Source organism: Pelagerythrobacter marensis (genome assembly GCF_036700095.1).
Lineage (GTDB): Bacteria > Pseudomonadota > Alphaproteobacteria > Sphingomonadales > Sphingomonadaceae > Pelagerythrobacter > Pelagerythrobacter marensis_A.
Window position 1 is genome coordinate 1 of sequence record NZ_CP144918.1, and the last position, 56,749, is coordinate 56,749.

Genomic DNA, 56,749 nt, shown 5'->3' on the forward strand with positions numbered 1-56,749 from the left:
CGGTGCCGTCTCAAGGAAAACGCCTCAGACCGCGGCCAGCGCCTTGCGCCAACGCACCAGCCGCTCCGCGCGCCTTTCCGGCGCGAGCGAGGGCTCGAAACGGCGAACCTTGCCCCGCATGGCGCCAACGGCATCCTCCAGGCTCGGGTGCAGCCTGGCCCCGACTGCGGCCAGCATCGCCGCGCCGAACGCCGTCGTCTCGACGAAGTCGGGCCGTTCGACCTCGATGTCCAGCATATCGGCCAGGTCCTGCGCCATCCAGTCGTTCGCGCTCATGCCCCCGTCGATGCGCAAGCTCTGCCAGGGCGCTCCGTCGGCAGCGAAGGCATCGGCAAGATCGTGGGTCTGGTGCGCCATCGCCTCCAGCGCGGCCCGGGCGATCTGCGCCCTGCCGCTGGAGAAGCTCAGCCCCGCGATCACCCCGCGCGCCTCGGCCCGCCAGTGCGGCGCGCCGAGACCGGAAAGCGCGGGGACGATCGTCACCTCGCCGCTGTCGGGGATCGAGCGGGCAAGCGCCTCCGTTTCCGCGGCCGATCCGATCAGCCCCAGCGAATCGCGCAGCCACTGCACCAGACTGCCCGCGACGAAGACCGCTCCTTCCAGCGCGAACCGCCGCTTCCCGTCCCGTTGGGTCAATACCGTGCCGAGCAGACGGTGGGTCGAGCGGGGCACGGCATCGCCCTGGTTGGTCAGCACGAAGGCCCCCGTGCCGTATGTCGCCTTCGTCTCCCCCGGCGCGAGGCAGCCCTGCCCCACTGTCGCCGCCTGCTGGTCGCCGGCAAGGCCGCAGATCGGGATCGAAGCCCCCAGGATATCGCCGGACGTGCGGGCGAGCATTCCGTGCGTATCGACCACTTCGGCCAGCGCCGCCGGCGGAACGCCGAAAAGCGCGCACAGGCCGGGATCGAACTGCGCCCCCTCCAGCGGGAGGAGCAGCGTGCGGCTGGCATTGCTGGCATCGCTGACGAACGCGCCGCCCGACAGCTTGAACACGAGCCAGCTTTCCACCGTCCCCAGCGCCAGCGCCCGCCGCTCCGCCGCCGCGCGCACCGCCGCCTCGTTGTCGAGCAGCCAGCGCATCTTGGTGGCGGAGAAATAGGGGTCGAGCACCAGGCCGGTGCGGCGGTGAAGCGCGTCTTCGTGCCCGGCGGCCTTCAGTTCGGCGCAGAGCGGCGCGGTGCGCCGGTCCTGCCACACGATCGCACGCGCCAGCGGCTCGCCGCTGTTGCGATCCCAGGCGACGACGGTTTCGCGCTGGTTGGCAATGCCGATCGCCGCCACGGCGCCGGGCCCACCGGCCTTCGCCACCACGTCTTGCGCGCAGGCAAGCGTGCGCCGCCAGATCTCGTCGGCATCGTGTTCGACCCAGCCCGGCTTCGGATAGTGCTGGGTGAGTTCGCGCTGGGCCATATGGTGCAACGCGCCGTCGGCGCCGAACAGCATGGCCCGCGTCGAGGTGGTGCCCGCATCGAGGACGAGGATCCGCTCTCCCATGCCCTGTATCCTAGCGCCTTTCGCCGGCCGCGCCATAGCCGGCGCCCGCGAAAACTCGACACGACCGCCGCCCGCCCCCATATGGTCCTCATGGCAGGACCGCCCCCCAAACCCTGGCCCACCGGGAAAGCCGAACGGCCCGAACCGCTCGTGCGCCGGGTGCTCGCGCCCAACCCATCGCCCTATACCTATACCGGCACCCAGACTTACATCGTCGGCGATGCCGGGCGAGTCGCGGTGATCGACCCGGGCCCCGACGACGAGGCGCATATCGCAGCCATCCTGGAGGCGCTGGACGGCGCCGAGGTGGCGGCGATCATGTGCACCCATACGCACCGCGACCATTCCCCCGGCGCGCGGCCCCTCGCTGCCGAGACCGGCGCGCCGGTGGTCGGGTGCGCCCCGCTCGCGCTGGACCGGGACGTGCTCGACGCCTGGGGCCCGCGGGCCGATGCCTCGTTCGACAGCGACTATGCGCCCGACCGCGTGCTGGAAGACGGCGAGGCGATGACCGGTCCGGGCTGGACGCTGCGCGCCGTCCACACCCCGGGCCATACATCCAACCACTTGTGCTTCGCGCTGGAGGAAACCGGTGCCTTGTTCACCGGCGATCACGTGATGGGCTGGTCCACCAGCGTCGTCGTGCCGCCCGACGGCGACATGGGCGAATACATGGGCAGCCTCGAACGCCTGCACGCACGCGACGATCGCGTGTACTATCCGGCACACGGCCCGGCGGTCGACAAGCCGCGCCAGCTCGTGCGCGGGATGATCGGCCACCGGCGTCAGCGGGAGAACCAGATCCTGCGCCTTCTGGGCGATGCACCGCTGGCGGCGGCCGATTTCGTATCGCGCATGTACAAGGGCCTCGACCCCCGCCTCCACGGGGCGGCGGAAATGAGCGTGACCGCGCACCTGCTGGATCTGGAACGCCGCGGGCTGGTCGGACGTTCGGGCGATATATGGCAGACCGCATGAAATCGGGCGAACGGCTCGACGAGATAGAACCCGCCGTTTCGCGCGAGCGGCCGCTGGCGCTGGTCCAGGCGGTTCCGTGGATGATCGTGATCGCCCTGCTCGCGCTGGCGGCATGGCTGGGCTGGCGGGCGTTCTTCTATCAGGAAGAAGGCGATCCGGTGGGCAGCGCAATGCTGGCTTTCGAAAAGCAGAATTCGCTGACCGTCTTTTCCTCGCGGTTCGAAATCGTCGCGGAAAGCGAGGACACGCGCGGGGTTCTGGGCGTGCCGGTGCTGCGATCGCGCCAGGCGATGATCGTTCCGGCGTCGGTCGAATACCGGCTCGACCTGTCGCAGATGGGGCGCGAACGGATGGAGTGGGACCCCGATACCCAGCGGCTGACCGTCAGGCTGCCGCCGCTTCGGATCGGCCGGCCCAATCTCGACGAAGCGCAGGCCCGCGTGTTCCAGGACGGGGTTTTCATCACCCGCGACGCCTCGCGCGATCTCAGCCGGAACAATTCGCAGCAGGCCGAACGCAAGGCGGCGGCGTTCGCCAAGAACCCCGAAGTGCTGGCGCTGGCCCGCACCGCCGCGAAAGAGGCGGTGCGCCAGAATCTCGCCATTCCCCTGCAAGTCGCCGGCTATGCGCGCGCGAACGTGTCGGTGACCTTCGACGGCGAGGAAACACCCGCCGCCCCGGCGCGCTAGCCAAAATGCACAGTGTCCCAGCGCAGGCTGGGACCTCATGCCACCGGCGAAGCGGCGGGAGCGGCTAGGCCGTGACTTTGTCCTCCTGAAGCGCGGGATAATCGATGTACCCTTCCGGCCCGCGTCCGTACCAGCTGTGCGGCACGTCCTTGTTGGGGGCCAGTTCGGCGCCGCGCGCGATGCGCTGCGGAAGATCGGGGTTGGAAATGAAAGGCCGGCCGAAGCTGACCGCTTCGCACCGCCCGTCGGCGACATCGCGCGAAGCCTCTTCGGGCGTATAGTCGGAATTGAGGATCAGCGGCCCGGAATAGATTTCACGGATCACATCGTCCTGCTTGGGAACGTCGGTCTTGCCGAAAGTGCCGTCCGGCCCCGGCTGGCGCAGTTCGAGAAAGGCGATCCCCAGCGCTTCGGCCACTTCGGCGGCCGCGCCGAAGGTCGCGGCCGGGTCGCTGTCGTCGCAGCCCTGCGTTTCGCCATTGGGGCTGAGGCGCAGGCCCACCCGGTCGGCGCCCCAGACGTCGATCAGCACCGTCAGCACTTCGCGCAGGAAACGGGTGCGATTTTCCGGCGATCCGCCATATTCGTCGTCGCGATGGTTGGTGCCGTCGCGCAGGAACTGGTCGACCAGATAGCCGTTCGCGCCGTGCAGCTGCACCCCGTCGAAACCGGCCGCTTTCGCGTTCTGTGCCGCCTTCCGATAGTCTTCGACCACGCGCGCGATCTCTTCGACCGAAAGCGCGCGCGCCGGTTCGTAGTCCTTGCGTCCGTCGTAAGTATGGGCATGGCCCGGCGCGGTCGTGGCGCTGGCCGAAACCGGCGGCGCGCCATCCAGGAAATCGGGATGGACCAGGCGGCCCATGTGCCACAGTTGCAGGACGATCCGCCCGCCTTCGTCGTGGACCGCGCGGGTGATCGCTTTCCAGCCTTCGACCTGCTCCTCGCTCCAGATGCCCGGCGCCCCCGGCCAGCCCGACCCTTCCACGCTGATCCCGGTGGCTTCGCTGATGATCAGGCCTGCGCCGGCGCGCTGGCGGTAATATGTCGCCATCATGGCGTTCGGCACGACGCCCGGCAGGTCGGCGCGGCCGCGGGTCAGCGGGGCCATGACTATCCGGTTGGACGCTTCGATCGCGCCCATCGTCAGGGGTTGGAACAGGTTTTCGTGCATTGCGTCAGCCCTTTTTGCTGTGGACCTGAGCGATTGGAGCTAGGGGGCCGCCATGAGGCTGACAACCGAATCGGTGGCAGAGAAAAACTTTCAGGCCGGGGCGTGGCACTTTGCCGCGCTGATGGCCGGGAACGTCGCGCTCGCGCTGGGGCCGTGGCTGGTCAGGCTGGCCGACACCGGGCCGGTCGCGGCCGGATTCTGGCGCATGTTCCTGCCCCTTCCCTTGCTGGCCCTGCTGGCGTGGCGCGCGCGGACGCCGGGGCCGCTCGACCGGCGCACCGCGCTGATGGTCGTGGCGGCGGGCCTGTTCTTCGCCTTCGACCTGGCCAGCTGGCATATCGGGATCGAGCGCACGCGCCTGGCGAACGCCACGCTGTTCGGCAATTCGGGCAGCGTGATCCTGATGATCTGGGGCCTTGTCGCGCTGCGCCGCGCACCGGCGGGGCGCGAGTGGCTGGCGCTCGCCGCGGCGCTGGGGGGCGCGGCCATTCTGATGGGGCGCAGCCTGGAAATTTCCGCCGCCACGCTGGTGGGGGACCTGCTGTGCCTGCTGGCCGGGGTGTTCTACGCCTTCTACCTGATCCCGGCGCAGCGGGCCCGGGCGACGCTGGGCCAGTGGGCCGTGCTGCTTCTGGTGGCGCTGGTCGCGGCGCCGGCCCTGCTGGGCTTCGCGGTGTTCCTGGGCGAGCCCGTCTGGCCGGGGGAGGCGGGCTGGGGTCCCGTGGTCGCGCTCGCGATTTCGAGCCAGCTTGTCGGGCAGGGGCTGCTGGTCTTCTCGCTCCGCCATTTTCCGCCGCTGGTGATCGGCGTCGCCCTGCTGACGCAGCCGGCGATCGCGGCGGCGGTCGGCTGGTTCGCTTTCGGCGAAGTCCTGGGGCTGCCCGACATGGCGGGCATGGTCCTGGTCGCCTGTGCGCTCCTGCTCGCCAAGCTGGCCGAGCCGCGGGTGGCGCGGGTGGCGCCCGAGCGGGGCTGACTCTCGCTCTCAGGCGAAGGCCTGCTGGAACGCGGCGTATCGCTCTTCCACCCGTTCGAGGTCCGGCCCGTTCAGGCTGTGGCGCGCCTGTTCGCACAGCATGGCCCCCTGTTCGCGCAGCATTTCCTTGCGCGCGCGATCGGGCAGCGGCTCTGCCGCGGTGCGCAGGGCGTCGAGCATGATCAAGGCCGCCGTCGGACTGGTGGCAACGCCGCTGCGCATCGTGCCGAAGCTGCGATTGAGGAAGTGGCCGAAGGTTTCCGGCAGCGGTTCGACCCGGTTGCCGTCGGGGTGATCCTCGCGCCTCCGGTCGAGGTCGCGCAGGCCGAGGTCGGCAATGGCCGCGCCCAGCCAGTGGATCGCGGTGATCGCGGTGAAGGGATCGTTGATGCCGGGGGACAGCGCGCGCAGGCCGATTTCGACCAACTCGTCGATCAGGAAGCGCGGGTCCTGCGTCGGCGTGCGGGTCGACCCGAGCGTGAACGCGCCGCGCAGCTTCTCCGCCAGCTTGTCGTCCACGCTCCCTTCGCAGATGCGGATCAGGGGCATTCCGGAATGCACGAAATCGCCGGTGCGCACCTCCAGCGCGATCCGGCATCCCGCCTCTTCCGCGATCTCTTCCAGCTCGTCGAACTCGATCAGCTGGACGTAGCCGGTGGCCTGCACCGTCAGCGGGCGCCCGTCCGGCGCGGGCGGCGCTTCGCCCCCGTTATGGTCGTCCGGGTAGTTGTCGGCAATGTCGCGCAGCAGCCGCTTGCCGATCCCCTCCAGCACCGAATTGATGCGGATCGAGGACGGGATGTGGTTGAGGAAATAGACCAGAACCGCGATCGAAAGCGCCATCAGGAGATAGGCGACCAGCAGCGAAAGCTGCGGCACGAAACCGGGCAGCGCGGTCGCCAGCGCCTCGTCAGCGCCGGGCGGCGGCTCGTCCTCCTTGCGCACCGAGCGAAGCACGGTGAGCGCGTAGACGAACGTGCCGATGAAGGTCGCCAGGCTGAGCTGGTTGCCCTTGTCCTCCATGAAATTGGTCAGCAGCCGCGGGCCGTATGTGCCGCTGGCATAGGCGACGGCAGCGATCGTGATCGAGAAGACGGTGGAGGCCACGCCGATCATCGAACCGGCGATGACGGTCAGCATGTTCGCCGCCCCATCCGGCCGGGCGGGCACGATCGCTTCGACCTGGTTGAGCCATTCGGCCGCGCCCATCCGGTCGAGCTGGATCAGCCCGAAGGCGAGCAGGACCGCGGTGAGCGCGAACAGCGCCGGATAGAACCAGTAATTGGCGTTGAGCCGGGCCAGGAACCAGCGAATATCCACCCTCATGGCATATCAATGCCCGGGGCGGATGTCGGTTGCAAGCAAAGGACACGCCCCGCCGGTCAGACTTTGCCCAGGTCCCCCTTGCCCACGGTGCCGCTGGCCATTTCCAGCATCCGGTCGAGGCTCTGCTTGGCCTTCAGGCGCAGCCCTTCCTCGATCTCGATCCGCGGTTCGAGATCGCGCAGGCAGGCGTAGAGCTTCTCCATCGTGTTGAGCGCCATATAGGGGCAGATGTTGCACGAACAGTTGCCGTCCGCCCCCGGCGCGCCGATGAAGTTCTTCTCCGGCAGCGCCTTTTCCATCTGGTGGATGATGTGCGGCTCGGTCGCGACGATCAGCGTGTCGCCTTCGAACGTGCGCGCGAACTGCAGGATGCCGCTGGTCGAGCCGACATAGTCGGCGTAGTCGATGATCGTCGGCGGGCATTCCGGGTGGGCCGCGACCGGGGCGCCGGGATGCTGTTCCTTCAGCTTCAGCAGCTCGGTCTCGCTGAACGCCTCGTGCACGATGCACACCCCGGGCCAGAGGAGCATCTCGCGGTTGAACTTGCGGCTGAGATAGCCGCCCAGATGCCGGTCGGGGCCGAAGATGATCGGCTGGTCTTCGGGAATCTGGCTGATGATCGTTTCGGCCGAAGAGCTGGTCACGATCACGTCGGACAGCGCCTTAACCTCGGTCGAGCAGTTGATGTAGGTCAACGCGATATGATCCGGATGCGCCTCGCGGAAAGCCTTGAACTTGTCGGGCGGGCACGAATCCTCGAGCGAGCACCCGGCATCGAGGTCGGGCAGGACGACGATCTTTTCCGGGCTGAGGATCTTGGCCGTATCGGCCATGAACTTGACCCCGCAAAAAGCGATCACGTCGGCGTCGGTGTCGGCGGCCTTGCGGCTCAGCTCGAGCGAATCGCCGACGAAATCGGCAAGGTCCTGTATGTCGGGCTTCTGATAATAGTGCGCGAGGATGATCGCGTTGCGCTCCTTGCGCAGGCGGTCGATCTCTGCAAGCAGGTCAGTGCCGGAGGGGATATTGTTTTCAAACGACATGCCGGTCTCCTATGCCGGATCATATAGGAAGCGGTCGAGCGATTGTCGCGGAGATATTCTTCGACAGGCTATTTCCGCGCTTTTCACGCGGGGCCACGCCCGTCCGTTCCTCAACAGACGACTGCAACGGAGAGACGCGTGAACGACCCAGTTCTCACAGAAGCGGCAACGGTGAAGAAGAGCGCGCGGATCAAGGTCAATCCCCCGGTCTTCTACACCTCGGCCGCGCTGATTCTGGCCTTCGCGCTGTTCGGCGCGCTGTTTTCCGAGCGCGCCGGCGAAGCGTTCGACGAGATCCAGCGGATCATCGTGCTCGACTTCGGCTGGTTCTACATCGCCGTCGTGGCCGGCTTTCTGGCCTTCGTGGTGTTCCTGATGGTCAGCCGTTACGGCGACATCAAGCTGGGGCCGGACGAGTGCGAACCCGAATACAGCTATATCTCGTGGTTCGCGATGCTGTTCAGCGCGGGGATGGGCATAGGGCTGGTGTTCTTCGGCGTGGCCGAGCCGATCCAGCACTATGCCTCCCCCCCGGTGGGCGAAGGCGGAACGGTCGACGCCGCGCGCCAGGCCATGGTGCTGACCTTCTTCCACTGGGGCTTCCACGCCTGGGGCATCTATGTCGTCGTCGGGCTGGCGCTGGCCTATTTCTCGTTCCGCCGCGGCTTGCCGCTCACGGTCCGCTCGGCGCTTTTCCCCCTTATCGGCCAGCGCATTCACGGCCCGATCGGCCACGCGGTCGACGTCTTCGCGGTGCTGGGCACGATGTTCGGGGTGGCGACGTCGCTCGGCGTCGGCGTGCTCCAGGTCAATGCCGGCTTCGCCTATCTGTTCGGGGTGCCGGTCGGGACCCCGGTGCAGCTGATCCTGATCGCGTCGATCACCGGGCTGGCCACGATCTCGGTGTTCCTCGGCCTCGACAAGGGCGTCAAGCGCCTTTCGGAAATGAACATCGTTCTGGCCGTTCTGCTGCTGCTGTTCGTTCTGGTCGCGGGTTCGACGGTCTTTCTGCTGGAAGCGCTGATGCAGAACATCGGCGCCTACATGTCCTCTTTCGTCCAGCGCACGTTCCGCATGTACGCTTACGAGCCGAACCCCTGGCTGGGCGACTGGACGCTGTTCTACTGGGGCTGGTGGATCGCCTGGTCGCCGTTCGTCGGCATGTTCATCGCGCGCATTTCGCGCGGGCGGACGATTCGCCAGTTCGTCGGCGGGGTGCTGCTGGTGCCGGTCCTGTTCACCTGTCTGTGGATGACGGTGTTCGGCAACACCGCGATCAACCTCGACATGAGCGGGGTGGCGCCGATCGCGCAGACGGTGTCCGACAATCTGCCGATCGCCCTGTTCGAGATGCTTCAGGAACTGCCGTTTTCGACGATCACGTCGCTCATCGCGACGCTGCTGGTCATCACGTTCTTCGTGACCTCGGCGGATTCGGGCGCGCTGGTGATCGACATGATCACGTCGGGCGACGCCGACAATCCGCCTGTCTGGCAGCGCATCTTCTGGGCCGTCAGCGCGGGCGGGATCGCCGCCGTCCTGCTGGTTGCCGGGGGGCTGCAAGCCTTGCAGACGGCCGCCATCGCCAGCGCCCTGCCGTTCGCGGTAATCATGGTGTTCATCTGTTTCGGCCTCTTGCGCGCGTTGCAGATGGAAGACGTCGGCTCCGCCGTCGATCTGTTGCAGCCGATAGCCGCGCCGGCCGATCCCGAGCTGAGCTGGAAACAGCGGCTCGCCTCGATCACCCATTTCTTCCATCGGCACGAGATCGAGCATTTCCTCGACCAGACCGCACGCCCGGCGATCGAAGAAGTGGTCAACGAGTTGCGGCAGCGCGGGCTCGCGCCCGAACTGGTGCGGGAAGGCGACCGGCTGGAACTGACCGTGCCGCATGGCGAGCGGGGCGCCTTTCGCTACACGATCCGCAGCCGGGCGTTCCTGGCGCCGAGTTTCGTGTGGGCGGAAACCCGCAAGGCGCATGAGAAGGAGCGGCGCCACTACCGGGCGATGGCGCACAGCTCGGAAGGCGAGCATACCCACGACGTCACCGGATATACCAGCGCGCAGCTGATCCACGATCTGCTCAACCGCTACGCGCACTTCCGGCACGCCCGGCGGCTGGCGTGACTGATGGGCCGGTGCCGTTTTCGGCCGGGCCGAAGCGGCACCGGCCTTCGAAAGAGGGCGCACCTCTCACCCCATCTCTCATTCCCGCGCACGCGGGAATCCATCGGTCGGAACGACCGCACCCCGGATCCCCGCGTTCGCGGGGATGGCAAGGAGGGTGTGGTTCGAGGACGATGACCGCTTGTAATCACTGAATTTGTCATCCCCGCGAATGCGGGGATCCATGGCCCGGCCTGCCCACCGGCTCAACGGCAAAAATCGCGTCAAAACGCCGGACTGTCGGCCGATCCCGTCCTATTCCTGCCCGTCGCTCGTCCCACCCTCATCGGCGGCGGGCGGATCGGGTTCGTCCGGTTCGTCGTCAGTCCGGGCCGCGGCGGCGCCGTCCTGCGGGGCATCGTCGTCCGGCCCGTCCGCAGCCGTTTCGCCGTCGCTGGCGCCGCCATTGCCCTCCGCGCTCTCGGGATCGTCTTGCAGGGGCGGGGATTGCGAGCGGACCGTGTCCAGCGGCAGCATCGCGTCGCTGATCGTTCCGCCGAGCACTTCGCCTTCGGCCCCGTCGGAGGCGGCGCCATCGTCCGCTCCGCTATCGCACGCCGCAAGCGCAAGCGCGAATGCGAGCGCGGCGGCCGTCGCCATCTTGTGCATCATCGTTTCACTCCACAGGCGCGCGCCAGCCCGTCCAGGAACCCCGGCGCGCGCGCTTCCAATGCCCTGTCCCATTCGTCGGGCGCAACCGCGATCCCGAGCCGTTCGAGGCTGGTGACCCCGTATTCGGCGATCCCGCAAGGGACGATCCCGGCGAAATGCGACAGGTCGGGGGCCAGGTTCACCGCGAACCCGTGCATCGTGACCCAGCGCCTCACGCGCACGCCGATCGCCCCGATCTTCGCTTCCGATCCGTCGATATCGCGCGTCCAGATCCCGATCCGCCCTTCGGCCCGCCAGGATTCGACGCCGAAATCGGCCAGCGTGTCGATCACCCATCCTTCGATCGCATGGACGAAACAGCGCACGTCCTTGCCCCGCCGGTTGAGGTCGAGCAGGACATACCCGATTCGCTGCCCCGGCCCGTGGTAGGTGTAGCGCCCCCCGCGCCCGGCCTCGACCACTTCGAAGCGCGGGTCGAGCATTTCGGCCGGTGCGGCGCTGGTCCCCGCAGTATAGACCGGCGGGTGTTCGAGCGACCAGACCAGTTCGCGCGCTTCGCCCGCGGCGATGGCGCGGTTGCGCGCTTCCATCTGCGTCAGCGCCTCGCGATAGGGCACTTGCCCGCTTTCGCGCCGCCATTCGATATCGATCGGAATATTGCCGGACATTGCCGATTGCGTGGCGTGCCTTGCAGGGCTTATCAAGGGGGAAGGCAACAGCACGAGGGGGTTCACGATGAAATTCGATATGGGACGCGCCTGGAGCGAGACCACGGCAATGCTCGGCGCGAACAAGGAACTGCTTGCGGTGATTGCGGGCATCTTCATCTTTCTGCCCAATCTGGCGCTGGCCATGCTGGTGCCCGAAATGATGCAGGGGCCGGCCGAGGTCGACCCGGAAAACCCGATGGCCACGATGCAGGCCTTCTATGCCGAAAACGGGATCTGGTTCTTCCTTCTGGCGATCGTGCAGGCCATCGGCACGCTTTCGCTGCTCGCCCTGCTGCACGACCGGCGCCCGACCGTGGGCGAGGCGATTCGCACCGGGCTGGTGACGCTGCTGCCCTATATCGCGGCCCAGCTGATCATCATGCTCGGCGTGGCGATCGTGCTCGGCGTGCCGGTCGGCATTGCGACCGGGGCCGGCGGAGCGGCGGCGGGCGTGGTCGTGGGCCTGATCGCCGCGATCGTGCTGATCTACATCATGGTGAAGGTTTCGCTCGTTTCGCCGGAAATGGTTCTCGGCGGGACGCTCAATCCCCTTACCGCGATCGCCAATTCGTGGCGGCTGACGAAAGGCAACAGCCTCCGCCTGTTCGCATTCTATCTGCTGCTGCTGATCGGGGTGGGCGTGGTTGCCATCGTGATCGCCATGATTTCCGGCCTGTTCGTCGCCATGCTGGGCCAGAACGCGGCGGGCCTGCTGGTCGGCGGGGCGCTGAACGGCGTGCTGGCCGCGATCTGGAGCGTGCTGATCGTGTGCGTCGTCGCCGCGGTCTACAGGCAGCTTTCGGGGCCTTCGACCGAGGCGGTCAGCGAGACTTTCGAATAAGGGGCCTGGCCCCGGCGGGGGCGGCCGGGTCCGGGCACCCGGATCAGGCCGCCTCGTCCTTCCAGCCCCAGAAAAGCTGGCACGGCAGGACGTTCCACAGTTCGAAGCCCTGCTCGATACGGGCAAAGTGCTTCGCCATGTAATCGCGCGCCCTGGCGCTGAACTGGTAGACGAGGAACGCCCCGCCCGGCCGCAGGACGTCGTGCGTCGCCTGCGCTATGGCCGGCCCGACCCCCTCGGGCAGGGTCGAGAAGGGCAGGCCCGACAGGACGTAATCGGCTTCCTCGTATCCGATCGCGCGGACGATGTCCTGCACGTCGGCCGCCGATCCGTGGACGGCGACGAAGCGCCCGTCGGTGATCGTGCGCTTGAGATAGTCGATATAGAGCGGGTTGGTGTCGATCACGAGCAGCTTGCCGTCGCGCGGCAGCCGTTCGAGCACCGGGCGGCAGAATGTGCCGACGCCGGGGCCGTATTCGACGAACAGCTTGCACTCTTCCCATTTCACGGGCTCGAGCATCTTGCGGATCGTGAAGCGCGAAGACGGGATGATCGAGCCGACCATCCTGGGATGTTCCACGAAGCCCCGGAAAAACACGCCCCACTGGCCGAGCAGCCGGCTCATGCGATCGCGGAGCCGGGTGCGCGGCGAAACCGCCAGATCGTTATAATTGGACAAGAAAAATGCCTCGCTCGATTGCGTTGGTGCCAAAGCTGCCGCAATCGCGCGCCGTTTGCAAATCGGCGGGCATATTGCAAGCATCGCGCGCCCGGCCTAGCGCGATGTGCGATGAACGACCGCGAGTCCGCTCCCGAACCGCAGATCCTGCAGCCCTCCCCCCCGCTCGGCATTTCGCGCGGGCGCATGGCGCTGCTGTTCCTGGTCATGCTGGTCACCGCCGCCGGCAACACCGCGATGCAGTCGGTCATGCCCTCGGTCGGCACGGCGCTGGGGGTGGCGGACGTCTGGATCTCGATCGCCTATACGTGGTCTGCGCTACTTTGGGTAATTTTCGCCCCCATATGGGCTCGCCGCTCCGACCGACGCGGGCGCAAGGCGATGATGGCGATCGGTTTGACCGGTTTCATCGCCTCGTTCGCGCTCTGCGGCCTGGTGCTGATGTTCGGGCTGGCCGCCGCGATCCCGGCCGCGGCCACGCTGATCCTCTTCGCCGCGGCGCGCAGCCTCTACGGCGGGTTCGGCTCGGCCGCGCCGCCGGCGGTGCAGGCATATGTAGCCAGCCGCACGCCGCGTACCGAGCGGACCAAGGCGATGGCGCTGATCGCGTCCAGCTTCGGGCTCGGCACGGTGATCGGCCCGGCGCTGGCGCCGCTGCTGATCTTCCCCGCCACCGGCCTGGTCGGGCCGTTCTTCGCCTTTGCCGCGGTCGGCGTTGCCGTGCTGGTGGCGCTGCGACTGCGGCTGCCCAACGATGCGCCCAGCTTCGCCGCGCGCGGCAATGTCGTCGCCGTCCCTTTCAGCGCCAATTCGAACCCCGCGGTGGGACGGGGGGACGAAGACGAGGATGAGGACGAGCGCGACGGAATCGGCGGAGGAGAGGCCGGCGGCGAAAGCGGGGGCGAAGCGATCGAAGCGGCTGCGATCCCCGACCTTTCGTGGCGCGACCGCCGGCTGCGCCCGTGGGTGATCGCCGGCCTTCTGGGCGGTCATGCGCAGGCCGCGACGCTCGGCATCATCGGGTTTTTCATCCTCGACCGCCTGGGCCTGCGGGACGACCCCGCCGCCGGCACCGGGCCGATCGGCCTGATCCTGATGTGCGGCGCGATCGCGACCCTGCTGGCGCAGTGGGGCCTGATCCCGATGCTCAAGCTCGGCCCGCGTGCCTCGACCCTGTGGGGCATGGCCCTGGCCATCATCGGCGTCCTGGGCTTCTCGGTGGCGCAGGACCTGCACGCGATCGCGCTCGGTTTCGCGGTCGCTTCGCTCGGCTTCGGTCTCTACCGGCCCGGCTTCACCGCCGGGGCCTCGCTCGCCGTGACGCGGCAGGAACAAGGCCAGATCGGCGGCATCGTGGCCTCGATCAACGGGGCGGCCTATGTCGTCGCCCCTGCGGCCGGCGTATGGCTCTATGGCCATCACCAGTGGATCGGCTTCGCCGCCATCTGCCTGCTTTGCGCGGCCGTGTTCGTGCTCGGCTACCGCTCGCTCGATGCCGATGCGGTTCTCGAAGGCCGCGCGACGGACGACAGCTAGAGGATTTCCTCGACCTTCTCCTTCGGACGGCACAGGCGCACGCCCTTTTCGGTTTCGACCAGGGGCCGCTCGATCAATCGCGGATCGTCGGCCATGGCGTCGAGCACTTCATCGTCCGCTGCATCGGTGAGCCCGCGCTCCGCCGCGTCGGTGCCGCGCAGGCGCAATCCCTCACGCGGCGACAGGCCTGCATCGCGATAGAGCTGGGCCAGCTTGTCACGAGCGGGCGGGTTCTTGAGATATTCGACCACCGTGAGATCGACGTCGTCGCGCGCCTCCAGAATGGCCAGCGTATTGCGCGACGTGCCGCATTTCGGGTTGTGCCAGATGGTCGCCTTCATCGTCGTTCTCCTGAAATCCGCAGTATTCCGAGGCCCTAGCGCCATCGCTCGTGACGGAAAAGCCACAGGGACGCCTTTTTGTCATGAACGCATAACATCCTTGTTGCGATTGAGAGTGTGTTGCAATAGCAGCGCCGCGCATTCGCATTTCGCGCTACAGGGAAACGACATGAAACTTTACGCATTCCGCACCGCGCTGCTCGCGGGGACAGTCGGCATGGCCGCGCCCGTTTTGGCCTCGGACGGCGCATCGGAGGCCCCGCCGGAGGGCCGCGACTACCTGCCGCGAGAGATCGTGGTGACGGGCACGGCAGAGGGCTATCGCCTGGAAGACGGGTCGACCGCGACCAAGACCCCGACCCCGCTGATCGATGTGCCGCAGGGCGTCAGCTTCCTGACGGCCGATCAGCTGGAAGACCAGTCGATCCGCCAGTTGAACGAAGCCCTGCGCTACGTTCCCGGCGTCAGCCTGGAAACCGGCGAAGGGCACCGGGACGAGATATTCATCCGCGGCCAGGAAACCACGGCCGACTTCTATCTCGACGGTCTGCGCGACGATGCGCAGTATTATCGCTCGCTCTACAACATCGAACGGGTGGAAGTGCTCAAGGGCGCCAATGCCCTGATCTTCGGTCGCGGGGCCGGCGGCGGCGCGGTCAACCGGGTCAGCAAGACCGCGCGCACCGACGAAGGGTTCCTGAACGGACAGGCTTCGGTCGACACGTTCGGCGCATTCGCCCTGCTGGCGGACCTCAACCAGCCGCTCGCCGAAGATGTCGCCTTGCGCATCAACGGCACTTACGAGGAATTCGACAGCCACCGCGACTTCTACGAAGGGCGTTTCGTGGGCATCTCGCCCACGCTGACGGCGCAGCTCGGCGCGCAGACCCGGCTTACCGCGACCTACAGCTACGACGACGACCGGCGCGTCACCGATCGCGGCGTTCCTTCCTTCATGAACGAGCCGCTGCGCGGGTACGACAAGACGTTCTTCGGCGATCCGGACTTCAACCGAGCGCGGGCCAAGGTCCACATCGCGCGCATGCGCCTGGATCACAGTTTCACGGCCGGCCTCAGCGCCAATGCCAGCGTGCAATATGCCGATTACGACAAGATCTACGCCAATATCGTGCCTTCCGGCACCGACGGGCAGAACGTCACGCTGGGGGGATATCAGGACGCGACCGCGCGCGAGAACGTGATCGGGCAGGCCAACCTGGTCTGGCAGACTGGCGGCGGCGGGTTCGGCTCGACGCTGCTTGTCGGCGTGGAGGCTGCGCGCCAGGACACCTCGAACGCGCGTCGGACGGTCGATTTCGTTACCACCAACCAGACCCCGCTGGCCCGGCGGATCGAGGTTCCCGCATTCACTCTGGCCCCGACCAGCCGCTCGCGCGACAGCCAGCTCGAAACGCTGTCCGCCTATCTGCAGGAACAGCTGCGGATCGGCGAGCATCTCGAGATCGTCGCCGGCCTGCGCTGGGACCGGTTCGACCTGGAAACCCTCGACCTGATCGGCGGCACGCCGGGCGGCAGAGTGGACGAGAAAGTCAGCCCCCGCCTCGGCCTGATCGTCAAGCCGACCACGGGCCTCTCCCTCTATGCCAGCTATGCCGAAAGCTTCCTGCCGCAGGCCGGCGACCAGTTCCTGATCCTCAGCCCCGGCAACAGCGAGTTCGAGCCGGAGAAGTTCACCAACTACGAAATCGGCCTGAAGTGGTCGCCGGTGGAGGACCTGCTCGTCACCGCAGCCGCATTCCGCCTCGACCGGACGAACACCCGCGCGCCCGACCCCGATCAGCCGGGCCTGGTCGTGCTGGCGGGCGAAAGCAGAGTCGAAGGGTTCGAAATCGGGGCGGCCGGTTCGGTCACCGACTTCTGGCAAGCGAACATCGGCTATACCTATCTCGACGGCGAACTGCTCACGACCTCGACCTTCGGGACCGCCGGCGCTCGTTTGCAGCAGCTTCCGCGCCACCAGATCGCGGCATGGAACCGCTTCGATCTCGACGATCGGATCGGCGTGGGGCTCGGCGTGGTCCACCAGTCGCAGCAGTATGCCAGCTTTTCGAACACCGTCGTGCTGCCCGCATACTGGCGGGTGGACGCCGCGGCCTACTTCACCGTCAGCGAGGACGTCTCCCTGCAGCTCAATATCGAGAACCTGTTCGACGAGACATATTACCCCAGCGCGCACGGCAACAACAACATCCAGCCGGCCGAACCGTTCAGCGCCCGGATCGGCGTGCGGTTCGCGTTCTAAGGGGCCTGGCGGGTCGGCGGCGCTCAATCGTCCCGTTCGGGATCGGGCGCCGCCATCGCCGGCACTTCTCTCGCCGCGTCCTCCGCGCTGATCCCCGGCGCGGGGGCCGCGCTGATCCGTTCGATCCGGCGCGCGACCCGGCCTGCCCGCTGGACGGCCCGAACAAGCCGGGGATAGACGCCGCAGCGGCAGAGGTTGGGGATCGCGGCCTTGATCTCCGCTTCCGACGGATCGGGGTTTCTGGCGATAAGCGCGGCTGCGGCCATCGCGATACCGGGCGTGCAAAAGCCGCACTGAATCGCCTGTTCGGCCACCAGCGCCTGTTGCACCGGGTGCGACCGGTCGCGACTGAGCCCTTCGATGGTGGTGACGAAACGCCCTTCCGCCTCTGCCAGCGTGATCAGGCAACTGCGCAGCGCCTCCCCGTCGACGATCACCATGCAGGCACCGCAGTCGCCCACGCCGCAGCCGTATTTCGTCCCGGTCAGGTTGGCCGCATCGCGCAAGGCCCACAGCAGCGGGGTTTCGGGGTCCATCGCAAATTCGACGGGCCTGTCGTTGACGGTAAGCGCGGTCATGCAGTGCCTGGGATGATGTCTTGGCACCGCCTATCGCACGGCCGCCGCCACGCGCACAAGCTTCGTGCTAGGCATGGCGCGATCGGGCCGCTATCGGCACGAGCATGAGCGAGGCGGCAAAGCTGACGCGCGGATCGATCCGCGGCCATCTCGTCCACCAGACATTGCCGATGATCGTCGGGGTTGCCGCCATCATGTCGGTGGGACTGGTCGATGCCTATTTCATCGGCCAACTCGGCAGCGCAGAACTGGCCGCGGTCGCTTTCGTCTTTCCGGTGACCATCGCCCTTTCCAGCCTGGGCGTGGGCGTAATGGTGGGCGTGAACGCGGTAATCGCCCGTGCGCTGGGCGAAGGCGACGTCGACCGGGCCGCGCGGCGGGCGAACTTCGGCGGGGTTTTTGCCCTTGCCCTGGGCCTCGCGCTCGGCCTGGCGCTATACCTGCTGCTGGACCCGCTGTTCCGGCTGATGCAGGCAAGCGAGCAGCTTCTGCCGCTGATCCGGGCCTATATGGCGCCCTTCTCGCTCGGGATGCCGATCCTGCTGTTGCAAATGGCCCTCAACGGCGTGCTGCGCGGCCAGGGGGAAGCGCGCAAGACGTTCATCGTCTCGCTCACGTATGCCGCAGCCAACTGGGTTCTCGATCCGCCCCTAATCTCCGGCGCGTTCGGCTTCGCCGGTTTCGGCATTGCCGGAGCCGCCTATGCGACGATTGCGGGCTACGGCCTTGCCGTCGTTGTGGCCTTGTGGCTGATTTCGCGCACCGCGCTGCCGATCCGGCCGGCGCTGATCCGCGAATGCCGCGTTGCCGAATCCGCGCGCGCGATCGCACGGGTGGCGGCGCCGGCGGCCTTTTCCAATGCCATCAACCCCATCGGCCTGTCGATCCTGACCGCGCTCCTCGCCTCGCAGGGGGAAGCGGCAGTGGCCGGCTTCGGCGCCGCCGGACGGTTGCAGAGCTTCGCGGTCGTCCCCCTGCTCGGCCTGTCGGGTTCGATCGGCGCGATCGTGGGGCAGAACTGGGGCGCGGGCCGCGCGGGCCGGGCCCGCCGCGCGATGCGCGAAGCCGGTGCGTTCTGCCTGGTCTACGGTTTCGCCCTCGCCCTCCTTCTGTTCGCCGCCGGGCAATGGTTTGCAGGCTTCTTCACCGACGATCCGGCCGTGATCGCCGAGTTCGACAGCTATTTGCGCGTCGCCGCCTGGGGATATGCCGGATTCGGCCTGCTGATCGTGGCAAACGGGGCGCTCAACGCTGTCGACAGGGCGAGCTGGGCGCTGTTGCAGAGCTTCGCCCGCGTATTCCTGATCATGCTGCCGTTCGGCTGGGTCCTTCGCCCTGCATGGGGCGCAGAGGCGATCTATGCCGCCGAACTGGCGGCGAACCTGGGCGGCGGCGCCATCGCCGCCCTTGTCGTCGCGCGGGCCCTGGGGAACTTCCGCCGACCCCGGTGACATTTCGTTAACCATCCTTGTCCATACCCGTCCGCATTATCGGGGGCATGGACTTAGATGGACGACCTGCTGGCAGACTTCGTGGCCGAAACCCGCGAGATGCTCCAAGCGATCGAGGGCGAGATCGTGGCGTGGGAAGCCGATCCCGCGGACCGCGAGCGGCTCGATGCCATCTTCCGCTTCGTCCACACGGTGAAGGGGAATTGCGGGTTCTTCGACTTCCCCCGCCTCGAAAAGCTCAGCCACGCGGCGGAAAGCGCCTTGTCGGAAGTGCGGGCCGGGCAGCGCAGAGCCAGCGGCCGGCTGGTAAGCGCAGTTCTGGCGATCATAGACCGCATCAACGACATGATCGATGCGATCGATGCCGGCGAGACCCTGCCCGAGGGCGCCGACGAATTGCTGATCGCCGCGCTCGAGCCGAACGGCGACGAACCCGACAGCGAAAGCATACAGGCAGACGAACAATCGGGCGCCCGGCCCCCGCGGCAAAGCAACGGTTCGCGCTCGATCCGCCTGCCGGTCGAACTGCTCGACCGGATGATGAGCGGCGTTTCGGACATGGTCCTGGCCCGCAACGAGCTGGCGAGAAGGCTGCGCGAGCACGGAGCCGATCCCGCGCTCGAAGGGCCGTTCGAGCGCTTGTCCTCGATTCTCGACACCGTTCGCGAAGGGGCCACCCGAATGCGGATGCAGCGGCTCGAGCATCTATTCGGCGCCCTGCCGCGCATGGTGCGCGACCTGTCGTCCGAACTCGGCAAGCAGGTGATGATCGACCTGGACGGCGGCGATGTCGAACTCGACCGGGAAATGATCGAATCGGTGCGCGATCCGCTCACCCATATCCTGCGCAATGCGATCGACCACGGGATCGAAGCGCCTTCCGAACGCCTGTCCGCAGGCAAGCGGGAGATCGGCACGATCACGGTTTCCGCCCGGCGCACCGGAAACCGTATCGTCATCGCGGTGAGCGACGACGGGCGCGGCATAGAGCTGGGCAAGCTGCGCGAGAAGGCGATCGCCGCCGGCATTATCGACCCGGCCCGGGCCGCGGCGCTGAACGACGAGCAAACGCTGGATCTGATTTTTGCCCCGGGGTTCTCCACGGCCGATCATGTCAGCCAGGTATCCGGCCGCGGGGTCGGGATGGACGTCGTGCGCGCCAACGTCGAACGGATCGGCGGATCGGTGACGGTCTCCAGCAAGGCCGGTCAGGGCACGATCGTGTTCCTCTATGTGCCGTTGACCCTGAGCATCGTCGAAGGCCTGACGGTGACGGTCGGCGCGCACACGCTGGGCCTGCCGCGCTCCTACATCGTCGAAATAGCCCGCAGCGCCTCGCGAGCGATTTCGGTCGACCGGCTGGGAGACGGCATCTTCCTTACATTTCGCAACGAGCGCCTGCCTTGTCTCGACCTGGCCGAAGTTCTCGGGCTGGACACGACGGTCGATCTCGATCGCGCCACTTTCGTCTTCATGCGGCTGGTCAGCGGCGATCTCTTCGCCGTCGCGGTGGACCGCGTGCTCGACAACGAGGATTTCGTTCTCAAGCCCCTGCCACCGGTGCTGGAGGAAATCGGGCTGTTCGGCGGTACGGCGCTGCTCGACGACGGGCAGCCGATCCTCAAGCTCGACGTTCCCAGCCTGGCGGGCCGCTACGGCCTCGCCAGCCAGGCCCGCGCACGCCCCGCGGTGCAAGACGCTTCCGACACGCAGGCCGAGAGCCCAGGTGAGAATGTCGTGGTGTTCGAAGGGCTCGGCGGCCGCAGGCTGGCAATGCGGATGCAGCCGATCCGGCACATTCACACGCTGCCGTCGTCCGCGATCGACCGCAGCGGCCCTACCCCGCTGGCGAACGTCGACGGGACGATCCTTCCCGTTCTTGGCGACGAAGGATCGGGCGGTACGCAGGACAGCGTCATCGGCCTGCGCCTGAGCGACGGCGACACCGAACTGCTCTATGCCGCCGCCAGCATCGTCGACACCGCCAAGCTGACGACCCCGCCGGCTCCGCAGGAAGACGACGCCTTGCTGGAAGGCACCGTGCTGATCGACGATGCCATCGTTGGCGTGATCGACACCCATCTGCTGTTCGCGCGGCATGGAAGAAAAAGCGTTCCGGCGCATCGTCCGACCTGCCGCCTTTCCCGTACCGACGCCTGGGCGACGGGTTTTCTCGAGCCCCTCATCCGGTCGGCCGGCTACGACGTTGTGGACGAAAGCGACCCGCGCGCCGCCGATGTCGCGGTGGTTCTGGACCAGGCGGCACCGGTCAACGCGGCGAGCGAGATCGTTCGTCTGCGCTCGCAGCCCGAGGCGGCCGGAGCCGGATCGGACAGCATATATCGGTACGATCGCGAAGGGCTGCTCTCGGCTCTCGCCCGCGCAAACGCGAAAGGTGCATAATGGACGACCCTATGCTTCTGACCCGTATCGCCGAGCGCCCCGCAGTCTTTCGCGCCTGCGACATCGGTTCGATCATAGAAATCGACACCGTAACGCCGATCCCGCGGGCGCCCGCTTTCGTCACCGGCCTTGCCGCGCTGCGCAGCCGCGCGCTGACCGTGATCGACAGTCGCAGGGCGCTGGGTGTGGCCGCGCCGGGTCCGGCCGATCCGCGCAGCCCCGTGGTCGAAATCGCCGGCCATCCTTACGCGCTTCTCGTCGACAGCGTCGAAGACGTCGTTGCGGCGATCGGTTCGCCGACGCCTGTGGCAACGACCCTGGGCCCGCAATGGACCCGATGCGCCCATGGTATGATCGAAACCGCCGCCGGGCCCGCGATAGTGATAGACGTGTCCGCTCTGATCGCAGGCCCACAACGGGCCGCCGCTTAAAATACCGGGTGCTCGGACGGTATGACCCGAGTGCCGTAAACTAAGGATCGCATCCATGAAAACCTGCCTGATCGTCGACGACTCTCGCGTAATTCGAAAGGTCTCGCGCCATATCCTCGAATCGCTGGGATTCGCGGTGGAGGAGGCGGATAACGGCCAGACGGCGGTCGCGCAGTGCGAAGCGGCCATGCCCGATCTCGTGCTGCTCGACTGGAACATGCCGGTCATGAACGGCCTCGAGTTTCTCGGCCATCTCCGCCGAATGCCGGGCGGCGACACGCCGAAAGTGGTGTTCTGCACGACCGAAAACGACGTCGCCCACATTCGCGAGGCGATCAGTGCGGGAGCCGACGAATACGTCATGAAACCGTTCGATCACGAAACCTTGCAGATCAAGCTGCAACTCGTCGGCATGGTCTGAGGGGCGATGAACGCGCAAAGCACGGTCGCGGCCTCTGCCGGCAGGGGGCCGGCAACGCCCGTCGCACCAGTCAGGGTGATGATCGTCGACGATTCGCTGATCGTGCGAACCGTGCTTTCAAAGCTCATCGCGGCCGAGCGCGACATGGTGATCGTGGGCAAGACCGGCAGTGCCGAAACCGCCCTGGCCGGCCTGGCGCAAACGCCCGCCGACGTCGTTCTGCTCGATCTCGAGATGCCGGGCATAGGTGGGCTTCACGCCCTGCCGCGTATCCTTGCGGCATGTCCTGGCATTCAGGTCCTGGTCGTCTCGTCGCTCACCGAAGCGGGCGCCGAACACACCCTGGCGGCATTGTCGACGGGCGCAGCCGATACGATGCTCAAGCCGCGCAGCGGCGAATTCGACGAAGCCTATCGCCTCGCGCTTCTGCAGCGCATTCGCGCGCTCGGCCGGCGCGGGCGAGGAGCGATCGATGACGCGACACCCCCGCCCCCGGCGCTACGCGGACGCAATCGTGCCGCGCCGCTGGAAATCGTCGGCATCGGCGCTTCCACCGGCGGCATCCACGCGCTCTGCATGCTGCTGGGCGCCTTGCCGCGCCAGCTTGCAGCACCGATCCTGGTCACGCAGCACCTGCCGGCAAGTTTCATGCAAGTCTTCGCCCGCCAGCTGGAGCTGGCAAGTTCTCGCAATGCCTGCGTGGTCGAAAGCGAGACTGCCGTGCGCCCGGGGGGCATTTTCATCGCCCCGGGCGACGGCCACCTGCTGCTTCGCCGCGACAACGACCGCCTGATCGCGCACACCGGCGATTTCAAGGCTGCGAGCGGCTGCATGCCTTCGATCGACCCGATGTTCGAATGCATGGCCGACACGGTCGGTGCGGGAGCGCTGGGCGTGGTCCTATCGGGCATGGGGCGCGACGGCGCAACGGGTGCCAGGCGGCTTGTGGCGGCCGGGGGCAATGTGATTGCCCAGGACGAGGCAAGCTCGTCGGTCTGGGGCATGCCCCGCGCTGTCGTGGAAGGCGGGCTCGCATCCGCTGTCCTGCCGCCGGACAAGATCGCACGGCGAATTGCTGTGCACGCAGGCGACGCGGCATGGCTGTGATGCAAGCCTCGCACCGGATAATCGCCGACCTGCTGATGCAGCGCACCGGCCAGCAGCTCACCAGCGGCCGGGAATGGCGGATCGAGAGCGCGCTCGCCGGGCTGTTCCGCGAATACGGCATTGCCAATGTCGATCACCTCGTCTGCCTCCTCGCAAACCCCGATTCGGAGGAGCTGTCGCAGCGGGTCGTCGAAGCGCTGCTGAACAACGAAACCTATTTCTTCCGCGATCGCCAGCTGTTTCAGCAGCTGGCGGAAACGGTGCTGCCCGATCTCGCGCAAAGGCGCGCCGGCACCCGCCGGCTGTCGATCTGGTCCGCCGGCTGTTCGACCGGGCAAGAGGCGCTGTCGCTGTCGATGCTGTTTGCCGAACAGCCGGAAATCTGGCGCGGGTGGACGATCGACATTCTCGGCACCGACGTTTCGGCCCAGGCGATCTCCGCTGCGCGGCGCGCCTGTTACAGCCAGTTCGAGATTCAGCGCGGCCTGGGCGTGGCGCAGATGCTCAGGCATTTTCGGGAAACGCCGCACGGGTGGGAGGCCGATCCCGCCCTTTTGCAGCCGATCCGCTATCGCAACGGCAACGTGCTCGACGCACAGACGCGGCCTGAGCGGTTCGACCTCGTCCTGTGCCGCAACGTCCTGCTCTATTTCGATCACGAGACGCGGCGAACGGCGTTCGACCGGGTGGCGTCCAGCCTGTCCGACGGCGGCTGGCTGATGCTCGGTTCCGGCGAGACCATCGCCGGCAGGACCGACGCTTTCGCGCCGGCCACCGACGTGCAGGGTCTTTACCGCCGCGCTGACCAGGCGGCGTCGAACGGCAGACAAGGTAAACCAGCGTTTAACGGTTCGTTAGTGCCGCGCAGCTAAATCGAACGAAAGAACAGGGGTTGGGACTCAAGCGGTGACACTGGAGGCAGAACAACACGGCTTTGCACCGCGCCTGCTCGTCATTCTGCCGCTGGTAGTTCTGACCGCGATATATGCCGCCATCTGCCTGGCGCTGCTGTTCGGCGACGATTACGGTTTTGCCAGAACCTCGCACCTGATCTTCGCCGGCAGCGCGATTTACGCCGTTGCGGTCCTGCTCCTGCTGCGCTTCGGCTTCGCACACGTCGCGCGGCTCGAACGTCTGGGCATCACCGACAGCCTCAGCCAGCTGCCCAACCGCCGCGCGCTGCACCGGAACGTTACCGCCGGTGCCAGCTCCGGACGGGAAATGGCCGTCGCCCTTATCGATCTCGACGGATTCAAGACAATCAACGATCTTTACGGTCATGGCATGGGCGATCATCTGATCAAGGAAGTCGCCGCCAGTCTGCGCCGTTTGTGCGGCAACGATGCCGTCGGTTATCGCCTTGGCGGAGACGAGTTCGCGATCAGCATGATCGGTCCGCTGGCGGGAACGCTGCTGGAGGGAATCTGCCGCGGCTTCCTCGAAAGGTTGAGCCAGCCCGTCAGCGTCGGAGGCAGGCAGATTCCGATCGGGGCCAGTATCGGGCTGGCGCGCTGCAATTCCGGCGAAGCGCTCGATTCGTCCGAGCTGCTGCGCCGTGCCGATGTGGCAATGTATGTGTCCAAGCGCGACGGCAAGATGCGTTGCACCTGGTTCAAACCCGAATTCGACCACAGTCTGGAGGCCATGCGCGATCTGGACAACGAGTTGCGCGCCGGGCTGCTGAACGACGAATTCCATGTCCACTACCAGCCGCTCGTCGATGCCCGGACTCACGAGATCGTGGGCGTCGAGGCGCTGCTCCGCTGGGCGAGGCCGGACGGCAGCGAGCTAGGCCCGGAAGTCTTCGTGCCGGTGGCGGAGGAATCGGGGCTCATCAATCCGATCGGCCTGTGGGTGCTCCGGCGAGCGTGCAGCGACGCGCTGGACTGGGGCATTCAGCTGTCGGTCAATATTTCGGCCGCCCAGCTCCGCAACCCGGAATTTCCGTTTCAGCTCGGGCAAGTGCTCGAAGAAACGGGCTTTCCTGCGGAGCGGCTGGAGCTTGAGATAACCGAAACCTGCCTCGTCCTCGATCCGATCGTGGCCGAACGGACGCTCGATCTGGTCCGCGGGCTCGGGGTCGATGTCGTGCTCGACGATTTCGGGACCGGCTATGCCTCCATCGGCTTCCTGCGGCAATTCCGGTTCGAGAAGCTCAAGCTCGATCGTTCGCTGGTGGTCGATTCCGCGAGCGACGAAAGCTCGCGCGCCATGATGCTGTCGAGCATTTCGATGGCTCGCGCGCTCTCCATGCGGGTCACCGCCGAAGGCGTGGAAACCATGGATCAGGCCGCCATGGTGCGCAGCGCAGGATGCGACCATCTCCAGGGCTGGCTCTATTTCGCGCCCATGCCCTCCGGCGACATCGCCCGGCATCTCGGCCAGTCGCCTTCAGGCAACGACACCCGGAAACAGCCGGGAAGGAAAGTAGCATGAACGCCGAAACCACTATCATCGTCCCCGACGAAATGCGCGAGGAGATCGATCAGGTCGTTCTCGACGAAACGGCTCGGCCCGTTTCGCCGGGGCGTTCCGTTCTCGTACGGCGCTTCAACGACCAGTCGCTGGGACGAAAGCTCACGATTCTGTGCGGCGTGCCGCTCGTCGCGCTGGCGGCGCTCGCGGCCCTGGCCTGGATCGGGCTCGGTTCTACCGATCGGGATTTTGCCGAATCGCTGCGCTGGCCGATCGTGACGGTGACGGCCATGCTGATCGTCGCCGGCATCGGTGCGATCGGCATCGTCATGAAGGACACCTCGAACCAGCTTCGCAAACTGGCGAAAGACATGACCGCACTGGCCGCGGGGCATCGCGACTTCGCCATTGCCGGGCTGGAACGGCGCGACGAAATCGGCGAGATCGCGCGTGCGTTCGAAGTCTTCGTGAAGTCGGGCCGCAAACTGGACGAGATGTTCGCCAATCGCCGGGTGGAGCGCGAGCGGCGGCAAGAGGAAATGCGGGCGCTGGTGCGCTCGTTCGAAACCAATGTCGGCCATGTCGTCAACGGCGTCGGCACCGCCGCGGTGCAGCTCAAGGCGACGGCAAGTTCGATGGCGAGCGCCGCCGAAAAGGGTGCAGAACAGACTTCGCGGGTGGCCCAGGCAATGGCAGAGGCCTCTTCGGGCGTGACGGCCGCTGCCGCCGCGTCGGACGAATTCGCGATGTCGATCGGCGAAATCAGCCGCCAGGCGGCACAGTCGGCCGAGCTGGCCCGCGAAGCCACCGGGTCGACGCAAACCGCCAACGATACGATTTCCGCCCTTTCGAAGACCGCAGAGGAAATCGGCCATGTGGTCGGCCTCATTTCGACGATCGCGCAGCGCACCAACCTGCTGGCCCTCAACGCTTCGATCGAGGCGGCCCGGGGCGGCGAAGCGGGGCGCGGTTTCGCGGTGGTCGCGTCGGAAGTGAAGGAGCTGGCCGCCCAGACCGGCCGCGCAACCGAGCAGGTGGCGCAGCAGATCCAGGCGATCCAGGATTCGACCGGGGCCAGCGTGAGCGCGCTCCAGGTCGTCGCCGAACAGGTTCAGCAACTGGAATCGACGGCGATCTCGATCGCTTCGGCGGTGGACCAGCAATCGGTCGCCGGCCAGGAACTGGCACGGAATATCGATCTCACCGCTCGGGGGACGAGCGAAGTACGGTCCAACGTCGAAAAGATCCGCGAAACCGCGCTGTCGACCGGGGCCGCCGCATCGCAAGTGCTCAGTTCCGCCACCGAGCTGGAAGGCCAGGCATCGACCTTGCGGAGCCAGGTCGCACGAATTCTCGAGGCAGTGCACAAGCGGAGCTGACGCCCCTGCGGCCACAACTAGTGATTGCTGCCGCGCGGAGGACGGCGCTATGTGGCTCCGGGCCGGGCGCTGCGGCGTCCGCGAAGGGGAGAGAGACGTGCCGGGTGCAACCTTATCCCGGATCGACAAGAGTTTCGGCACAGTCCCGCTGTTCCAGGATTTCGACCTTTCCGTGGGGGATGGCGAGTTCGTGGTCCTGGTCGGCCCGTCCGGCTGCGGGAAATCGACCCTGCTGCGTCTCATCGCCGGGTTGGAAAACCCGGATCGCGGCGAAATCCGCATAGGCTCCCGACGGGTAGATCGCCTTCCGCCGGGGGAGCGCGGAGTGGCGATGGTATTCCAGTCCTATGCGCTCTATCCGCAGATGACGGTGGCGCAGAACATCGCGTTCCCGCTGCGCATGGCCGGATGGTCGCGCAGCGCGGTCGATGCCAGCGTGACACAGGCCTGCGAGCTGCTCGGCCTTGCCGATCTGATGGACCGGCGCCCGGCGGAACTCTCGGGCGGGCAACGGCAACGGGTGGCGATCGGGCGCGCCATCGTGCGCGAGCCCGACCTGTTTCTGTTCGACGAGCCCCTGTCCAATCTCGATGCCAACCTCCGCGCGCAGATGCGCCGCGAATTCGCCGAATTACACGCCCGGCTGCGCGCGCCGACCGTCTACGTCACACACGATCAGGCGGAGGCGATGGCGCTGGCCGACCGCATCGTGCTGATGCGCGAAGGGAAGATCGAGCAGGACGCGACGCCCGAGGAAATCTATCGCCGGCCGGCATCGTTGTTTGCAGCGCGTTTCTTCGGCCAGCCGCCGATCAACACCCTGCCCGGCCATATCGTCCATGCGGACGAGCGCGGTACGCAGGTCGCAACCGCCCATTCCGGCGAGAGCCTCTTTCTGCCGCCCCTGCGGTGCGCGCCGCCCGACGGACAGGAGGTCGTGGTCGCCGTTCGGCCGGAAGCGCTGTCGGCAGTTGCGGACGAAGGGCGGATCGCCTTCGCATCTCGCCGGGTAAAGTACGTGGAATGGTACGGCGGCGAATGCCAGGTCGGGCTGGGCCAGGGCACCGATGCCCTGATATGGCGGGCGATCGGCAAGGCCGGCCTTGTTCCGGGCGACACGATCGCGCTCCACGCCGCGCCCGGCGACATCCAACTTTTCGGTGCCGACGGACGGGCCCTGGAACGCCCGCCATTGCCGATTTTGTGAAAACGGTTACATAGGCTTCGGAGGGGAAGACATGGTCACGATTCGGGATGTTGCGAGGGAAGCAGGCGTATCGGTCGCCACGGTTTCCCGCGCACTCAACGGTCGGACGAATGTTACCAAGGAAACGCGCGAGGCGATCGAGGCCGCGGCGAAAGCGCTCAATTTCGTGCCCCACTCGGGGGCCCGCAGCCTGACGATCCGCCAGACCGACACCATCGGGGTGATCCTGCCCGACCTGTTCGGCGAGTTCTTTTCCGAAATCATCCGCGGGATCGACATGATCGCGCACGGCGCCGGCAAGCACCTGCTGCTCGGCAACATGCATGGCAGTTCCCACGAAACGACCAGCGCGATCCGCGCCATGCGGGGGCGGGTGGACGGGCTGCTGCTGATGCCGCCCGATTCCACCGCCGAATTGCTCGCCGACCATCTCGACCCCGGTATGCCGACCGTCCTGCTCAATGCCCAGGCCGGCGAGAGCGACGTGCCATTCGTCGCGGTCGACAACTATCGCGGTGCGCGCACGATAACCGAGCACCTGATCGCATGTGGCCGCAAGCGGATCGTCCACATCGCCGGGCCCAAGCACAATCGCGACGCGCGCGAGCGCTTGCGCGGGTTCACCGATGCGATGCGCGAAAAGGCAGGCGAAACGCAACCTGTTGTGCTTCCCGGCGATTTCTCCGAAAGCGCAGGGCGCGAGGCCGCGCGCCTTCTGCTCGCCGGGCAAGTCCCCGCCGATGCCGTGTTCGCCGCGAACGACGTGATGGCGGTCGGCCTGATCTCGGTGCTCGACGAAGCCGGTGTGGCCATCGGTCGGCAGACGCTGGTGGCAGGATTCGACGATATCCCGCTCGCCCGCCACATTACCCCCCGGCTGACCACGATGCAGTCGAACATGGCGCAGCTCGGTTCCACCGCCGCAATGCTGCTGCTGCGCATGCTGCGCGGCGAACCGCTGGGGATGGCGCACGGGGTGGTCCTTTCGCCCACCCTGGCCGACCGTGAATCGACGCTCGGCCCCGACGCGAGCAAAGCAAGAACGCCAACCGGAAGCGGCTGATGGGGCCAGGTCTGTCGCGTCGCCGTCTGCTCGCATCGACGCTGGCCGGTTCGGCGGCGCTGGCGCTTGGCGGCTGCGCCCGGTCCGATCGGCTGACATTCTGGGCTATCGGGAACGAGGCCGCCGCTTTGCCCGGCCTTTTGAACCGGCACGATCTGGCGGCTGTCAAAGTCCAGCCGCTGCCCTGGTCGGGCGCACACCAGAAACTGCTGACGGGCTTCGTCGGCGACGCGTTGCCCGATCTCGCGCAAGTGGGCAACAGCTGGCTGGGCGAACTCGACGCGATCGGTGCGCTGGCCCCCGTCCCCGCCGATGTCGCAGCGGACACCGACCCCTTTCCGGCAGTGATCGAAAGCAATCGCATTGCCGGCCGCCTGATCGCGTTGCCGTGGTACGTCGATACCCGGGTCCAGTTCTATCGCAGCGACTTGTTCGCGCGCGCCGGATATGCCGCCGCGCCGCTCGAATGGCACGAATGGAAGCGGGCCTTGGCCCGCGTTCGATCGCAGGGCGACGGCCAGACGTTCGGCGTGCTCCTGCCGCTCGACGAGTTCGAGCACTTGCAGACCCTGGCGCTTTCCGCCGGGGCGGATTTCCTGCGCGACGAGGGCACGCGCGGCGCCTTCGGCGCCCCCGAATTCGTGGAGGCGCTCGGCTTCTACAAGTCGCTGTTCGACGAGGGGCTGGCGCCGGTCGTTACCGGCGCGCAGATCGCCAATCGCTGGGCGGAATTCGCGCGCGGCTGGTTCGCAGTCTATCCTTCGGGGCCGTGGATGATCGGCGAAATGCGCGAACGCCTGCCGCCTGCGATGCAGGGCAAGTGGGCGACAGCGCCAAACCCCGGCCCGGACGGGGTCGGGGCTGCCGCACCGGGCGGGTCCAGCCTCGTCGTCTTTGCGGGCGGAGAGCGCAAGCGCGAAGCCTGGAATGCCGTGCGCCGGCTGCTGCGCCCCGACGCGCAGCTCGCCCTCCACCACGCGACCGGCGACCTGCCCGCCATGCGGTCGGCCTGGACCCGGGGCAAACTGGCGCAAGACCCCGTGGTCGCCCCCTTCGCCCGCCAGCTCGAACGGGCGCGCCCACTGCCCAAAGTCCCCGAATGGGAACGGGTCGTGACCGAAATGCAGGTCGTCGCCGACCGCATGGTCCGCGGCGAATTCACAGTGCGCGGCGCAGCGCGGGAGATGGATGCGCGGGTCGATCGCATCCTGGCCAAGCGGCGGTGGATGGTCGCACGGGACACGGCGGCATGAACGGCGCGGCAAGCCGGGCGGAACGGCGCGCAGGCTGGCTTTTCAGCGCGCCTGCACTGATCGCCATCGGCCTGTTCTTCGTCCTGCCGACGATCGCCTCGCTGGCGCTGAGCCTGACCGATTTCGACATCTATGCCTTGGCCGACATCGGCAACTTGCGGTTCGTCGGCCTCGCCAACTATTCGGCGCTGCTTTCCGATCCCCTGTTCTGGACGGCGCTGGGCAATACGCTGTGGTTCGTCGCGCTGGGCGTGCCGCTGGTCGTCGTGGTCGCCCTCTTCGCCGCGATCCTGGTGAACGAGCGGATAGTCGCCTGGCGTCCCGCCTGGCGAGCAGTGTTCTTCGCACCCTATGTCACTACGCTGGTCGCGGCCGCTGTGGTCTGGAAGTATCTTCTCCATGCCCGCTACGGCCTGCTCAACCATGCCTTGGGTACGATCGGCCTGCCGCCGGTCGACTGGCTGGGCGATCCGCGCTGGGCAATCCCCGCGATCACCCTGTTCGTCGTCTGGAAGAGCTTCGGCTATTCGATGCTGATCTTCCTGGCCGCCCTGCAAACCGTCCCGCGCGAGCTGGACGAGGCGGCGCGAATCGACGGGGCGGGATGGTGGTCGCGCCTGCGACACGTCACTCTGCCGGCGATCGCGCCCGCCGCCGGGCTGGTCGCGGTGCTCGCGGTCATCGCCATGTTCCAGCTGTTCGCAGAGCCTTATGTGATGACCGAGGGCGGGCCCGCCCAATCGACGATCACCGTGCTGTACCTGATGTTCGACCAGGGCTTCCAGTGGTGGAACCTGGGCATCGGCGCGGCCGTGGCGGTCGTGCTTTTCGTCTGCATCCTTGCCGCGGCCCTGGCCCCGGCGCTGGCGCTGCGGATCTATCGCGGGCGCAGCGCATGAGCGCGCGCATCGCCATGACCGCGCTGGTCGCCATGTTCGCCGCAATCACGCTGGTGCCGCTGCTGTGGATGATTTCTGTCAGCCTGATGCAGCCGGGGGAGGCGGGGCAGTTCCCGCCGCCGCTGGTTCCCGGCGACCCCACGCTGGCCAATTACCGCGAGCTGTTCGCCAGCCAGGGCATGGGGCTGTTCCTGCTCAACAGCCTTCTGGTCTCGACCCTTGCCACCATGCTCGCGCTCGTCTTCACCTTGCCGGCCGGATATGCCTTCGCGCGGCTGCGCTATTCCGGCCGCGACGCGACCGTGCGGGCCCTGCTCGCGCTGTTGCTGATACCGGGCCAGATCGGGATGCTGCCCCTGTTTCTGGAGCTGAAGGCGCTGGGGCTGGTCAATTCCTACGCGGGTGTGCTGGTGCCCTGGCTGGCCGGGATCGTCGGAATATTCCTGGTGCGGCAATATGCGCTGTCGATCCCGCTCGACCTGATCGAGGCGGCCCGGATCGACGGCGCGAGCGAATGGCGCATCTTCCGCCACATCGTCCTGCCGATCATGCGGCCCGCCGTCGCGACGCTGGCGCTGTTCGTGTTTCTCGGCAGCTGGAACGACTTCCTGTGGCCGCTGATCGTTCTGTCCGACCACGATCTCTACACCCTGCCCGTCGCCCTCGCCGCGCTGGGTCGCGAACGCGCGCAGGATATCGAGCTGATGATGGCCGGCTCGGTGGTCACCACTGTGCCGGTGCTGATCCTGTTCCTGGCGCTGCAGCGGCAGTTCATCGGCGGCCTGCTCGCCGGAAGTGTCAAAGGATGACGATGAAACGACTGTTCCCCCTCGCCCTCGCCTTCATGCTGGCCGCGTGTACCGGCCTCGGTTCGCTGCACGCTGCACCCGCGCCGCTGGAGGATGGACAACGTCCGCAACCTCCGGTCGCGGCGGACGGCTACGATTATCAGCTCCACCTTCCCCCGGGGGCGGCACGCGCGGCGCCGGGCGAGGAGCGCTGGCCGCTGATGATCTTCCTCCATGGATCGGGCGAACGCGGGAGCGATATCGCGAAAGTGAAAGTCCACGGCCCGCCCAAGGTCGCCGATCGCGATCCGTCCTTCCCCTTCATCCTCCTTTCCCCGCAGCTCCCGGCGGAGGAGGACTGGGATCTCGCCAAGCTGGACGCCCTGCTGGATCATGCGCTGGCTACGCTGCCGGTCGATTCTGCGCGGATCTATCTGACCGGCCTCAGTCGCGGCGGCCATGCGTCCTGGCGCTGGGCGGCGGCCGAGCCGGGACGGTTCGCGGCCGTCGCTCCGGTCGCGGGGCGCGGCGATCCCGACAAGGCCTGCGCCCTGACGGACATCCCGATCTGGGCGTTCCACGGCGACCGGGACGATGTCGTGACGCCGGAAGGCAGCTTCGCCATGGCGCGGGCCATCAGGGCCTGCGGCGGGCGCAAGAGCCGGCTGACGATCTACCCCGACCTGGGCCATAATGCCTGGGATCCGGCCTACGACGATCCGGCGCTGTACCTGTGGCTCCTGTCGCATCGGATCGAAGGGGACGCACAATGAGCGGCGCGTTTCCCGAAGGGTTCCTGTGGGGCGCGGCGACCGCCGCCTACCAGGTGGAAGGGTCGCCGCTGGCCGACGGGGCCGGCGCCAGCATCTGGCATCGCTTCACCCACGACCCGCGCCTGATGATCGCCAGCGGCGACACCGGCGACGTCGCCTGCGACCACTACAACCGCATGGAAAGCGACGTCGATCTGATGAAACGGCTGGGCCTGCAGGCCTATCGCTTCAGCATCTCGTGGAGCCGGGTGCTGCCCGACGGCACCGGACGGGTGAACCAGGCGGGGCTCGATTTCTACCGCCGCCTGGTCGATCGCCTGCTGGAGGCGGAAATCGTTCCGCTGCCGACGCTCTATCACTGGGACCTGCCGGCCGCGCTGGACGACCGGGGCGGCTGGCTCAATCGCGACAGCGCCGAATGGTTCGCCGAATATGCCGCGGTCATGTACCGCGCGCTCGACGGCAAAGTGACCCGCTGGGCCACGCTCAACGAACCGTGGGTGGTCGCCGATGGCGGATACCTCAACGGCGTGCTCGCCCCCGGCCACCGCAGCATCTTCGAATGTGCGATTGCCAGCCGCAACCTGATGCGCGCGCACGGCCGCGCAGTGCAGGCCTATCGCGCTCTGGGACGGCACGAGGTCGGCGTGGTGTTCAATATCGAGCCCAAATATGCGGCCAGCAACAGCGCAGAGGATCTCGCCGCCACTGCGCGCGCCGATGCCTACATGAACCGGCAGTATGCCGATCCCGCGCTGCTGGGCACCTGTCCGGCGGAACTGCGCGAAGTCTACGGCGAGGCATGGGAGGACTGGCCGGAGGAAGACCTGGCACTCGCCTGCCAGCCGGTCGATTTCGTGGGCATAAACTATTACACCCGCAGTGTCGTGCGCGCATCGGACAGCGCCTGGCCGCTCTACGCCGAACGCGTGGTGCAGGAAGGGGCGCCGCATACCGAAACCGACTGGGAAGTCTTCCCCGAGGCGATGACCCGCACTCTGCTGTGGTTTCGCGAACGCTACGGCGACATCCCGCTCTATATCATGGAGAACGGCGCGGCGTTTTCCGATCCGGCGAACAGCACCGGCGCGCCGATCGTCGACGACGACCGCTGCCGCTATCTGGCCGATCATATCGCCGCCGTGCGCGACGCAATCGCCGCGGGCGTCGACATCCGCGGCTACATGGTCTGGTCGCTGTTCGACAATCTCGAATGGGCGCTGGGTTATGCCAAGCGCTTCGGGATCGTCCACGTCGATTACGAAACGCTGGAACGCACGCCCAAGCATTCGGCCCGGCTCTATCGCCGGATCATCGAAAGCAACGGCACCGCAATCGACCGGGAAATCGCATGAAACGCCTGCTTGTTCGGCCTGGCCTTCTGTCGGTCCTGCTCGGTGCCCTGCTGGTCGGCGCCTGTGCTCACCTGAAGGAGGGTGAAACAGCCGCAGCGCCGATCCGGGCGATGACTTTCAACATCCGGCTCGACACCGATTCCGACGGCCCCGACGCCTGGCCGCATCGCAAGGAGATGGTGGCCGCGCTGATCCGCCGCGAAGCGCCGGACCTGCTCGGCATGCAGGAGGTTCTGTTTCACCAGAAACGCTATCTGGAGGAGGCCCTGCCCAGATACGCTTTCGTCGGTGTCGGGCGCGACGACGGCGCGCAGGCCGGCGAGTTCTCGCCCCTGGCGTGGCGAAACGACCGGTTCGACGTTCTGCGCTCGGGCACTTTCTGGCTCTCTCCGACGCCCGACGTGGCCGGCAGCAAAGGTTGGGATGCCGCCCTTCCCCGCATCGCGACCTGGGCGGTCCTGCGCGACCGGCGCAGCGGCGAGACGATACGCGCGCTCAACACGCATTTCGATCATGTCGGCTCCCGCGCCCGTGCGGAAGCGGCGCGGACGATTGCCGAATGGGTCGCGAGCGACAGCGGCACGCCGGCTGTCGTGATGGGCGATTTCAACGCGGAGCCCGGCAGCGCGCCTTATCGCATTCTCGCCGATACGGCACGCAGCGGGCTGGTCGATACGCGCAGTGCCAGCCGCTCGCCGCCATATGGCCCGCCCGGCACGTTTACGGGTTTCGATATCGCAGCCGCATCCGAAGCGCCGATCGACCACGTTTTCGCAACGCCCGATTTCACGATCAGCGCCCATGCCGTCGTCACGCAGCACTGGGGCGGGCGCCTGCCTTCGGACCACTACCCGGTCGTCGTCGATCTGGAAAAAGAGCGCTGATGCGGCTCCCCATCTGCCTGCTCACCGTGCCGGTGGCCGGGTAGGGGTGCGGGCGGTGCCGCTTCAGCCATGCTGAATAGCGACTCTAATCTGCCGCCTGGTCCAGCCAGCCGCCGGCAAAGCCCAGACGTTTCAGCCCGCGGCGGATGTGCGGGTTCTTGCGCATCGTGCGCCAGACCAGCCCGCTGCGGTGATTTTCCAGCATCGCAAGGATCGGCCCCTGGTCGATGCCCAGGTGGTCGCGGGCAATCCACCCGAGTTCCGGGTCGACGGTACCGCTCGGGCTGCCCGCATCGACGAATGTGTAGCTGGGATTGAATGCATCCTTGAACCCGTAGCGGGTATAGAGCGCCTCGCCATAGGCTTCGCGCATGTTCATCAACGCCGGGATCGTCACTTCGGGCGCGAACGCGATCGATCCGCCGGCGGCCGTGGGCACGACAGTGCCGTCGTCCACCACCCGCTCCGCACTGACGCCGCGGGCCGAGTAGCCCATGAATTCGCGCGGCTTGCCGTTCACTTCGCGGCCGTTGGCCGCGGCGGTCGGTCCATCCGATGCCGTCCAGCCCCAGATATCGCCCGAATAGCCGACCCAGTCGTTCGGGTTGTCGGCGCCATAGGCTCGCTGGCTCAAGGTCGCGCGGCGGCTGTTCTCGAAATAGTCGATCCCCTTGGCCCGCATGAACTCGTCGCGAATGCCGCGGAAATCGACCCAGACATGGCTGTACTGATGGCCGAACAGCGGCTCGAACTGAAGGTGCTCGTAACCGTAATAGCTACCCCAGTCCTTCTCCAGGTTGGCGGCCCAGCCGGTGTCCCAGGCATCCTTGTCGATCGGATGCGTCGGCGATCCGGCGGCGAGGATATAGACCAGCATCGCTTCGTTGTAGCCGACCCAGTCGTGGGTTCCGAAGTCGCCCCCCTCGCCCCTCTCGGGATACCAGCCCATGGCGATCGCCTTGCCGCTGCCGCCGTTGGCAGAGGGGATGGTGCTGTTCTCCCGCTGAACGAACGTCCAGTCCACCCGGCGATAGATCTTTTCGGCCAGATCGCGGATCTCGGCCTCCACCGCATCGTCCCTGTCGAAATAGCTTTGCGCGAACAACACTCCGCCGAGCAGGAGGGAGGTGTCGACCGTGGACAGCTCCGTCTTGCCACGGCGCGTGCCGTCGTCATTGGTCAGGAAGTGGTAGAAGAAGCCCTTGTGCCCACTGGTGCCCGAGACGTCCGGTCCCTGCGGAGCATTCCAGTAGAATTCCAGGCAGTCGCGCGTGCGCTGCGCCGCCGCCTCCCGCGAGACATAGCCCCGCTCGGCGCCGATGCCGTAAGCCGTCAGCGCGAAACCGGTCGCCGCGATCGAGGAGAAGGGATTGCTCGGCCAGCGATCGGGCGCGAGGCAGCGCCGGGTATCGGTCGTTTCCCAGAAATAGCGGAACGTGCGCTGCGACAGGTCTTCCGCAAATTCGGCCTGCGCCGCGGCGGAGTGGGATGCGGCGGAGGGCGAAGGCGGCACCGACCCGGCCGTGCACGCGGTCAGCGCCAACAGTGGCAGAGCGAACTTGGCGAAACGAACAGGCATCTTGGCTCCCAGGGCAAGGGACGCCTGACCACCCCGAGGGAGGAGGGGGGATAGAGTGGCCAGGCGCCCGATCGTGACCGGTCAGAATTCGAAGCCGGCCGACAGCTTTACCGTACGCGGCGGGTTGCCGCCCACGCCCAGCCCGGAAATGCTCAGGTAGTCGGGCGAGCTGGGATCGTTGTTGTAATCGACATAGTTGCGATCGTTGAACAGGTTGATCACGTCTGCCCGGACCCAGATGCGCGTGTCGTCGGTGATGAACGGCAGCGAGAGGTACTTGGTCACTGCCAGATCCATCTGGCGGAAGCCCCAGCGATCGCCGTTGCCGTTCGCTTCGTTCGAAATCACGTCGCGCGAAGGGTTCGGGCCGCCGGTCGAAACAAGCCGGTTGAGATAGGGGGGCGAAGCGATCTGGAACTTGCCCGACAGGACCATGCCGATCGGCAGGTCGACCGACCCGGTCATCACCAGCCGGTGCTTGCGCACACCGCTCGAACGCACGATCGGGTAATCGTCGAGCGAGGGGAAATCGAGCGAGAAATACTCGCCGAACTTCCGATTCTCCTCCGCTTCCGTATAGGTGTAGGTGGCCGAAAGGCTCCAGGGCGAGCCGACCGAGTAGCTCTTGTTCAGCTTGAGATAGGCCGAATCGGCACTCGTCTCGAGGCCGTTGGTGCCGATGATGATCGAGCCATATCCCGAAGGCGAAAAGCCCCACGGCGAATTGGGCACCGCGGGTGCCGGTTCGAAGAACGACCCGTCGGGCCGTCGGTTGCCCAGCAGATAGGCGAACCCGTCCCTGCTCTCGATATGGCTGAAACCGATCTCGGCATCGAAATTCGACGTCAGACGCCCGCGAAGGCCGAGGCTGAACTGATCCGAATAGGGCATCTTCAGGTCGTTATCGATAAACCGCAGCTCGCGGCCACCGCCCGCGCCGGCACCGGCCAGCAACTGCTGACGCCCCTCTTCGGTCAGGTAGATCGGATCCCAGGGAACGCAGGTCGGGCTGGGATCGCAGGTGTTGTTGGGATCGCCGGTGATGAAGTTGAACGTGCGCGTGGTGTACGATCCGACACTGATTTCCTGCTGGAGGAAATCGAACTGGTTGCGATCGTAGGACCGGCCATAGCCGCCGAACACGGCGAAGCGGCCATCGTCGTCGAGTTCGTATGTGAACCCGACGCGCGGCTGGATCGCGCCCATGAACGGCTCGCGCTCGGTCCCGGTCGAGATGTAGTCGTTGATGTCGTAATTGGCGTTGGCAAGGTTCGGATAGTTCTCGGGCGAAACCGCGTCGACCGCGTCCTGCGGATGGACGAAGTCGAGGAAGGCGGGGGTTTCCTCGTAATCCCAGCGCACGCCCAGGTTCAGCGTAAGCCGGTCGGTCACTTCCCAATCGTCCTGGATATAGACGCCGAACTGCCAGTTCTTGGAATTCACGATCGGGCTGCCGGTGCCGGTCTGGGCGCCGAACTGCACGCGATAGGGAATCGTGTCGTTGAACGTGCCGCCACCGGGATTGTGAGCGACGTTGTAGGTATAGACCGGGTTGAAGTTGTTGAGCTGCAGCGTGTTCAACTCGACCCACTTGCTTTTCACGCCAGCCTTGATCGTATGGCCTTCGAACCCGATCCAGGTGAAGTCGTTCTGGATCGCCCAGCCCTTCTGCCCCTTGTTCTGGTAATTGCCGCCACCGCCGATGCGCAGCAGGTTGTCGCGCACGATCACGCCCGGTTGCGGGTTGGTCGGCGACGGCCCGGCATAGGCGAAGAGCGAGGCGTTCGAAAATTCGACCGGAGTCGGCGCCCATTTGACGTCTTCGTAAGTGACCTTGAAATCGTTGATCCAGTTGTCGGCGGTGTGTTCCCACCGCCCTGTTACGCGAAGTTCCTCGACATCCTGCGAGCTGATGGTCGAGCGCGCGTTGATCCCGTTGCTCAGGAACTCGCCGCTTTCGTCGCGGTACTTGGCCGAAATCTCGAACAAGTCGCTGTTGCTGGGGACGAAGTCGATCTTCCCGAAATAGAGGTCTTCGTTGAAAGTCGAGTTGGTCGGACCGAACTCGCCCTGGTATTCGGCCGGGAAGAACGAGACGGGCAGGCCGAGACCGGGCGTGATCTCGACCGGACGCTCCTGACGCTTTCCTTCGTACGTGACGAAGAAGTGCATCATGTCCTTGATGATCGGGCCGCCCAGCGCACCGCCGAACTGGAAATCCTTGGTTTCCACTTTGCCGGGATTGTCGCCGTATAGCTCCAGCGGCGTGGCCGCGCGCAAGCTCTGGTCGGTATAGTCGATGAAGCCCTGCCCGTGGAACTCGTTGGTGCCCGAGCGGGTGACGGCGGTGATCGCGACCGAGCTGACCTGGTCGAACTCCGCCTTGTAGTTCGACGAAATCACGCGGTACTCGCCGATCGCCATCTGCGGGAAAGGATTGCCCTGGGTCGAATCCTGCCCGGTAATGCCGTTCTTCAGGACATAGTCCTTCTGCCCGACGCCATCGATGAAGACGTTGACCGTCCGGCTGTCCTGCGCGCCGCCCTGCAGGCGCGACTGGCCGTTCGCGCCGGTAATGAACTGCACACCCGGGGCAAGATCGGCGAAGGCGAGGAAATTGCGGTTGTTCTGGGGCAGGGTTTCGATCTGGCGGAGCGAGATGTTGGCTCCCACCTCGCCACCTTCCATCGTGCGGATACGGTTGGCGACGACCAGGATCTCGCCCCCGCCCGCGGGCGCTTCCGCTGCCGGATCGGCGCTGCCGACAGCTTGCGGCCCGAGATCGAAATCGAGCACGGCGTTCTGCGCCACGCGCAGAGTGAACGCCTCCGTCGTACGAATCCCGTCGGCGGTGGTGACTTCCAGGCGGTAGGTGCCGGGGCGCAGCGATGCGAAGTTGTAGTTGCCGGCGGCATTGGCGGCGACAGTACGGCGCACGCCGGTGTTCACCTCGACCGCAACGACCTGGCTGATACCTTCTGCACCGGTGATCCGGCCGCGGAGCGAGGCGGTCGATTCCTGCGCGTGAGCGGGTGCGACCAGCGCGGCGGACATCGCCCCGCCCGCGACGCTTACCGCAAGCGCGGCCGCAAGCCTGCGCGCCAGGCGCGATTCGATGGATAGATTGCGAGACTGGATCATGGTCATGGTTTCCTCCCCACGATCGGCCGCCCTTCTGGACGATCCGACAACTGCCTGCGTGACGGCAGGCCTTGCGCCCAACCGCCGAATCACGTCGATCTAGGGTCTTGTAACCGGTTTCATATGGCCTGTATAGCCTTCACCACATCGCCGAATCCGGCATAGGTATTCACAGCCCGGCCCGCGGCACCGCGGGCGGACGCAGGGAGAGAAACATGATCAAGTCCGCCAATGTCCTGCTAACCGGCGTCGCCGCCCTCGCTCTCGCCGGCTTCGCGACGGCCACCCATGCTTCCGCCCCGGCGCCGCAGCCGGCCGCATCGGCGACGCCGGCGGCGGACGCCCCGGCACAGCCCGCCTGGGCGCGGCAGGACCCGGCGATGGACGCCTTCATCGACGACCTGATGGCGCAGATGACCCTGCAGGAGAAGATCGGCCAGCTCACCCTCCTCACCAGCGACTGGGAATCGACCGGCCCGACGATGCGCGAGGGATACAAGCAGGATATCGCCGCGGGCCGCGTGGGCGCGATCTTCAACGCCTACACCGCCAAGTACACGCGCGAGCTGCAACAGATGGCGGTCGACGGCACGCGCCTGAAAATTCCCCTGCTGTTCGGTTACGATGTCATTCACGGCCACCGCACGATCTTTCCCATCTCGCTCGGCGAGGCCGCGAGCTGGGATCTCGAAGCGATCGAGAAATCGGCGCGCATCTCGGCGCTGGAAGCGACCGCGGAGGGCATTCAGTGGACCTTCTCACCGATGGTCGACATCGCGCGCGACGCGCGCTGGGGCCGCATTTCCGAGGGCGCGGGCGAAGACGTGTTCCTCGGCAGCGAGATCGCTCGCGCGCGCGTGCGGGGATACCAGGGCGACGACCTGGGCGCGGTCGACACCGTGCTCGCCACCGCCAAGCACTTTGCCGCCTATGGCGCCGCACAGGCGGGCCGCGACTATCACACGGTCGACATCTCCGAACGGACCCTGCGCGATGTCTACCTCCCGCCGTTCAAGGCGGCGGTCGACGAGGGCGTGGCGACTTTCATGACTTCGTTCAACGAATACGACGGCGTCCCCGCCAGCGGGAGCAAGCACCTGCTGACCGACATTCTGCGCCACGAATGGGGCTTCGACGGATTCGTGGTAACCGATTACACCTCGATCAACGAGATGGTCCCTCACGGCTATTCCAAAGACCTCGCCCATGCCGGCGAGCAGGCGATCAATGCCGGTGTCGACATGGACATGCAGGGCGCGGTGTACATGGAGAACCTGGCGAAATCGGTCGAGGAAGGCCGCGTCGACATGGCGCGCATCGACCGGGCCGTGCGCCGCGTGCTCGAAATGAAGTATCGCCTGGGCCTGTTCGAGGACCCCTATCGCTATGCCGACGAGGAACGGGAAAAGGCCACGCTGTACAAGCCCGAGTTTCTCGAGGCTGCGCGGGACGTGGCGCGCAAGTCGATGGTCCTGCTCAAGAACGAGGGCGAGGCTCTCCCGCTTGCCGCGGACGCCGGCCGGATCGCAGTGATCGGGCCGCTGGGCGACAGCAAGGCCGACATGATCGGCAGCTGGGCCGCCGGCGGCGACCGGCAGACGCGGCCGGTGACCGTGCTGGAAGGAATAGCCGCGCGCGCGGGCGACGGCGTAAGCGTCGAATATGCAAAGGGCGCGAGCTACGAGTTCGCCGACGCGGGCAAGACCGACGGCTTTGCCGAAGCGCTGGCCCTGGCAAGGAAGTCCGACGTCATCGTCGCTGCAATGGGCGAAAAGTGGGACATGACCGGCGAGGCGGCCAGCCGCACTTCGCTGGACCTGCCGGGCAATCAGCAGGCCCTGCTCGAAGCGCTCGTCGCCACCGGCAAGCCGGTCGTGCTGGTGCTGCTGAGCGGGCGCCCCAATTCGATCGCCTGGGCCGACGAGAACGTTCCGGCCATCCTCCATGCCTGGTATCCCGGCACCCAGGGCGGCCATGCCATCGCCGACGTCCTGTTCGGCGACTACAACCCCTCGGGCAAGCTGCCGGTCACCTTCCCGCGCAACGTCGGCCAGGTGCCGATCCATTACGACATGAAGAACACCGGCCGTCCGATCGAGTTGGGGGAGCCCGGCGCGAAATACGTCTCGCGCTATCTCAACACACCGAACGATCCGCTTTACCGCTTCGGCTACGGCCTCAGCTACACGACCTTCGCCTATTCGCCGGTGACGCTCTCCGCCGCCGCCATGGGGCCGGACGGATCGATCACCGCGAGCGCGACGATCACCAACACGGGCGATCGTGCGGGCGAGGAGGTCGTGCAGCTCTACGTCCGCGACCTCGTCGGTTCGGTGACCCGTCCGGTGCAGGAGCTGAAAGGTTTCGACAAGATCATGCTCCGGCCGGGCGAGGCGCGCACGGTCAGCTTCACGCTGCGGCCCCGGGATCTCGCCTTCACCCGCGCCGATATGAGCCATGGGTGGGAACCGGGCGAGTTCCAGCTCTGGATCGCCCCCTCCTCCGGTGCGAAGGCGAGCACGCCGGTCACCTTCACGATCACGGAGTAGGCCCGATGCGCCAGGCCGGTACCGCCCTTGTCGCCGCGCTCTGCGCACTGGCGCTGCCGGCCTGCGCCACGCGGGCGGACGACCCTCCGCGCCATGCCGCGGCATCTTCCGCGGCCCCGCAGGCGGAACAGCGGCGGCCGAACATCGTCTTCATCATGTCGGACGATCACGCCTATCAGGCGGTCTCCGCCTATGGCGGTGAGATCGGCCGGCTGGCGCCCACGCCCAATATCGACCGGATCGCGCGCGAGGGTGCGATCTTCGTCAACAGCTATGTCACGAATTCGCTCTGCGGGCCGAGCCGGGCGACCATGCTGACCGGTCAGTTCAGCCACTTGCATGGTTTCACCAGGAACGGCGAGCGGTTCGACAACGCCGCCTGGAACTGGGTGCGCGAAATCGGCGCCGCAGGTTATCAGACCGCGCTATTCGGCAAGTGGCATCTCAACTACTCGCCCGAAGGCGCGGGTATCCAGACCTGGAAAGTGCTCGACGACCAGGGCAAGTATTACAACCCGGATATCATCACGCCCGAAGGGCGCAGCGTGGTCGAAGGCTATGCCACCGATCTCGTCACCGATTTCAGCCTCGACTGGCTGGAGGAGGAACGCGACCCGGACAGGCCGTTCGCGATCCTGATCCATCACAAGGCGCCCCACCGCAACTTCATGCCCGCGATCCGGCACCTGCAGAAATATCTCGGGACCGAGTTCCCCGTGCCGACCAACTACTTCGATCACTATGATGGGCGCCCTGCCGCGGCGGCGCAGGAAATGACCATCTACGAGGACATGTACGAGGGCCACGACCTCCACATGACCGAGGCGGAAGGCTCGAACGAATTGCGTTTCGACCGCTGGCCCGACGATTTCGCGCGGATGACACCCGAACAGCGCGCGGCGTGGGATGCCCGGATGCAGGCGAGCAACGATGCGATGAACGAGGCAGGCCTGGCCGGCCGCGAACTCGCGCTGTGGAAATACCAGCGTTACATGAAACAGTATCTCGCCACCGTCGCCGCGGTGGACGACAGCGTCGGCCGCGTGCTCGACTGGCTGGAGGCCAACGGGCTCGATGACAACACGATCGTCGTCTATACTTCCGACCAGGGCTTCTACCTCGGCGAGCATGGCTGGTTCGACAAGCGCTTCATGTACGAGGAATCGCTGCGCACCCCGCTGGTGATGCGGTTCCCCGGTCGTATCGCCCCCGGCACGCGGGTGGAGGCGCCGGTGCAGAACGTCGATTATGCCCCGACTTTCCTCGACTTCGCCGGACTGCCGGTGCGCGACGCCATTCAGGGCCGTTCGCTGCGCGAGGTGGTGGACGGCGACGCCCCGGCCGACTGGCGGGAGGACATCTACTACCACTACTACGAATACCCCGGGTTCCACTCGGTCCGCGCGCATTACGGCGTGCGCACAGATCGCTACAAGCTGATCCGGTTCTACGGCGACATCAACCAGTGGGAATTCTACGACCTCGCGACCGATCCGGGCGAGATGCACAACCGCATCGACGATCCCGCGGCCCAGCCGATCGTCGCCCGGCTCAAGACCCGGCTGGAGGCTCTGCGCGCGCAATACCGCGACAGCGACGGGCCGGCGGTGCGCGACCCACTGACAGCCGTGGCGAAGGGGCGCCGCGACGCGCAGGCAGCGGCCGGGATCGGGCACCACGCGCATTAGAAGCGAGGGCATTCGGCGCCCCTCCCCGCCCTTTCGCGCGATCGGCCCGCACCATCCGGCCCCTGGCCATTGTCACCGGCGTGCTTACCCCCGGCGACGAACCGGGCGGCTTGCGGCTTATTCCGCCGGGCGGAGCGACATGGCGAAGCCGCCGCCGTGCTCCATCGTCAGAATCAGCCTGTCGCCTGCCCGGACCGGGCGCTTCTCGCGCACCATGGCGAACCGGTCGCCCTCTATGCCGCCGCCTTCTCCATCGCGCCAGATCTCGGCCATATAGCGCGTGCCGGCAGGCAGGAAGGCGAGGTCGAGCGCGATCTCGCGCCGGTGTGCGTCGGTGATCCCGCCGATCCACCAGTCTTCCCCGCCGCGGCGCTGGCGCGCGACGACGGCATATTCGCCGATCTCTCCCGCCAGGACCCGCGTCCGCTCCCAGTCGACCGGCACTTGCTCGATGAAGGCCAGCGCATCGGGAAAGCGGGCATAGTTTTCGGGCAAGTCGGCGGCCATCTGGATCGGCGAATAGATCGCCACATAGTCGGCCAGCTGGCGCGCCAGCGTGTTGGGAAGCGGGCGGCCGTCGCGCCCTTCGAGGCTGACGATCCCCGGCGTCAGGTCGAACGGGCCCGACAACATGCGGGTGAACAGCAGAGTCGGTTCGTGGTCGGGCGGGTTCGGCGGCGCGCCCCAGGCCATGTACTCGGTGCCCCGCGCACCCTCGCGCGTGACGAGGTTGGGCCATGTCCGGCGCAGGCCGGTGTCCTTGACCGGTTCGTGGGCGTTGATCGCGATCCGGTGTTCCGCCGCGCGTTCGGCCACGTGGGCGTGGTGGCGCACCATGAACTGGCCGTCGTGGTATTCCCACTGCTCGGTCCCGTCCGGGTCTTCGCGCAGCACCATGCCGGCGTCGGCGACGTAGCCGGTCTTGACCGAACGGACGCCGTGCGCCGCGTAGTAATCGAGCGCATCCTCGAGCTGGCGTTCGTAGAGGCCCGCGTTGCCCGCCGTTTCGTGATGGCCCATGATCTCGACCCCCTTGGCTTTCGCGTAAGCCGCCACGCGGTCCATGTCGAAATCGGGATAGGCTTCGGCAAACCGGAAGTCGCGGCCGCTTTCGCTCCACCACCCCCGATTCCAGCCCTCGATCAGGACCGAACCGAATCCGTGCTCGGCTGCGAAGTCGATATAGCGCAGCGCGTTCTCGGTCGTCGCGCCGTGTTTGGGCCCGTCGTTCCAGCTCCAGATATCGAGATGCATTCCCCACCAGATGCCGACGTACTTGTGCGGGGTGAACCAGTCGAGATCGTCGATCCGGCTGGGTTCGTTGAGGTTGAGGAACATGTCCGCCGCTGCATAGAGCGCAGGCGCATCCTCGCCGATCAGCACGGTCCGCCACGGGGTCGCGAAGGGGGCCGCACGGCGCACCTTCCACGGCTGCGAAGACGGCGCAAGCCGGGTGCGGAAACGCTGCCCCTCGACCCGCTGGAGCCAGAAGGCCGCATAGTCGACCAGCGCCGCCTCGTGGATCGCGATGTGCAGGCCATCGGCACGACGGAAGGTGATCGGTGTATGCGCGGTGCCCACTTCGCGCGCAGGCGTGTTGCGATAGAGATACTCGTAGCGGTTCCACTCGCCGCCGGGGATCCACCAGGCTTCGATCTCGCCGCCGTCGGTGGCGAGATCGAACTCGGTCAGTTCCTCGTCGATCCGCACGTCGGCCAGCTGCGCCTGTTCGGGGAATTCGAAGCGGAAGCCGACGCCGTCGTCGAACACCCGCGCCACCAGTTCGATCGTGCGTCTGTCGCGCACCTGTTCCACCATCGGCACGCGGATTTCGCGATAGTCGTTGGTGACCAGCCGGCTTTCGCCCCACGGCTGTTCCCAGGTTTCGGTGTGGCTGGTGCGCGTTGCCTCGCCCAGTTTCACGCCGTGCTGCCACTTGCCCGCGCCGCGAAGCATGAAGCCGAGCGCGGAAGGTGCGATGACCTGCCGGCCGTCGCGCGTGACGGTATAGCTGGGGATCCCGTCCACCGTCGTCACCGCAAAGCAGACGCGCGCATCGGGGGAGCACTGGCTGTGCGTCACGTCGTCGCGCGCCGCAGCGGCGGAGTGCAGCCCCATCGTGACCCCCAGCGCCAGCACGCTGCCGAGCAGGGTCGGCGAAGGCCGATTGCGAGACGTTTGATTATTCATCCAGCTCTCCCTACCGCTGTGCGCGGTCCGTTTTATGACCGTCCGTCGCGGATTCGCTGTCGCGGTTGTGACGGAAGAAGAAACCGCGTGCAACCGGTTACATGATCGGTTAAGCCGCTTCGAAAGTGTACAGACCCTGGGAGGGAAAGCAGAATGGCCGTGGTACCCGAAACCGCATCGAGCACCGATCCGAATCCGGTCGAGAGCGGCGCCCAGCATGTCGATGCCCCCGGTCTGCAATACTTCGTCTTCGGTCTGTTCTTCATCTTCGGCGGGATAACCTCGCTCAACGACGTGCTCATCCCGAAGCTGAAAGAGCTGTTCACGCTCAACTACACCCAGGCGATGCTGGTGCAGTTCTGCTTCTTCACCGCATACCTGCTGGTGGGCATACCCGGGGCCAAGCTGGTCAAACGCATCGGATATATGCGCGGCGCCGTGGCCGGCCTGCTGACGATGATGGTCGGCTGCCTGCTGTTCATTCCCGCCAGCCAGACGGCCACTTACGGCATTTTCCTGTTCGCCCTGTTCGTGCTGGCGAGCGGCGTGGTGATCGTTCAGGTGGTCGCGAACCCGCTGATCAGCCTGCTCGGGCCGCCGCGCACCGCGCACAGCCGGCTGACGTTCGCGCAGGCGTTCAATTCGCTCGGCACGACGGTGTTTCCGATCGTCGGCTCGATCGTCATTCTCGGCAGCCTCGCCAACGTGAGTGCCGACCAGCTTTCGGGTGCGGAACTGCTCGCCTATCAGCAGGCGGAAAGCGAGGCGATCTGGCAGGGCTACCTCGGCGTCGCCGCGCTGATCGCGCTCGTCTCGCTCGCCGTGTGGCTGTTCCGCAATCGCCTGAAGGGCGAACGGCACGAGGCGTCTTCGGGCCTTGCCGGGCTCGATCTGCTGAAACGCACACGCTTCGGTTACGGCGCGCTCAGCATTTTTCTCTATGTCGGGGCGGAAGTCGCGATCGGATCGATCATCATCAACTATCTCGCGCAGGATCGCGTTCTCGGCCAGCCCGAAAGCGCGATCGGCTGGATGGTCGGCCTCTATTGGGGCGGCGCGATGGTCGGCCGCTTTATCGGATCGGCGGTGCTGAGGGTGTTCAGCCCGGGCAAGATCCTCGCCTTCAACGCGACCGGGGCGATCCTGCTGATCCTGGTCTCCGCCAACACCGGCGGCGTGGTCGCCGGCTACAGCCTGCTGGCGGTGGGCCTGATGAATTCGATCATGTTCCCGACGATCTTCTCGCTCGCCTGCGAGAAGCTCGGCCCCCGGGCAGCGGACGGATCGGGCATCATCAACGTCGCGATCTTCGGCGGCGCCGTGGTCCCGGTGGTCTTCGGCGCACTCGCCGACCTTACCGGTAGCCTCGCGATCGCGCTGGCCCTGCCGGCGGCGTGCTATGCCATCATCGCAGGTTTCGGCATCTTCGCGCGGCGCCCGGCCTGACGGCGCGGACGACGCGGCGAAGGGGCGGCGAAGGGGCGGCGCCCGCGCCTTCGGCAGTCTTCCACCGGGCGCAAACTCGTGCTTTGACCGTCTGAAACGAAACCGATATCGCTCGCCTTCAGGGAGATCGACGTGCTGACCAGACTGTTCCTTCGCGGGCGCCTTCGCCACGATCTGAGTGAAACCGAACAGCGCGCTATCGAAGATGCGATCACGCGGACGGTCGAACTCGAACCGCGCGAGCAGCTCGTCGAACGCGGCGAGAAACTGGAACGCAGCCTCTACATCATCGAAGGCACGATGGTGCGGCACATCGACGACAAGCGCGGCGAACGCCAGCTCGTCGGCGTCAACATCGCGGGCGACTTCATCGACCTTCACGGCTATCCGATGAAGCGGCTCGACCACAGCATTTCCTCGCTTTCCAGGGCAACGCTGGCGGAAATTCCGCACCATGCGATCACCGCACTGGTGGCGGGCCACCCCCATCTCGCCCGCGCGCTGTGGTTCTCGACGCTGCTCGACGCCGCCATGCATCGCGAATGGATCTTCCGCCTGGGCCGGCTCAATGCCGAAGGGCGGATCGCGCACCTGATTTGCGAGCTGATCAGCCGGTTGCGCTTCGTCGACGAATTCGACGGACGCATCCTCCCCATCCCGCTGCTGCAGCGCGACTATGCCGAAGCCTGCGGCATCACCCCGGTGCACGCCAATCGCAGCTTCCGCACGCTCAAGGAACGCGGCCTGCTCACGCCCATGGGCGACGGGCGGCTGGAAATCCACGACGAACGCGGGCTGCGCGAGCTGGCGCAGTTCGACGGGGCCTATCTCTACGGCGAAGGCGCACTGGCGCCGACGGCGCTCGAAGACAGCTAGAGTCGCTTTCTTCGAGACGGCACCGGCCCGCACCCGGTGCCGCTTCAGCCTTGCTGAAAACGACTTTAGAATCGCTCCGGGCGGCCCCGATTGCCCGCCGGTTCGATCCGATAGTCGATCGGCTTGAAGCTCCCGCCGTTCGACGCATAGGCGGAACAGGCGGTCAGCCCGATCACCAGCGGCATCAGGGCGCGCAGCCGGATGCGGTCTCCGGGCCGGGTCGAAGGCGGCAAGACCGCAATCTTCCCGCCCGCCGGGTCGACCGGGACATTCATGAATATGTTGAAAGCGGTGGGGATCGCGTCTTCGCCGATACCGTACGGCACCAGCGCCTCGGCCAGATTTCCGAAGCAGCCGCGATGGACCGGCTTGTCGGGATAGAAATGGCGGAAGGTATCGACCGAGCAGGGGGTGAGCAGAAAGTCGTGACAGCCCGCCGTATCCTCAACGATTTCGAGCATTCTGCGCGAGCGGTTGGACCACAGGACATTGCCCGCGGTCAGGCTGATCGTTTCCTCGTAATCGAACGTGCGCCCGTTGGAGATAACCTCGCGCACGTCGTCGCGCGCATAGGCGACGAGGTCGCCCACCTGCCCCCCTTCGGGATCGAGCACGACAAGCTCGTCGCCTTCGTCGAGCAGGAAGGCCGTGCCGCTGCGCGGGGGGATGCGGCGGGTCACGCCGCCGTGCGGGGGTCGCGGAACGGGCATTGCCAGTCGTCCCCGACCTCGCGGCCGCTATACTGGCGCGCCTCGCTGCTCTCGCCGTGCCGCGCGAGCATCGGGTTGATCGATCCGGCCAGGCTCTCGTCGCGGGCAAGGATGCGTTCGCGCATGCGTTCGTACCGATTGCTCGCCCGAAGCTGTTCGAACTGGTCGTGAAGGTTGAACACCAGCGTCGGATAGGGCGCGCGGCGCGCCGGGCGCGACGCACCGGGATGCATGCCGACCACGAAATAGGCCTGATTGCCGAACGAGAGCGAGAAATGGGGATCGTCGGGATCGCTGCTGACGTTCTCGTCGTAGGGATGCCCGATCCAGCCATCCTTGTCGGCGAGCGATTGCAGGCGTTCCCACATCGCGCTTTCGAATGCACTCTCGGTCATCTTCCCCGGTTCGGAGAATACGACGGCAAAGCTGCGCAGTCCCGAGGGATCGCGGGAATACTCGGCGCTCCATTCCAGCAGCCGCTGATGGATCCGCACATCGTCCCAGCCGCTTACCAGCGACCAGGCCGGCTCGATCCGCAGCGTACCCCTGGCAAGCGCCGCCTTTGCGCCGACGCAGGGAAAATCGGCCGCGGCCACGTGGTTTCGCAGGGACGATTCGAGTCTGGCAGTGTCGAGCGGAATAAGGGGGCGATCGAAATCGGGAATCGGGGGCATGCCCCATACTACTCCGAAACCGCGCTCCGGTTTCCGCCGCCAACATTGATCAGTCCGGTCGCTTGCGCCGCGCCCGCGCCCCGATACGCCGGCCGATGACAAGCCCGGCCAGCCCCAGCCCGAAAAGCGCGAGGTTCGAAGGTTCGGGCAATGGCGTCGCCCCGGCCACCATTGCCGGAGAGGCCAGCCCGAAAGAAAGGATCGTCCATACGCGCATGATGCCTGCCACCGCTCGGCGGGAATGCTCCGCGCGGCAAGCGAAATTCGCCATGCGTCCCGGATCGGCACTTGCAACCGGGCGTTATCCCCGGGCCGGAATGCCTGCCGCGCGCAAGGCCGCATGGGCTTGGGCGATCGAATATTTGCCGAAGTGGAAAATGGATGCGGCGAGGACGGCGCTCGCCCCGCCCCGGACAACGCCGTCGACCAGGTGATCGAGCGTGCCCACGCCCCCGCTGGCGATCACCGGCACCGGCACCGCATCGGCAATCGCGCGAGTCAGCGCAAGGTCGTAACCGGCCTGAGTCCCGTCGCCGTCCATCGAGGTGACGAGCAGCTCGCCCGCGCCCAGTTCGGCCAGCCGCCGGGCGTGAGCCACTGCATCGATCCCGGTCGCCCTGCGCCCGCCATGGGTGAAAACTTCCCAGCCCGACGGGGTCGCCCCCTCGCCCACGCGCCGCGCATCGACCGAGGCGACGCAGCACTGGCTGCCGAACTTCGCGGCAATTTCGCCGACCAGCTCGGGCCGGGCGACGGCGGCGGAATTGACCGCGACTTTGTCCGCCCCGGCCAGCAGGAGCGCGCGGGCATCGCCCACCGTGCGAACCCCGCCGCCGACGGTGAACGGCATGAAGCAGACCTGCGCCGTGCGCCGGACGATATCGAGCAGCGTCCCGCGCCCTTCGTGGCTGGCGGATATGTCGAGGAAGCACAGCTCGTCCGCCCCGGCCGCGTCGTAGGCCTGGGCCTGTTCGACCGGGTCGCCGGCATCCTTGAGATCGACGAAGTTCACGCCCTTGACCACGCGGCCATCGGCGACGTCGAGGCAGGGGATCACGCGCACGCGAACGGTCATGCCCGGCCCGCCATGGCAATGGCCGCGGCCAGATCGAGCCGCCCGTCGTAGAGCGCCCGGCCGGTGATCACCCCCTCGATCCCCTCTTCGGCATGAAGCGCCAGGAGATGGATGTCGTCGAGGCCCTTCACGCCGCCGCTGGCGATGACGGGCAGGTCGACGTGGCGCGCCAGGTCGACGGTGGCGTCGATATTGCAGCCTTTCAGCAGGCCGTCGCGCCCGATGTCGGTGAACAGCAGGCTGGCGACCCCCGCATCCTCGAACCGGCGGGCGAGGTCCGCGACCGGCACGTCGGACACCGCGGCCCAGCCTTCGGTCGCGACCATCCCGTCGCGCGCGTCCACGGCGACGACGATCCCGCCCGGGAACTCGGCCGCCATGTCCTTCACGAACTGCGGATCCCTGAGCGCGGCGGTTCCCATGACGATCCGCGCGACGCCCAACTCGAACCACCCTTCCACCGCCTCGCGCGTGCGGATCCCGCCGCCGAGCTGGACGTAGCCGGGAAAGGCGGCGACGATCGCCTCCACAGCCTCGCGATTTTCCGCGCGGCCTGCGAAAGACCCGTCGAGATCGACCACATGGAGATGCTGCGCCCCCGCTTCGGCAAACAGCCTGGCCTGCGCGGCGGGATCGTCGCCATAGACGGTGGCGCGCGCCATGTCGCCTTCGGCCAGGCGCACGACCTCGCCGGCCTTCAGGTCGATTGCGGGAAAGACGATCACGGGCGCCACTCCAGGAAACGGGCGAGAAGCGCCAGGCCGTAAGCCTGGCTCTTTTCCGGGTGGAACTGCACGCCGAGCAGATTGTCGCGCGCGACGGCGGCCACGATCCCGCCGCCATGGTCGGTCATCGCGGCGATATGCTGCGGCTCGTCGACCGCGAAATGGAAGGAATGGAGGAAATAGGCTTCCCCCTCCTCCAGAACGGGGCCGGCGTGGGCGGTCGGCGCCACGTCGTTCCAGCCCATGTGCGGCACCTTGATCGCGGGATCGGTCCGCTCGATCGCGCGGACTTCTCCGCCGATCCAGCCGAGCCCGCGGGTCGTGCCGTGTTCCAGCCCGCGATCGGCCAGAAGCTGCATCCCGACGCAGACCCCCAGGAACGGCGCGCCGCCCACGCGCACGCGCTCGTCCATCGCCTCGACCAGGCCGGGAATCGACGTGAGGCCGCGGGCGCAGGCGCGGAACGATCCGACGCCGGGCAGAACGATCCGGTCCGCCGCGCGCACCGCATCGGGTGCGGCAGTCACCAGAACCCGGGCGCCGACCGTGCGCAGCGCGTTTTCGACCGAGTGCAGGTTCCCCGCGCCGTAATCGACCAGCGCAACCGTTTCAGCCACCGAGAATGCCCTTGGTGCTGGGCACCGCGCCCCCCTTGCGCGGGTCGATCTCCACCGCGGCGCGCATGGCGCGGGCGAACCCCTTGTAGATCGCCTCGCAGATATGGTGGTTGTTCTGTCCGTAGAGCAGCTCGACATGCAGGGTGATGCCGGCGGCCTGGGCCACCGAATGGAACCAGTGTTCGATCAGTTCGGTATCCCATTCGCCCAGTCGCGGCTGCGAGAAACCGGCACGCCAGGCGAGATAGGGCCTGCCCGAAATGTCGAGCGCGACGCGCGCGAGCGTTTCGTCCATTGGCGAATAAGCGTGGCCGTACCGCGCAATCCCCGCCTTGTCACCCAGCGCCTGCGCGAGGGCCTGACCCAGCGCGATCGCGCTGTCTTCGGTCGTGTGATGCTGGTCTACGTGCAAGTCCCCGTCGACCTTCATCGTGACGTCGATCAGCGAATGTTTGGCGAACTGTTCGACCATGTGATCGAGGAATCCGATTCCCGTGGACACGTTATAGGAGCCGCTGCCATCGAGGTTCACCTCGATTTCGATCGCGGTCTCCGCCGTCTTTCGCTCGATCTTGCCTTTGCGCATGCCTGCGGCGCTATACGCAAGGCTGGGCACGGCGCAAGCATTGGCGCTTGACCGGCGCGCCGAGGGTCGCCACGAAGCGGGCAAGATGACCGATGAAACACCCGACAGCCTGATCCCCTACGACGAGATCGTGCAGGAGGCGCTGCGCGCCGTGGTCGGCCGCGTGCTGGGCGAAATCCAGGCCGGCGGCAGCGAGCTGCCCGGCAACCACCATTTCTACATTACGTTCAAGACGCACGCGCCCGGCGTTTCCATCCCCGCCCATCTGCGCGAACGCTTCCCCGACGAGATGACGATCGTCCTGCAGAACAAGTTCTGGGACCTGAAAGTGGACGATGACGGCTTCACCGTGGGGCTGAGCTTCAACCAGGTGCCCGCCAAGCTCGACATACCTTTCTCCGCGATCACCGCTTTCGTCGATCCGGCAGTCGATTTCGGGCTGCAGTTCCAGGCGAGCGTCCCCGATATGGCCCCCGAAGCGCACGACGAAGCCGAAAACGACGCCCCGGAACGGGGCGACCGGCCGACCGTTGGCGAAGGCGGAGACGGCTCCAATGTCGTCACGGTCGATTTCGGCCGCAAGAAATAAGCGACCGGGAGAGCCTTCCACCCGGTTGGGTGAAAGGGCGCAAGCGATGGCAAGAAAAAAAGACTCACGTGGGAAACACGCAACCGACAGGCTGGGCGCGGCGGTCGATGCCGCGGGCGACAAGCTTCACTCCGAAAACCGCGATGTGGCCGGTCCCAGCCCCAATCCCGCGACCAACTTGTTGATTCACGACGTTTTGCTTCGCAGCGGAGGTCGCCTGCTGCGGATCGGCCTCGAAAAAGGACTGCTCAGCAATCGATACGGTGGATCGACAGCCAAGCGAATGGTCGAAAATCGCTCGATGGTTCAGAACCTGGCAACATTCGCTATCGCACGGCTCGCGACGCGTTCGATCCCGGGAGCCGTCCTCGTCGGCGGCGGTCTCCTGGCCAAGACGCTGCTCGACCGGCGCCAGTCGCGCCGCGCAGCGCGGCGCAAGGGGGACAAGGCCTTGCGCGAGCAGACGAAAGAGAGCTGACCCGGCGGATGGGGTTGATTTCACCGCGCGGCTCGGCGCATGAGCGCGCATGGCCGACCAGGATACGCTTCACCGCCGCGGACTGATGTTCATCCTCTCCTCGCCCTCCGGCGCAGGCAAGACCACGATTTCGCGCATGTTGCTGGAAGCCGACGAGGAAATCCGGCTCTCGGTCTCCGCCACGACGCGCCCGAAACGGCCGGGCGAGATCGACGGCGTGCACTATCACTTCGTGTCGGATGCCGAATTCGATCGGATGATCGAGCAAGACGACTTCTACGAATGGGCGCATGTCTTCGATCACCGCTACGGCACGCCGAAAGGGCATATCCGCGCGGGATTGAAGGACGGTCAGGATTTCCTGTTCGACATCGACTGGCAGGGCACCCAGCAGCTTTACCAGAAGGACCAGCAGGACGTCGTCCGCGTCTTCATCCTGCCGCCCAGCCTCGACGAGCTGCACCGGCGGCTGACGGCGCGCGCGACCGACAGCAACGACGTGATCGACAGCCGCATGGAACGCGCCCGGGCGGAAATCAGCCACTGGGACGGATACGACTACGTCGTGGTCAACGACGACGTGAACGTCTGCTTCGGCAAAGTGCGCGAAATCCTCCACGCCGAACGCATGAAACGCGCCCGCCAGACCGGCCTGATCGGCTTCGTCCGCAAACTGATGGACTGAACGCCCCCGGGCAGACTGCCCCATACCGCCGACGCACCGCCGATACCCTCCACACCCCGCGCAGGCGGAACCAGACCACCGGCACACCGCCCGATACCCTTCCCGAGCCCCAGCGCAGGCTGGGGCCTCAGGCCGCTGGCGCTCCGCCCGATAACACGAGGTCCCAGCCTGCGCTGGGACTCAGACTTGGGGGCGGGTTATGGCAAAAATGGCTTGACAATTGTAACCCATTGGGTTATAGGAGCCCCGCCAGTCCACACTGGCACACAGCGACGGGGGCGGAGCGTGTACGCGTCACGCAGGCCGCTTCGTCCAGACGGCCGGTGCCTCGGGGGGCTAGTGACCTTTTAGAGAAAGCCCCCTTTGCCGGTTTGCGAGGAGTTTTCGGGGGACCTGTCCCTTTCCGCCCTTGCGGTGGGCCTCAACGCCGCAGAGCCAGGGGACACCCCCCGACGGATACGGTGCCGGCGAGCCCTGGCCGTATCTCGCCTCGCAGCCCTCAGGGCCGAGCGGAAGGTTGCCGTAACCCCTTTCGCCGTTCGCAACGATGTTACCAAGGCAACCCTGTGACGCCCAGGTGGCAATCCTGTGATGCCCAGGCGGCACCGGCCGATTCCGTCCGCTTGCCTGTATGCTCCGGCGTAAGGTCCGCATTCGCCAGCGGATGGTGGGGTGTGTCAGTCTGCCTTTCCGTTTCTCTCCCCTCCGTTTCCCCCTTTCCTCTCCCCCCTCTCCGATCCCCAGCGCAGGCTGGGGTCTCGTGCTAGCAGGCGACACGCCAGCGGCCTGAGGCCCCTGCCTTCGCAGGGGCTCGGGACGGTATCGGACATAGCGCCGGCGGCCTGAGGCCCCAGCCTGCGCTGGGGCTCGGGAGGGGGCGGCGTGGGGACGGGCGGCGGATCGCCTATTCCGCCGGCTGGTGCGCCGCGATCGGGCCGCGCGGGCGCAGGCGGCGGCGCAGGGCGGCAAGGGGGCGGGTGATCAACCCGTGGCGGTCCATCCAGGCGTGATATTCGCGGTATTTGGCGTCCTCGGCCAGCAAGTGCGCCTCTTCCGTCTTCGCGCGCCAGAAATAGATCGCGCTGACGCAGGCGAGGAAGAACGTGTTGCGGATCGCGTCGACCGGCGAACCGCCGGACACGAGGAACGGCAGCGTCGCGCTCCACCAGAACAGGTTCTTCGACAGATAGGCCGGGTGGCGGGTGAAGCGATAGGGGCCGTGGGTCAGCACGCCGCGATAGGTGAGGTTGGAAAAGCGCACGCCGAACGCCACCGTCGCCCAGGCGTAGATGCCGGTCAGGACAACCAGCCAGGCGGCCCAGAGCCACAGCAGCGCCCCCTGCCCCGCCAGCCAGTGCGCCCAGCCCGGGGTATCGACCTCGTAAGCCAGCATTCCCTCGGCGCCCATGAAGGCATAGACCAGCGGGGGGTAGCAGATCAGCGCCGCGACCCAGCCCGACAGCAGCGGATTGCCGCTGCGGATATGCGCGTCGAGCGGGCGGAACGTGACGAGATAGCCGACCGTGCCGATCTGCACGTCGATCACGAACAACAGCCCGATCAGCACCGTGGCCATCCGCACCGGATCGGCAGCGAGACCGGCCAGGTCGGCTTCCACCACGCCGGCGAACCCGCCGGGCAGGATGGAGATCATGAAGGCGCCGAAGAACCCCTTGATGATCCAGGCGCGCCAGTGCTTCTTCACTTCCTCCGGGTCGAACGCCTCGCGCCCCAGCAGCATGGCGCCGAAGTGCCAGGCATGGTCGCGCGGTTCGACCATGTGCCGGTCGAGCCAGAGGACATAGGGGACGCAGAGCACGAACAGCGGGATCGCGGCCGCCGCGATCACTTCCATCGCGAACAGATATTGCCCCTGCCAGTACCAGCGCGCGACGCAGTAGAGGAAACC

50 protein-coding genes (1 of these 50 cut by a window edge) are annotated in these 56,749 nt (G+C 66.6%); 30 read left to right on the plus strand and 20 right to left on the minus strand.

Going from position 1 to position 56,749, the window contains the following annotated elements:
* Positions 1-24: 24 nt before the first annotated feature.
* Complete coding sequence (locus V5F89_RS00005; RefSeq protein WP_338446222.1) at positions 25-1,494, minus strand: glycerol kinase; 1,470 nt, start codon at positions 1,492-1,494, stop codon at positions 25-27.
* Positions 1,495-1,584: 90 nt separating this feature from the next.
* Between V5F89_RS00005 and V5F89_RS00010 the strand changes: the two genes are divergently transcribed.
* Both V5F89_RS00010 and V5F89_RS00015 read left to right on the plus strand, forming a co-directional pair.
* The gene (locus V5F89_RS00010) at positions 1,585-2,472 is read left to right on the plus strand and encodes an MBL fold metallo-hydrolase (RefSeq protein ID WP_338446223.1); all 888 of its coding nucleotides are present in this window, start codon (positions 1,585-1,587) and stop codon (positions 2,470-2,472) included.
* A complete protein-coding gene (locus V5F89_RS00015; protein WP_338446224.1) occupies positions 2,469-3,161 on the plus strand; it encodes a DUF4230 domain-containing protein in 693 nt (230 codons plus the stop codon). Before V5F89_RS00010 ends, V5F89_RS00015 begins: the two co-directional genes overlap by 4 nt.
* A 64-nt stretch (positions 3,162-3,225) precedes the next feature.
* On the opposite strand, the gene V5F89_RS00020 is transcribed toward V5F89_RS00015, so the two are convergent.
* The gene (locus tag V5F89_RS00020) at positions 3,226-4,332 is read right to left on the minus strand and encodes an alkene reductase (protein ID WP_338446225.1); all 1,107 of its coding nucleotides are present in this window, start codon (positions 4,330-4,332) and stop codon (positions 3,226-3,228) included.
* 52 nt (positions 4,333-4,384) lie between these two features.
* Here V5F89_RS00020 and V5F89_RS00025 point away from each other — a divergent pair, with 52 nt between their 5' ends.
* Entirely contained in the window at positions 4,385-5,308 is a 924-nt protein-coding gene (locus tag V5F89_RS00025) for a DMT family transporter (RefSeq protein WP_338446226.1), read from the plus strand.
* Between the two features lie 9 nt (positions 5,309-5,317).
* On the opposite strand, the gene V5F89_RS00030 is transcribed toward V5F89_RS00025, so the two are convergent.
* Both V5F89_RS00030 and nadA read right to left on the minus strand, forming a co-directional pair.
* Positions 5,318-6,634, minus strand: coding sequence for a DUF2254 domain-containing protein (locus V5F89_RS00030; RefSeq protein WP_338446227.1), 1,317 nt, complete (start codon positions 6,632-6,634; stop codon positions 5,318-5,320).
* A gap of 56 nt (positions 6,635-6,690) precedes the next feature.
* Positions 6,691-7,677 (minus strand): quinolinate synthase NadA, encoded by a 987-nt coding sequence (gene nadA / locus V5F89_RS00035; protein ID WP_338446228.1) that lies wholly within the window; start codon positions 7,675-7,677, stop codon positions 6,691-6,693.
* A 138-nt stretch (positions 7,678-7,815) separates the two neighbouring features.
* Here nadA and V5F89_RS00040 point away from each other — a divergent pair, with 138 nt between their 5' ends.
* Complete coding sequence (locus V5F89_RS00040; RefSeq protein ID WP_338446229.1) at positions 7,816-9,804, plus strand: BCCT family transporter; 1,989 nt, start codon at positions 7,816-7,818, stop codon at positions 9,802-9,804.
* Between the two features lie 294 nt (positions 9,805-10,098).
* Here V5F89_RS00040 and V5F89_RS00045 read toward each other — a convergent pair whose 3' ends face one another.
* Positions 10,099-10,455: a hypothetical protein gene (locus V5F89_RS00045; protein ID WP_338446230.1), complete on the minus strand. Its 357-nt coding sequence runs from the start codon at positions 10,453-10,455 to the stop codon at positions 10,099-10,101.
* Positions 10,452-11,123, minus strand: a complete 672-nt coding sequence (gene lipB / locus V5F89_RS00050) for a lipoyl(octanoyl) transferase LipB (RefSeq protein ID WP_338446231.1) — start codon at positions 11,121-11,123, stop codon at positions 10,452-10,454. Before lipB ends, V5F89_RS00045 begins: the two co-directional genes overlap by 4 nt.
* 67 nt (positions 11,124-11,190) lie before the next feature.
* On the opposite strand from lipB, the gene V5F89_RS00055 reads away from it, so the two are divergent.
* Positions 11,191-12,006 (plus strand): hypothetical protein, encoded by an 816-nt coding sequence (locus V5F89_RS00055; protein ID WP_338446232.1) that lies wholly within the window; start codon positions 11,191-11,193, stop codon positions 12,004-12,006.
* 43 nt (positions 12,007-12,049) lie between these two features.
* Here the strand turns inward: V5F89_RS00055 and V5F89_RS00060 are convergent, their stop codons facing one another.
* Complete coding sequence (locus V5F89_RS00060) at positions 12,050-12,631, minus strand: class I SAM-dependent methyltransferase (protein WP_338447588.1); 582 nt, start codon at positions 12,629-12,631, stop codon at positions 12,050-12,052.
* A 240-nt stretch (positions 12,632-12,871) separates the two neighbouring features.
* Between V5F89_RS00060 and V5F89_RS00065 the strand changes: the two genes are divergently transcribed.
* Positions 12,872-14,221, plus strand: coding sequence for an MFS transporter (locus tag V5F89_RS00065; RefSeq protein ID WP_425334390.1), 1,350 nt, complete (start codon positions 12,872-12,874; stop codon positions 14,219-14,221).
* Here V5F89_RS00065 and arsC read toward each other — a convergent pair.
* Positions 14,218-14,562 (minus strand): arsenate reductase (glutaredoxin), encoded by a 345-nt coding sequence (gene arsC / locus V5F89_RS00070; protein WP_338446234.1) that lies wholly within the window; start codon positions 14,560-14,562, stop codon positions 14,218-14,220. The two genes, V5F89_RS00065 and arsC, sit on opposite strands and share 4 nt — an antisense overlap.
* 169 nt (positions 14,563-14,731) lie before the next feature.
* Between arsC and V5F89_RS00075 the strand changes: the two genes are divergently transcribed.
* The gene (locus V5F89_RS00075; RefSeq protein ID WP_338446235.1) at positions 14,732-16,825 is read left to right on the plus strand and encodes a TonB-dependent siderophore receptor; all 2,094 of its coding nucleotides are present in this window, start codon (positions 14,732-14,734) and stop codon (positions 16,823-16,825) included.
* A gap of 23 nt (positions 16,826-16,848) precedes the next feature.
* Here V5F89_RS00075 and V5F89_RS00080 read toward each other — a convergent pair whose 3' ends face one another.
* Positions 16,849-17,403 carry a (2Fe-2S)-binding protein gene (locus V5F89_RS00080; RefSeq protein ID WP_338446236.1) on the minus strand — a complete coding sequence of 185 codons (555 nt, stop codon included), beginning with the start codon at positions 17,401-17,403 and terminating at the stop codon, positions 16,849-16,851.
* Between the two features lie 104 nt (positions 17,404-17,507).
* Between V5F89_RS00080 and V5F89_RS00085 the strand changes: the two genes are divergently transcribed.
* The 16 genes from V5F89_RS00085 (at position 17,508) to V5F89_RS00160 (ending at position 35,232) form a co-directional block, all read left to right on the plus strand.
* A complete protein-coding gene (locus V5F89_RS00085) occupies positions 17,508-18,854 on the plus strand; it encodes an MATE family efflux transporter (protein WP_338446237.1) in 1,347 nt (448 codons plus the stop codon).
* A 57-nt stretch (positions 18,855-18,911) separates the two neighbouring features.
* Positions 18,912-21,257 (plus strand): chemotaxis protein CheA, encoded by a 2,346-nt coding sequence (locus V5F89_RS00090; RefSeq protein WP_338446238.1) that lies wholly within the window; start codon positions 18,912-18,914, stop codon positions 21,255-21,257.
* Complete coding sequence (locus V5F89_RS00095; RefSeq protein ID WP_338446239.1) at positions 21,257-21,688, plus strand: chemotaxis protein CheW; 432 nt, start codon at positions 21,257-21,259, stop codon at positions 21,686-21,688. Before V5F89_RS00090 ends, V5F89_RS00095 begins: the two co-directional genes overlap by 1 nt.
* 55 nt (positions 21,689-21,743) lie before the next feature.
* The gene (locus tag V5F89_RS00100; protein WP_338446240.1) at positions 21,744-22,109 is read left to right on the plus strand and encodes a response regulator; all 366 of its coding nucleotides are present in this window, start codon (positions 21,744-21,746) and stop codon (positions 22,107-22,109) included.
* A 78-nt stretch (positions 22,110-22,187) separates the two neighbouring features.
* On the plus strand, positions 22,188-23,216 hold the full coding sequence (cheB, locus tag V5F89_RS00105; protein WP_338446241.1) for a chemotaxis-specific protein-glutamate methyltransferase CheB: 1,029 nt from the start codon (positions 22,188-22,190) through the stop codon (positions 23,214-23,216).
* On the plus strand, positions 23,207-24,088 hold the full coding sequence (locus tag V5F89_RS00110) for a protein-glutamate O-methyltransferase CheR (protein WP_338446242.1): 882 nt from the start codon (positions 23,207-23,209) through the stop codon (positions 24,086-24,088). The genes cheB and V5F89_RS00110 overlap by 10 nt, the downstream gene beginning before the upstream one ends.
* Before the next feature lie 34 nt (positions 24,089-24,122).
* A complete protein-coding gene (locus V5F89_RS00115; RefSeq protein ID WP_338446243.1) occupies positions 24,123-25,652 on the plus strand; it encodes a putative bifunctional diguanylate cyclase/phosphodiesterase in 1,530 nt (509 codons plus the stop codon).
* Positions 25,649-27,010 (plus strand): methyl-accepting chemotaxis protein, encoded by a 1,362-nt coding sequence (locus V5F89_RS00120; RefSeq protein WP_338446244.1) that lies wholly within the window; start codon positions 25,649-25,651, stop codon positions 27,008-27,010. The genes V5F89_RS00115 and V5F89_RS00120 overlap by 4 nt, the downstream gene beginning before the upstream one ends.
* Before the next feature lie 97 nt (positions 27,011-27,107).
* A complete protein-coding gene (locus V5F89_RS00125) occupies positions 27,108-28,217 on the plus strand; it encodes an ABC transporter ATP-binding protein (protein WP_338446245.1) in 1,110 nt (369 codons plus the stop codon).
* Positions 28,218-28,248: 31 nt separating this feature from the next.
* Positions 28,249-29,280, plus strand: coding sequence for a LacI family DNA-binding transcriptional regulator (locus tag V5F89_RS00130; RefSeq protein WP_338446246.1), 1,032 nt, complete (start codon positions 28,249-28,251; stop codon positions 29,278-29,280).
* Positions 29,280-30,533 (plus strand): extracellular solute-binding protein, encoded by a 1,254-nt coding sequence (locus tag V5F89_RS00135; protein WP_338446247.1) that lies wholly within the window; start codon positions 29,280-29,282, stop codon positions 30,531-30,533. Before V5F89_RS00130 ends, V5F89_RS00135 begins: the two co-directional genes overlap by 1 nt.
* Positions 30,530-31,432 (plus strand): sugar ABC transporter permease, encoded by a 903-nt coding sequence (locus V5F89_RS00140; protein WP_338446248.1) that lies wholly within the window; start codon positions 30,530-30,532, stop codon positions 31,430-31,432. The genes V5F89_RS00135 and V5F89_RS00140 overlap by 4 nt, the downstream gene beginning before the upstream one ends.
* On the plus strand, positions 31,429-32,241 hold the full coding sequence (locus V5F89_RS00145) for a carbohydrate ABC transporter permease (protein WP_338446249.1): 813 nt from the start codon (positions 31,429-31,431) through the stop codon (positions 32,239-32,241). Before V5F89_RS00140 ends, V5F89_RS00145 begins: the two co-directional genes overlap by 4 nt.
* A gap of 2 nt (positions 32,242-32,243) precedes the next feature.
* Positions 32,244-32,993 (plus strand): dienelactone hydrolase family protein, encoded by a 750-nt coding sequence (locus V5F89_RS00150; protein WP_338446250.1) that lies wholly within the window; start codon positions 32,244-32,246, stop codon positions 32,991-32,993.
* Positions 32,990-34,348: a GH1 family beta-glucosidase gene (locus V5F89_RS00155; RefSeq protein ID WP_338446251.1), complete on the plus strand. Its 1,359-nt coding sequence runs from the start codon at positions 32,990-32,992 to the stop codon at positions 34,346-34,348. The genes V5F89_RS00150 and V5F89_RS00155 overlap by 4 nt, the downstream gene beginning before the upstream one ends.
* Positions 34,345-35,232 carry an endonuclease/exonuclease/phosphatase family protein gene (locus V5F89_RS00160; RefSeq protein WP_338446252.1) on the plus strand — a complete coding sequence of 296 codons (888 nt, stop codon included), beginning with the start codon at positions 34,345-34,347 and terminating at the stop codon, positions 35,230-35,232. Before V5F89_RS00155 ends, V5F89_RS00160 begins: the two co-directional genes overlap by 4 nt.
* 85 nt (positions 35,233-35,317) lie before the next feature.
* Here the strand turns inward: V5F89_RS00160 and V5F89_RS00165 are convergent, their stop codons facing one another.
* The gene (locus V5F89_RS00165) at positions 35,318-36,811 is read right to left on the minus strand and encodes a glucoamylase family protein (protein ID WP_338446253.1); all 1,494 of its coding nucleotides are present in this window, start codon (positions 36,809-36,811) and stop codon (positions 35,318-35,320) included.
* Positions 36,812-36,892: 81 nt separating this feature from the next.
* Positions 36,893-39,952, minus strand: coding sequence for a TonB-dependent receptor (locus tag V5F89_RS00170; RefSeq protein ID WP_338446254.1), 3,060 nt, complete (start codon positions 39,950-39,952; stop codon positions 36,893-36,895).
* A 215-nt stretch (positions 39,953-40,167) separates the two neighbouring features.
* On the opposite strand from V5F89_RS00170, the gene bglX reads away from it, so the two are divergent.
* Together bglX and V5F89_RS00180 are read left to right on the plus strand one after the other, a co-directional pair.
* A complete protein-coding gene (bglX, locus tag V5F89_RS00175) occupies positions 40,168-42,501 on the plus strand; it encodes a beta-glucosidase BglX (protein WP_338446255.1) in 2,334 nt (777 codons plus the stop codon).
* Between the two features lie 5 nt (positions 42,502-42,506).
* Positions 42,507-44,189: a sulfatase gene (locus V5F89_RS00180; protein WP_338446256.1), complete on the plus strand. Its 1,683-nt coding sequence runs from the start codon at positions 42,507-42,509 to the stop codon at positions 44,187-44,189.
* 117 nt (positions 44,190-44,306) lie between these two features.
* Here V5F89_RS00180 and V5F89_RS00185 read toward each other — a convergent pair whose 3' ends face one another.
* Positions 44,307-46,379, minus strand: a complete 2,073-nt coding sequence (locus V5F89_RS00185; RefSeq protein ID WP_338446257.1) for a glycoside hydrolase family 97 protein — start codon at positions 46,377-46,379, stop codon at positions 44,307-44,309.
* Positions 46,380-46,532: 153 nt separating this feature from the next.
* Between V5F89_RS00185 and V5F89_RS00190 the strand changes: the two genes are divergently transcribed.
* Positions 46,533-47,825, plus strand: coding sequence for a sugar MFS transporter (locus V5F89_RS00190; RefSeq protein ID WP_338446258.1), 1,293 nt, complete (start codon positions 46,533-46,535; stop codon positions 47,823-47,825).
* Positions 47,826-47,957: 132 nt separating this feature from the next.
* Positions 47,958-48,701: a Crp/Fnr family transcriptional regulator gene (locus V5F89_RS00195; RefSeq protein ID WP_338446259.1), complete on the plus strand. Its 744-nt coding sequence runs from the start codon at positions 47,958-47,960 to the stop codon at positions 48,699-48,701.
* Between the two features lie 65 nt (positions 48,702-48,766).
* On the opposite strand, the gene V5F89_RS00200 is transcribed toward V5F89_RS00195, so the two are convergent.
* The 7 genes from V5F89_RS00200 to hisB form a co-directional block, all read right to left on the minus strand.
* Complete coding sequence (locus tag V5F89_RS00200) at positions 48,767-49,381, minus strand: DUF1989 domain-containing protein (protein WP_425334361.1); 615 nt, start codon at positions 49,379-49,381, stop codon at positions 48,767-48,769.
* The gene (gntA, locus tag V5F89_RS00205; protein WP_338446261.1) at positions 49,378-50,085 is read right to left on the minus strand and encodes a guanitoxin biosynthesis heme-dependent pre-guanitoxin N-hydroxylase GntA; all 708 of its coding nucleotides are present in this window, start codon (positions 50,083-50,085) and stop codon (positions 49,378-49,380) included. The genes V5F89_RS00200 and gntA overlap by 4 nt, the downstream gene beginning before the upstream one ends.
* A 49-nt stretch (positions 50,086-50,134) precedes the next feature.
* On the minus strand, positions 50,135-50,302 hold the full coding sequence (locus V5F89_RS00210; RefSeq protein WP_338446262.1) for a PEP-CTERM sorting domain-containing protein: 168 nt from the start codon (positions 50,300-50,302) through the stop codon (positions 50,135-50,137).
* Positions 50,303-50,386: 84 nt separating this feature from the next.
* Positions 50,387-51,160: an imidazole glycerol phosphate synthase subunit HisF gene (hisF, locus tag V5F89_RS00215; RefSeq protein ID WP_338446263.1), complete on the minus strand. Its 774-nt coding sequence runs from the start codon at positions 51,158-51,160 to the stop codon at positions 50,387-50,389.
* Positions 51,157-51,885: a 1-(5-phosphoribosyl)-5-[(5-phosphoribosylamino)methylideneamino]imidazole-4-carboxamide isomerase gene (hisA, locus tag V5F89_RS00220; protein WP_338446264.1), complete on the minus strand. Its 729-nt coding sequence runs from the start codon at positions 51,883-51,885 to the stop codon at positions 51,157-51,159. Before hisA ends, hisF begins: the two co-directional genes overlap by 4 nt.
* The gene (gene hisH / locus V5F89_RS00225; RefSeq protein WP_338446265.1) at positions 51,882-52,502 is read right to left on the minus strand and encodes an imidazole glycerol phosphate synthase subunit HisH; all 621 of its coding nucleotides are present in this window, start codon (positions 52,500-52,502) and stop codon (positions 51,882-51,884) included. Before hisH ends, hisA begins: the two co-directional genes overlap by 4 nt.
* Entirely contained in the window at positions 52,495-53,088 is a 594-nt protein-coding gene (hisB, locus tag V5F89_RS00230; protein ID WP_338446266.1) for an imidazoleglycerol-phosphate dehydratase HisB, read from the minus strand. Before hisB ends, hisH begins: the two co-directional genes overlap by 8 nt.
* Positions 53,089-53,173: 85 nt before the next feature.
* Between hisB and V5F89_RS00235 the strand changes: the two genes are divergently transcribed.
* The 3 genes from V5F89_RS00235 to gmk are packed head-to-tail and all read left to right on the plus strand — an operon-like array spanning position 53,174 to position 54,840.
* Entirely contained in the window at positions 53,174-53,677 is a 504-nt protein-coding gene (locus tag V5F89_RS00235) for an SspB family protein (protein WP_338446267.1), read from the plus strand.
* A 46-nt stretch (positions 53,678-53,723) separates the two neighbouring features.
* Positions 53,724-54,155, plus strand: coding sequence for a hypothetical protein (locus tag V5F89_RS00240; protein ID WP_338446268.1), 432 nt, complete (start codon positions 53,724-53,726; stop codon positions 54,153-54,155).
* A 49-nt stretch (positions 54,156-54,204) separates the two neighbouring features.
* Positions 54,205-54,840, plus strand: coding sequence for a guanylate kinase (gene gmk, locus V5F89_RS00245; protein ID WP_338446269.1), 636 nt, complete (start codon positions 54,205-54,207; stop codon positions 54,838-54,840).
* Between the two features lie 904 nt (positions 54,841-55,744).
* On the opposite strand, the gene V5F89_RS00250 is transcribed toward gmk, so the two are convergent.
* Positions 55,745-56,749, minus strand: the 3' portion of a protein-coding gene (locus V5F89_RS00250) for a methyltransferase family protein (protein WP_338446270.1). Its footprint extends 354 nt past the window's final position; only the last 1,005 of its 1,359 coding nucleotides appear in the window; its start codon lies beyond the right edge, outside the window — the gene reads right to left on this strand; it ends in the stop codon at positions 55,745-55,747.

What these genes read in the sequence shown, in the direction of transcription:
- V5F89_RS00110 (WP_338446242.1), top strand. Translation starts at nt 23,207, where the DNA reads ATGGCTGTGATGCAAGCCTCGCACCGGATAATCGCCGACCTGCTGATG.
- lipB (WP_338446231.1), bottom strand. Translation starts at nt 11,123, where the DNA reads ATGTCCGGCAATATTCCGATCGATATCGAATGGCGGCGCGAAAGCGGG.
- V5F89_RS00165 (WP_338446253.1), bottom strand. Translation starts at nt 36,811, where the DNA reads ATGCCTGTTCGTTTCGCCAAGTTCGCTCTGCCACTGTTGGCGCTGACC.
- V5F89_RS00055 (WP_338446232.1), top strand. Translation starts at nt 11,191, where the DNA reads ATGAAATTCGATATGGGACGCGCCTGGAGCGAGACCACGGCAATGCTC.
- V5F89_RS00180 (WP_338446256.1), top strand. Translation starts at nt 42,507, where the DNA reads ATGCGCCAGGCCGGTACCGCCCTTGTCGCCGCGCTCTGCGCACTGGCG.
- V5F89_RS00015 (WP_338446224.1), top strand. Translation starts at nt 2,469, where the DNA reads ATGAAATCGGGCGAACGGCTCGACGAGATAGAACCCGCCGTTTCGCGC.
- V5F89_RS00010 (WP_338446223.1), top strand. Translation starts at nt 1,585, where the DNA reads ATGGCAGGACCGCCCCCCAAACCCTGGCCCACCGGGAAAGCCGAACGG.
- V5F89_RS00005 (WP_338446222.1), bottom strand. Translation starts at nt 1,494, where the DNA reads ATGGGAGAGCGGATCCTCGTCCTCGATGCGGGCACCACCTCGACGCGG.
- cheB (WP_338446241.1), top strand. Translation starts at nt 22,188, where the DNA reads ATGATCGTCGACGATTCGCTGATCGTGCGAACCGTGCTTTCAAAGCTC.
- V5F89_RS00145 (WP_338446249.1), top strand. Translation starts at nt 31,429, where the DNA reads ATGAGCGCGCGCATCGCCATGACCGCGCTGGTCGCCATGTTCGCCGCA.
- V5F89_RS00045 (WP_338446230.1), bottom strand. Translation starts at nt 10,455, where the DNA reads ATGATGCACAAGATGGCGACGGCCGCCGCGCTCGCATTCGCGCTTGCG.
- V5F89_RS00030 (WP_338446227.1), bottom strand. Translation starts at nt 6,634, where the DNA reads ATGAGGGTGGATATTCGCTGGTTCCTGGCCCGGCTCAACGCCAATTAC.
- V5F89_RS00090 (WP_338446238.1), top strand. Translation starts at nt 18,912, where the DNA reads ATGGACGACCTGCTGGCAGACTTCGTGGCCGAAACCCGCGAGATGCTC.
- V5F89_RS00160 (WP_338446252.1), top strand. Translation starts at nt 34,345, where the DNA reads ATGAAACGCCTGCTTGTTCGGCCTGGCCTTCTGTCGGTCCTGCTCGGT.
- arsC (WP_338446234.1), bottom strand. Translation starts at nt 14,562, where the DNA reads ATGAAGGCGACCATCTGGCACAACCCGAAATGCGGCACGTCGCGCAAT.
- V5F89_RS00170 (WP_338446254.1), bottom strand. Translation starts at nt 39,952, where the DNA reads ATGATCCAGTCTCGCAATCTATCCATCGAATCGCGCCTGGCGCGCAGG.
- gmk (WP_338446269.1), top strand. Translation starts at nt 54,205, where the DNA reads ATGGCCGACCAGGATACGCTTCACCGCCGCGGACTGATGTTCATCCTC.
- V5F89_RS00020 (WP_338446225.1), bottom strand. Translation starts at nt 4,332, where the DNA reads ATGCACGAAAACCTGTTCCAACCCCTGACGATGGGCGCGATCGAAGCG.
- V5F89_RS00100 (WP_338446240.1), top strand. Translation starts at nt 21,744, where the DNA reads ATGAAAACCTGCCTGATCGTCGACGACTCTCGCGTAATTCGAAAGGTC.
- hisF (WP_338446263.1), bottom strand. Translation starts at nt 51,160, where the DNA reads ATGACCGTTCGCGTGCGCGTGATCCCCTGCCTCGACGTCGCCGATGGC.
- V5F89_RS00065 (WP_425334390.1), top strand. Translation starts at nt 12,872, where the DNA reads ATGGCGCTGCTGTTCCTGGTCATGCTGGTCACCGCCGCCGGCAACACC.
- V5F89_RS00210 (WP_338446262.1), bottom strand. Translation starts at nt 50,302, where the DNA reads ATGCGCGTATGGACGATCCTTTCTTTCGGGCTGGCCTCTCCGGCAATG.
- gntA (WP_338446261.1), bottom strand. Translation starts at nt 50,085, where the DNA reads ATGCCCCCGATTCCCGATTTCGATCGCCCCCTTATTCCGCTCGACACT.
- V5F89_RS00060 (WP_338447588.1), bottom strand. Translation starts at nt 12,631, where the DNA reads ATGAGCCGGCTGCTCGGCCAGTGGGGCGTGTTTTTCCGGGGCTTCGTG.
- V5F89_RS00080 (WP_338446236.1), bottom strand. Translation starts at nt 17,403, where the DNA reads ATGACCGCGCTTACCGTCAACGACAGGCCCGTCGAATTTGCGATGGAC.
- V5F89_RS00140 (WP_338446248.1), top strand. Translation starts at nt 30,530, where the DNA reads ATGAACGGCGCGGCAAGCCGGGCGGAACGGCGCGCAGGCTGGCTTTTC.
- V5F89_RS00185 (WP_338446257.1), bottom strand. Translation starts at nt 46,379, where the DNA reads ATGAATAATCAAACGTCTCGCAATCGGCCTTCGCCGACCCTGCTCGGC.
- bglX (WP_338446255.1), top strand. Translation starts at nt 40,168, where the DNA reads ATGATCAAGTCCGCCAATGTCCTGCTAACCGGCGTCGCCGCCCTCGCT.
- V5F89_RS00135 (WP_338446247.1), top strand. Translation starts at nt 29,280, where the DNA reads ATGGGGCCAGGTCTGTCGCGTCGCCGTCTGCTCGCATCGACGCTGGCC.
- V5F89_RS00120 (WP_338446244.1), top strand. Translation starts at nt 25,649, where the DNA reads ATGAACGCCGAAACCACTATCATCGTCCCCGACGAAATGCGCGAGGAG.
- V5F89_RS00235 (WP_338446267.1), top strand. Translation starts at nt 53,174, where the DNA reads ATGACCGATGAAACACCCGACAGCCTGATCCCCTACGACGAGATCGTG.
- V5F89_RS00190 (WP_338446258.1), top strand. Translation starts at nt 46,533, where the DNA reads ATGGCCGTGGTACCCGAAACCGCATCGAGCACCGATCCGAATCCGGTC.
- V5F89_RS00150 (WP_338446250.1), top strand. Translation starts at nt 32,244, where the DNA reads ATGAAACGACTGTTCCCCCTCGCCCTCGCCTTCATGCTGGCCGCGTGT.
- V5F89_RS00155 (WP_338446251.1), top strand. Translation starts at nt 32,990, where the DNA reads ATGAGCGGCGCGTTTCCCGAAGGGTTCCTGTGGGGCGCGGCGACCGCC.
- V5F89_RS00095 (WP_338446239.1), top strand. Translation starts at nt 21,257, where the DNA reads ATGGACGACCCTATGCTTCTGACCCGTATCGCCGAGCGCCCCGCAGTC.
- V5F89_RS00025 (WP_338446226.1), top strand. Translation starts at nt 4,385, where the DNA reads ATGAGGCTGACAACCGAATCGGTGGCAGAGAAAAACTTTCAGGCCGGG.
- V5F89_RS00075 (WP_338446235.1), top strand. Translation starts at nt 14,732, where the DNA reads ATGAAACTTTACGCATTCCGCACCGCGCTGCTCGCGGGGACAGTCGGC.
- nadA (WP_338446228.1), bottom strand. Translation starts at nt 7,677, where the DNA reads ATGTCGTTTGAAAACAATATCCCCTCCGGCACTGACCTGCTTGCAGAG.
- V5F89_RS00085 (WP_338446237.1), top strand. Translation starts at nt 17,508, where the DNA reads ATGAGCGAGGCGGCAAAGCTGACGCGCGGATCGATCCGCGGCCATCTC.
- hisB (WP_338446266.1), bottom strand. Translation starts at nt 53,088, where the DNA reads ATGCGCAAAGGCAAGATCGAGCGAAAGACGGCGGAGACCGCGATCGAA.
- V5F89_RS00130 (WP_338446246.1), top strand. Translation starts at nt 28,249, where the DNA reads ATGGTCACGATTCGGGATGTTGCGAGGGAAGCAGGCGTATCGGTCGCC.
- V5F89_RS00240 (WP_338446268.1), top strand. Translation starts at nt 53,724, where the DNA reads ATGGCAAGAAAAAAAGACTCACGTGGGAAACACGCAACCGACAGGCTG.